General features: G+C 58.4%; 49 protein-coding genes and 3 pseudogenes (2 of these 52 cut by a window edge). 33 read left to right on the forward strand and 19 right to left on the reverse strand.

Features of this window, described 5'->3' with window-relative positions; genetic code table 11:
• From AB4N47_RS10930 to pstS, 8 genes and pseudogenes are all read right to left on the reverse strand, one after another.
• On the reverse strand, positions 1-1,265 hold the 5' portion of the coding sequence (locus tag AB4N47_RS10930; RefSeq protein WP_460154532.1) for a hypothetical protein. The gene continues 448 nt to the left of window position 1, outside the view; only the first 1,265 of its 1,713 coding nucleotides appear in the window; its start codon is at positions 1,263-1,265; the stop codon falls past the left edge of the window.
• A gap of 29 nt (positions 1,266-1,294) precedes the next feature.
• Complete coding sequence (locus tag AB4N47_RS10935) at positions 1,295-2,245, reverse strand: DUF7014 domain-containing protein (protein ID WP_460154533.1); 951 nt, start codon at positions 2,243-2,245, stop codon at positions 1,295-1,297.
• 640 nt (positions 2,246-2,885) lie between these two features.
• Positions 2,886-3,527, reverse strand: a complete 642-nt coding sequence (locus tag AB4N47_RS10940) for a hypothetical protein (protein ID WP_341637637.1) — start codon at positions 3,525-3,527, stop codon at positions 2,886-2,888.
• The gene (locus tag AB4N47_RS10945; RefSeq protein WP_341637638.1) at positions 3,527-4,225 is read right to left on the reverse strand and encodes a hypothetical protein; all 699 of its coding nucleotides are present in this window, start codon (positions 4,223-4,225) and stop codon (positions 3,527-3,529) included. The genes AB4N47_RS10940 and AB4N47_RS10945 overlap by 1 nt, the downstream gene beginning before the upstream one ends.
• A gap of 93 nt (positions 4,226-4,318) precedes the next feature.
• Positions 4,319-5,080: a phosphate ABC transporter ATP-binding protein PstB gene (pstB, locus tag AB4N47_RS10950; RefSeq protein ID WP_016774591.1), complete on the reverse strand. Its 762-nt coding sequence runs from the start codon at positions 5,078-5,080 to the stop codon at positions 4,319-4,321.
• Between the two features lie 75 nt (positions 5,081-5,155).
• Positions 5,156-6,067 carry a phosphate ABC transporter permease PstA gene (pstA, locus tag AB4N47_RS10955; protein ID WP_341637639.1) on the reverse strand — a complete coding sequence of 304 codons (912 nt, stop codon included), beginning with the start codon at positions 6,065-6,067 and terminating at the stop codon, positions 5,156-5,158.
• A pseudogene (pstC, locus tag AB4N47_RS10960) lies at positions 6,067-7,031 on the reverse strand (phosphate ABC transporter permease subunit PstC). The gene pstA and the pseudogene pstC overlap by 1 nt, the downstream one beginning before the upstream one ends.
• A 74-nt stretch (positions 7,032-7,105) precedes the next feature.
• Positions 7,106-8,137, reverse strand: a complete 1,032-nt coding sequence (gene pstS, locus AB4N47_RS10965) for a phosphate ABC transporter substrate-binding protein PstS (RefSeq protein ID WP_051600442.1) — start codon at positions 8,135-8,137, stop codon at positions 7,106-7,108.
• A gap of 311 nt (positions 8,138-8,448) precedes the next feature.
• On the opposite strand from pstS, the gene AB4N47_RS10970 reads away from it, so the two are divergent.
• Both AB4N47_RS10970 and AB4N47_RS10975 read left to right on the forward strand, forming a co-directional pair.
• Positions 8,449-9,888 carry an ATPase domain-containing protein gene (locus tag AB4N47_RS10970; protein WP_110599497.1) on the forward strand — a complete coding sequence of 480 codons (1,440 nt, stop codon included), beginning with the start codon at positions 8,449-8,451 and terminating at the stop codon, positions 9,886-9,888.
• Between the two features lie 23 nt (positions 9,889-9,911).
• Entirely contained in the window at positions 9,912-10,271 is a 360-nt protein-coding gene (locus tag AB4N47_RS10975; protein WP_016774585.1) for a response regulator, read from the forward strand.
• On the opposite strand, the gene AB4N47_RS10980 is transcribed toward AB4N47_RS10975, so the two are convergent.
• Entirely contained in the window at positions 10,266-11,222 is a 957-nt protein-coding gene (locus AB4N47_RS10980; RefSeq protein WP_056785684.1) for a fimbrial protein, read from the reverse strand. The two genes, AB4N47_RS10975 and AB4N47_RS10980, sit on opposite strands and share 6 nt — an antisense overlap.
• A 330-nt stretch (positions 11,223-11,552) precedes the next feature.
• Between AB4N47_RS10980 and AB4N47_RS10985 the strand changes: the two genes are divergently transcribed.
• On the forward strand, positions 11,553-12,137 hold the full coding sequence (locus AB4N47_RS10985; protein ID WP_016774583.1) for a hypothetical protein: 585 nt from the start codon (positions 11,553-11,555) through the stop codon (positions 12,135-12,137).
• A 38-nt stretch (positions 12,138-12,175) separates the two neighbouring features.
• On the opposite strand, the gene AB4N47_RS10990 is transcribed toward AB4N47_RS10985, so the two are convergent.
• The 6 genes from AB4N47_RS10990 to AB4N47_RS11015 form a co-directional block, all read right to left on the reverse strand.
• Entirely contained in the window at positions 12,176-13,804 is a 1,629-nt protein-coding gene (locus tag AB4N47_RS10990; protein WP_073474635.1) for a methyl-accepting chemotaxis protein, read from the reverse strand.
• A 114-nt stretch (positions 13,805-13,918) separates the two neighbouring features.
• Positions 13,919-14,380 carry a hypothetical protein gene (locus tag AB4N47_RS10995; protein WP_252885945.1) on the reverse strand — a complete coding sequence of 154 codons (462 nt, stop codon included), beginning with the start codon at positions 14,378-14,380 and terminating at the stop codon, positions 13,919-13,921.
• Positions 14,381-14,688: 308 nt separating this feature from the next.
• On the reverse strand, positions 14,689-15,066 hold the full coding sequence (locus AB4N47_RS11000; RefSeq protein ID WP_341637640.1) for a type 1 fimbrial protein: 378 nt from the start codon (positions 15,064-15,066) through the stop codon (positions 14,689-14,691).
• Between the two features lie 102 nt (positions 15,067-15,168).
• The gene (locus tag AB4N47_RS11005) at positions 15,169-18,801 is read right to left on the reverse strand and encodes a transporter substrate-binding domain-containing protein (RefSeq protein WP_445941196.1); all 3,633 of its coding nucleotides are present in this window, start codon (positions 18,799-18,801) and stop codon (positions 15,169-15,171) included.
• Positions 18,802-18,808: 7 nt separating this feature from the next.
• Entirely contained in the window at positions 18,809-19,516 is a 708-nt protein-coding gene (locus AB4N47_RS11010) for a response regulator transcription factor (protein ID WP_016774579.1), read from the reverse strand.
• A 173-nt stretch (positions 19,517-19,689) separates the two neighbouring features.
• On the reverse strand, positions 19,690-20,910 hold the full coding sequence (locus AB4N47_RS11015) for an EAL domain-containing response regulator (RefSeq protein ID WP_341637642.1): 1,221 nt from the start codon (positions 20,908-20,910) through the stop codon (positions 19,690-19,692).
• Between the two features lie 320 nt (positions 20,911-21,230).
• On the opposite strand from AB4N47_RS11015, the gene AB4N47_RS11020 reads away from it, so the two are divergent.
• From AB4N47_RS11020 to AB4N47_RS11030, 3 genes are all read left to right on the forward strand, one after another.
• Entirely contained in the window at positions 21,231-21,833 is a 603-nt protein-coding gene (locus AB4N47_RS11020) for a fimbrial protein (RefSeq protein ID WP_101159472.1), read from the forward strand.
• A gap of 68 nt (positions 21,834-21,901) precedes the next feature.
• On the forward strand, positions 21,902-22,651 hold the full coding sequence (locus tag AB4N47_RS11025) for a fimbrial biogenesis chaperone (RefSeq protein WP_041478776.1): 750 nt from the start codon (positions 21,902-21,904) through the stop codon (positions 22,649-22,651).
• Between the two features lie 197 nt (positions 22,652-22,848).
• The gene (locus AB4N47_RS11030; protein ID WP_264365186.1) at positions 22,849-25,308 is read left to right on the forward strand and encodes a fimbria/pilus outer membrane usher protein; all 2,460 of its coding nucleotides are present in this window, start codon (positions 22,849-22,851) and stop codon (positions 25,306-25,308) included.
• A gap of 140 nt (positions 25,309-25,448) precedes the next feature.
• On the opposite strand, the gene AB4N47_RS11035 is transcribed toward AB4N47_RS11030, so the two are convergent.
• Positions 25,449-26,354, reverse strand: coding sequence for a LysR family transcriptional regulator (locus tag AB4N47_RS11035; protein ID WP_341637643.1), 906 nt, complete (start codon positions 26,352-26,354; stop codon positions 25,449-25,451).
• Between the two features lie 110 nt (positions 26,355-26,464).
• Between AB4N47_RS11035 and AB4N47_RS11040 the strand changes: the two are divergent.
• A pseudogene (locus tag AB4N47_RS11040) lies at positions 26,465-27,391 on the forward strand (alpha/beta hydrolase).
• A gap of 94 nt (positions 27,392-27,485) precedes the next feature.
• Positions 27,486-27,695, forward strand: a complete 210-nt coding sequence (locus AB4N47_RS11045) for a hypothetical protein (protein WP_095179863.1) — start codon at positions 27,486-27,488, stop codon at positions 27,693-27,695.
• A 1-nt stretch (position 27,696) separates the two neighbouring features.
• Here AB4N47_RS11045 and AB4N47_RS11050 read toward each other — a convergent pair whose 3' ends face one another.
• The gene (locus AB4N47_RS11050) at positions 27,697-28,671 is read right to left on the reverse strand and encodes an SDR family NAD(P)-dependent oxidoreductase (protein WP_341637644.1); all 975 of its coding nucleotides are present in this window, start codon (positions 28,669-28,671) and stop codon (positions 27,697-27,699) included.
• 682 nt (positions 28,672-29,353) lie between these two features.
• Here AB4N47_RS11050 and rfaH point away from each other — a divergent pair.
• The 14 genes from rfaH to AB4N47_RS11120 all read left to right on the forward strand — a co-directional run bounded on the left by rfaH (position 29,354) and on the right by AB4N47_RS11120 (position 45,967).
• Positions 29,354-29,872 carry a transcription/translation regulatory transformer protein RfaH gene (gene rfaH, locus AB4N47_RS11055; protein WP_341637645.1) on the forward strand — a complete coding sequence of 173 codons (519 nt, stop codon included), beginning with the start codon at positions 29,354-29,356 and terminating at the stop codon, positions 29,870-29,872.
• A 51-nt stretch (positions 29,873-29,923) separates the two neighbouring features.
• Positions 29,924-31,084: an outer membrane beta-barrel protein gene (locus AB4N47_RS11060; RefSeq protein ID WP_341637646.1), complete on the forward strand. Its 1,161-nt coding sequence runs from the start codon at positions 29,924-29,926 to the stop codon at positions 31,082-31,084.
• Between the two features lie 12 nt (positions 31,085-31,096).
• Positions 31,097-31,630, forward strand: coding sequence for a polysaccharide biosynthesis/export family protein (locus tag AB4N47_RS11065; RefSeq protein ID WP_130909790.1), 534 nt, complete (start codon positions 31,097-31,099; stop codon positions 31,628-31,630).
• Positions 31,631-31,632: 2 nt separating this feature from the next.
• Positions 31,633-33,942, forward strand: coding sequence for a GumC family protein (locus AB4N47_RS11070; protein WP_341637647.1), 2,310 nt, complete (start codon positions 31,633-31,635; stop codon positions 33,940-33,942).
• A gap of 66 nt (positions 33,943-34,008) precedes the next feature.
• Positions 34,009-35,400 carry an undecaprenyl-phosphate glucose phosphotransferase gene (locus AB4N47_RS11075; protein ID WP_341637648.1) on the forward strand — a complete coding sequence of 464 codons (1,392 nt, stop codon included), beginning with the start codon at positions 34,009-34,011 and terminating at the stop codon, positions 35,398-35,400.
• 46 nt (positions 35,401-35,446) lie between these two features.
• On the forward strand, positions 35,447-36,805 hold the full coding sequence (locus tag AB4N47_RS11080; RefSeq protein WP_341637649.1) for a UDP-glucose dehydrogenase family protein: 1,359 nt from the start codon (positions 35,447-35,449) through the stop codon (positions 36,803-36,805).
• On the forward strand, positions 36,802-37,509 hold the full coding sequence (locus tag AB4N47_RS11085; protein WP_341637650.1) for a WecB/TagA/CpsF family glycosyltransferase: 708 nt from the start codon (positions 36,802-36,804) through the stop codon (positions 37,507-37,509). The genes AB4N47_RS11080 and AB4N47_RS11085 overlap by 4 nt, the downstream gene beginning before the upstream one ends.
• An 11-nt stretch (positions 37,510-37,520) precedes the next feature.
• Entirely contained in the window at positions 37,521-38,600 is a 1,080-nt protein-coding gene (locus AB4N47_RS11090; RefSeq protein WP_341637651.1) for a glycosyltransferase, read from the forward strand.
• Positions 38,597-39,703: a glycosyltransferase gene (locus tag AB4N47_RS11095; protein ID WP_341637652.1), complete on the forward strand. Its 1,107-nt coding sequence runs from the start codon at positions 38,597-38,599 to the stop codon at positions 39,701-39,703. Before AB4N47_RS11090 ends, AB4N47_RS11095 begins: the two co-directional genes overlap by 4 nt.
• A 1-nt stretch (position 39,704) precedes the next feature.
• Positions 39,705-41,012, forward strand: coding sequence for an O-antigen ligase family protein (locus AB4N47_RS11100; RefSeq protein ID WP_341637653.1), 1,308 nt, complete (start codon positions 39,705-39,707; stop codon positions 41,010-41,012).
• Positions 41,006-41,935, forward strand: coding sequence for a glycosyltransferase family 2 protein (locus AB4N47_RS11105; RefSeq protein WP_341637654.1), 930 nt, complete (start codon positions 41,006-41,008; stop codon positions 41,933-41,935). Before AB4N47_RS11100 ends, AB4N47_RS11105 begins: the two co-directional genes overlap by 7 nt.
• Positions 41,936-41,952: 17 nt before the next feature.
• Entirely contained in the window at positions 41,953-43,371 is a 1,419-nt protein-coding gene (locus AB4N47_RS11110) for an oligosaccharide flippase family protein (RefSeq protein WP_341637655.1), read from the forward strand.
• Positions 43,372-43,402: 31 nt separating this feature from the next.
• Positions 43,403-44,458: a UDP-glucose 4-epimerase GalE gene (gene galE / locus AB4N47_RS11115; RefSeq protein WP_341637656.1), complete on the forward strand. Its 1,056-nt coding sequence runs from the start codon at positions 43,403-43,405 to the stop codon at positions 44,456-44,458.
• Positions 44,459-44,488: 30 nt separating this feature from the next.
• The gene (locus AB4N47_RS11120; RefSeq protein ID WP_460154534.1) at positions 44,489-45,967 is read left to right on the forward strand and encodes a family 16 glycosylhydrolase; all 1,479 of its coding nucleotides are present in this window, start codon (positions 44,489-44,491) and stop codon (positions 45,965-45,967) included.
• A 185-nt stretch (positions 45,968-46,152) separates the two neighbouring features.
• Here AB4N47_RS11120 and AB4N47_RS11125 read toward each other — a convergent pair whose 3' ends face one another.
• Complete coding sequence (locus AB4N47_RS11125; protein WP_016774554.1) at positions 46,153-46,467, reverse strand: hypothetical protein; 315 nt, start codon at positions 46,465-46,467, stop codon at positions 46,153-46,155.
• Positions 46,468-46,787: 320 nt separating this feature from the next.
• Here AB4N47_RS11125 and cyoA point away from each other — a divergent pair, with 320 nt between their 5' ends.
• The 10 genes from cyoA (at position 46,788) to AB4N47_RS11175 (ending at position 55,742) form a co-directional block, all read left to right on the forward strand.
• The gene (gene cyoA, locus AB4N47_RS11130) at positions 46,788-47,717 is read left to right on the forward strand and encodes a ubiquinol oxidase subunit II (protein ID WP_016774553.1); all 930 of its coding nucleotides are present in this window, start codon (positions 46,788-46,790) and stop codon (positions 47,715-47,717) included.
• 3 nt (positions 47,718-47,720) lie between these two features.
• Positions 47,721-49,694 carry a cytochrome o ubiquinol oxidase subunit I gene (gene cyoB, locus AB4N47_RS11135; RefSeq protein ID WP_039760284.1) on the forward strand — a complete coding sequence of 658 codons (1,974 nt, stop codon included), beginning with the start codon at positions 47,721-47,723 and terminating at the stop codon, positions 49,692-49,694.
• Between the two features lie 2 nt (positions 49,695-49,696).
• Positions 49,697-50,311, forward strand: coding sequence for a cytochrome o ubiquinol oxidase subunit III (locus AB4N47_RS11140; RefSeq protein ID WP_110599448.1), 615 nt, complete (start codon positions 49,697-49,699; stop codon positions 50,309-50,311).
• 1 nt (position 50,312) lies between these two features.
• Positions 50,313-50,651: a cytochrome o ubiquinol oxidase subunit IV gene (cyoD, locus tag AB4N47_RS11145; RefSeq protein ID WP_341637658.1), complete on the forward strand. Its 339-nt coding sequence runs from the start codon at positions 50,313-50,315 to the stop codon at positions 50,649-50,651.
• Positions 50,609-51,634, forward strand: coding sequence for a heme o synthase (gene cyoE, locus AB4N47_RS11150; protein ID WP_341637659.1), 1,026 nt, complete (start codon positions 50,609-50,611; stop codon positions 51,632-51,634). Before cyoD ends, cyoE begins: the two co-directional genes overlap by 43 nt.
• On the forward strand, positions 51,627-51,887 hold the full coding sequence (locus AB4N47_RS11155) for a metallothionein (protein WP_024012801.1): 261 nt from the start codon (positions 51,627-51,629) through the stop codon (positions 51,885-51,887). Before cyoE ends, AB4N47_RS11155 begins: the two co-directional genes overlap by 8 nt.
• Before the next feature lie 56 nt (positions 51,888-51,943).
• Positions 51,944-52,180 (forward strand): DUF2934 domain-containing protein, encoded by a 237-nt coding sequence (locus AB4N47_RS11160; protein WP_341637660.1) that lies wholly within the window; start codon positions 51,944-51,946, stop codon positions 52,178-52,180.
• Positions 52,181-52,224: 44 nt separating this feature from the next.
• On the forward strand, positions 52,225-53,400 hold the full coding sequence (locus AB4N47_RS11165; protein ID WP_341637661.1) for an MFS transporter: 1,176 nt from the start codon (positions 52,225-52,227) through the stop codon (positions 53,398-53,400).
• A 27-nt stretch (positions 53,401-53,427) separates the two neighbouring features.
• A complete protein-coding gene (locus AB4N47_RS11170) occupies positions 53,428-54,102 on the forward strand; it encodes a polysaccharide lyase family 7 protein (protein ID WP_122507221.1) in 675 nt (224 codons plus the stop codon).
• A 302-nt stretch (positions 54,103-54,404) separates the two neighbouring features.
• Complete coding sequence (locus AB4N47_RS11175; protein ID WP_460154535.1) at positions 54,405-55,742, forward strand: MFS transporter; 1,338 nt, start codon at positions 54,405-54,407, stop codon at positions 55,740-55,742.
• 7 nt (positions 55,743-55,749) lie between these two features.
• Here AB4N47_RS11175 and AB4N47_RS11180 read toward each other — a convergent pair whose 3' ends face one another.
• Positions 55,750-55,878 carry a hypothetical protein gene (locus AB4N47_RS11180; protein WP_341637663.1) on the reverse strand — a complete coding sequence of 43 codons (129 nt, stop codon included), beginning with the start codon at positions 55,876-55,878 and terminating at the stop codon, positions 55,750-55,752.
• 1,158 nt (positions 55,879-57,036) lie between these two features.
• Here AB4N47_RS11180 and AB4N47_RS11185 point away from each other — a divergent pair.
• Positions 57,037-57,671 (forward strand): annotated as a pseudogene (locus tag AB4N47_RS11185) (IS1182 family transposase) (it continues 795 nt past the right edge of the window).

Consider the following 57,671-nt stretch of genomic DNA (forward strand, 5'->3'; position numbering starts at 1 on the left):
GGCTTTCTCTTATCGAGCGTTCGGATCTTGCGCTTCAGCGCATCCAATGGTTGATATTCGGTGTACCAATCGCCTTCGATGTCCGTTCGATGCGCGCGCTCGGAGATTGGGGCCTTAGGCCATTCGTTGAATGCCTTCCAGTAGAGTTGTTCGTCATAGGGCAGATTTGATAGGTCCCAGATGTACGCATGAACTTGGCCGGCCTCATTGATATCGTAAGATTTAAGGTACCAAGCTCCTCTGCACGAGATGCTCCGGTCCTCCAGCGTGTACTTCTCAGGATCCCCCTTGAAACGATTTAGAACCTCTGCCCTGAAAAAAACGGGAGATATCTGCCAAGGAAGATCGCTATCTTCAAAATAGCTGACGATGTGCTCGGGGCTGCAAGAAGTCTCTACCTGGCGGTCATTCTTACGGTCATAGATTTTGAAGACCGCGTACTCACGATCTGGATCACCGTCGAAGTCTTTGCGCCACGCCTCTTCTTGTTCTTCAACGGTGGTATTAGGCCTTACCACCATGGCTCCATGCGTGAAGCTCGCCTTACTGGTTGACCCAACATGATAGAACAGATCTAACTCGTCTCGGTTATATCGGCTGGCTCCATCCCAACCGTTAAAGCTACCGGCCACATAGCGAGTGAAATCAAATTTCATTACCAGCGCCATGTCCGCTAGGGCCATGTAATTGTCCAGATCCTTACGAAGGATCGTGACCATTTCCCGCCCCTCTATTTGGTCGGGAATTTGGAGCCTCAATACTCTGATAACGTCCTCGATATCGCCATTATCATTCAGACGACAATATGCCTTTCGCTCATCCACATAGTGAATGTCTAGGCAATGCACGAGTTTTTGGCTAATTTCGATCGGCGTACACCCGGTATGAACACCCTCAAGACGTCGCCGAATGACCAGAGGTTCCCCACCTGCTAAAGCAGACCCGCTGTCCTCTGGAAATGGTGCCTCAATGTAGACACGATGTCCTTCACTGGAACACCAAGACTTCTCGATACGCCAAGTAGTATCGGTAAACAGTGAGAGGTTTTGAAGCGCTTCACCATCGGGTGGAGTGACATTATCGGTTGGAGCGAGTGCCCCTACGATTAGAAGGAAAGGCGCGCTAACGTAAATCACAATCTCGTCTGATCCCGAGTTTTCTTTCATGTACTGAATAGCCAGCTCGGCTTCTTTATACCAAGGATCATCCTGGTCCTCTGGAGCCGTCGCCAACGCAATCAAAGGTCTGGTATCGAAACGACTCATTTCCACTCCCACAAGCCTAGTCGAAGAATTCAGGGGTTGGCCCGGTAAGCCTGATCGTGCAAAAAGATGATCGCAGAGGCCGTCATATTGAGGGTGTACTTAGCAACATGCTCTAGTACTACTTTCTGCATCTCACCGGCACCATGCGAGGTGCTCAGTTTGTTGCGAAGCGTGCCGACAGTCATCAGTGGCTGCTCCCAGAATGTATCCATCTCTGTTTTCTGCATGATGGTCCGAATGAGCTTGGAGGTTGTGTCTCCTTGGGTATACCCAAAGCCTTTCTGCCCACAGATCACCTTCATGACGCTTTCGTAGCTGCTGTTGCACTTGGTGACGCAGTCGCCGAATTTTCCATGCCGAAAATCTTCCAAAGCTGACATGAACTCGGAGTTCGCATTCAGGAATGCAGGCTGACGCAATAACTTCAGAGCAGGCTCGATAGCCGTCTCGTGGATCGCTTGACTTTCCTTTGGGATGACCTTCGCCTGCTCACGGATTCTGGTGAATTGAGTAAGGGCGCCTCGGTACATTTCCTCCGTCGTTTCCCATACCGGTTTGGTGACGAAGTAGGGAAGATCATCTACATTTAAAAACTCGTTCAAACGATCAATCACGGGTTCATGTTGACCGCCTATGTAACGCCATCCTTCGTGATGGACTAGGTATTCAATAGCATCAAGGAAGTGCGGGTCGCTGCAGTCACGCAGAAACTCGAAAGCATCATCAGCATAGGAAATATTTTTCTTCCCTGAGAGGTTTTGGTGCCCGAGTAGGTAGGAAAGCCGGTCGTGAAGAAACTCTAGGGATTCGACCATGCCCGGACCAACATCCCGAATGAGCATGAATGTCCTCTGCCGAAACTGCTGAGTGAGCTGCTTTCTAGGCTTAGTCTGGTTTTCTCTACGTCGTGAGAAAACGTTGAAGATATTTCCTATCACTACGACACCTTTGAGCCTTTTAAAGAATTGCATCATAGTCATGAGGGTGTCGCATAGCCATCATCTGAACGTGGCCGCCAATCGCTAGTTGAGTGCTTTACCCGCAGTAAAACGAAAGATCTTTTGTTGGTCTCTTGACGTCGCCTCATCGTCGTTGAGTCTTTTTCATTCATTTGGGTGGTGAGTCGGAAGTGTCTGCTTTTGGCCGTGTCCTGCCTGTCACAACGCACCAGGTTGGCTGCAAAAATCTCACTTTCGATGAAAGTTGCTTTCCATCAAGCACAGTCTCTCGATTGCGGCTATGAAGTTTAGGGCGATCATGAGCCTACCCAAAACGCCAAATAACCGGCCAAATTCGTTTCCGCTAATAAGTGTCACCCCCTTGATTTCAAAGGCCTCCAGAGCATTAATGAATACTGCCTAGCGGAAACGAATACAACTTAAGGCATTGAAATATATGGATTAATCTTCGGACTTGAAAACCGTCGACTGTAACAGGTCCATGAGTTCGAATCCCATCGCCTCCGCCATCTTATATACGACAAAGCCCTGATTATTCAGGGCTTTGTCGTTTCTGCGAGACATGTTTTGCGCAGCAGCGTTTGCGCATCTATTGAGTCATTTCTCAGCAGTGCCTTGTACATCTGAGGCGCTGCTGTCCAGATAGCCAATGCGTACTCGCTCAGCCAAGCGACTCAAAGACAGCCTCCGCACGCTGTTGCACCGGCGCCTGAGGTCTGAGCATTTGCTGCCAGGCGAGCTGCGCCTGGACCTTGGCCACCGAATCCAGCACTTTCTGCGCCCAGCGCTCATCCTCGGGATGCACCACGACCACCCGGAAGCCATGATCCTTGCCTTCAATCTGCACGCCCTCCGAATCATCGACATGCAAGTCGATATCGAACGCTGGCGGATACTTGGAAGGCGCATTCGACATCCCGTGCGCCGTCAGCGCACGGTTGTGCAGCACACTGTTGACCACGCCGTCGACGCGGATACCGTACAGCGCCAACCAGCGCCTGATATAGGACGGCGTACGCCCGGATGAGGTGTAGACCCAGACACTGCAATCCTGGCGACGCAGCTCGCGGATCAGCGATCGTGTGCCCATCCGCAAAGGTTCACCCAGCCAGCGATGAATACAGGCCGGTAGTCGACTGTTCTCGACTGCGCAGTGATGAAGCTGGCAGGCGAGCGTGTCATCGATATCGAACGAAATCCGTATGCGCTGACGTTCGAACAACTGCGGCAAAGCGCAGCGGATAGCCTGCCCTGCCCGGCTGCCGAAGATTCCCAATCTGGCAAATGCTGGTGCCCAGTTCATCAATGGCCACCTTGAGAGAGAGGCAAAGGCTTGCCTTTGAGAAAGAACTTCATTGGATCGGGCGCCTGTTCTTCTAAGAATGCTGCATATTTTTTCTTGATCTTTGGCAATTCGTACAACGCCTTGACGCCATGCTTAGCGGAGTTGCGGATGACCGAAGACGGGTTGAAATAGCCCTCGGCGTTTTCCAGGGTCAACACGAATGGAGGCAGCCCTGCCCGCATGAGCAAGTAGCTGACAATCAGCGAGCCACTGCGGTTGTTGCCTTCGATAAACAGCTGCGGCTTGCTCAGAATGCGCACATAGACACCCGCTGCACGCTTCCAGACTGACTCACTGCGATAAGCGCAATACCAGTTGTACAAGTCCTTGATGCCGCCCTCGACGTTGTTGAAGAAGTGCGCCTCAGTGGCCGCCAGATGCTGGGCGTATTCGAGCCGGCGTGCCGGATCCCGGCCGCAAAGCACTGTGGCATTGATCTCCAGCATCAGGTTCAGTTGCTGCAGATCGAACAGCTCGACGCCGCGGGCAACATATTCGTCAACCAACGCATAGCCTTCAAGCATATTGTGCAGAACTTCGTCAGTGAACGGGTCCCGGGGCTCGGTGAAGTGCCGGCTGAGTTCGGCGAAACGGCTCTGCACTTTCCGCAGCGCGCGTTCAATCGCAGGCAAATCAAGGCGATGCGTGGCAGGCATTGGAGCTCCTTGGAAACGCTTGGTAAATGTCCACCGATGCCCGCCAAATCCATTTGGCTTGTGCAGGTAGGCGGCCGTGACCGGTGTTGAGGCTTAGCTGAACTTGCCGCTGATGTAATCGCCGGTCATCTGTTCACGCGGATTGTCGAAGATCTGCGCCGTCGGGCCCATCTCGACCAGATAACCGGTGCGTGTGCCCTGGGAAATATCCACCGAGAAAAACGCCGTGGTGTCAGCAACACGGATGGCTTGCTGCATGTTGTGGGTCACCAGTGCGATGGTGTAGTCCTTCTTCAACTCGACCATCAATTCTTCGACGCGCCTAGTGGCGATCGGGTCCAGTGCCGAACAAGGCTCATCCAGCAGCAGGACTTCCGGCTCAGTGGCGATCGCCCGGGCGATACACAGGCGTTGCTGCTGGCCACCGGAGAGCGACAGGCCGCTGACCTTGAGCTTGTCCTTGACTTCGTCCCACAGCGCGGCGCCTTGCAGCGCATGCTTGACCCGGTCGCCGATATCGCCCTTGTAGCGGTTGAGGCGAAGACCAAACGCCACGTTGTCGAAGATGCTCATCGAGAACGGGTTAGGCTGTTGAAACACCATGCCGATGTAGCGACGCACGACCACCGGATCGACGCCCTTGCCGTAGACGTCCTGCCCGAGGAAATGCACATGGCCCTCGAAACGAAAGCCCTTCACCAGATCGTTCATCCGGTTGAGGCTGCGCAGCACGGTACTTTTGCCGCAGCCTGAGGGACCGATGAATCCGGTGATCTTGTTTTTTTCGATGGGCACGTGGCTGTCACGTACTGCCATGAAGTTGCCGTAGAAAATCTTGTCCAGTTTGCAGTCCATGACTACAGGCGCCTGGGTGACAAACGGAGCGGCAATTTGCGCAGTGGATACGTTCAAAATCAGATGCTCCCGTTCTTAATACTTGGGCTTGCCGAAGATCCGGCTGATGATGTTCACGAACAGCACGATCATCACCAGCACCAACGAGGCCGCCCATGCGAGCTCGAGCTGGTTATCGAAAGGCATGCCGGAGAAGTTGTAGATCAGCACCGCCAATGAGGCAGTCGGATTCATGACATCGAGATTGCCCTGGTGGTAGATCCAGTAGTTGCTGAACAGCGCGGTAAACAACAACGGTGCCGTCTCGCCTGCGGCACGCGCCACGGCGAGCATCACGCCAGTCAGGATCGCCGGCATGCCGGTCGGCAAGATGATTTTCCAGATGACCTGCGAGCGAGTGCAGCCCATGCCATAAGCAGCATCTTTCATGATCTTGGGCACCATCCGCATCGATTCTTCGGCGGTCAGCACCACGATAGGCAGCATCAGGACGGCGAGCGCCACGCCACCTGCCGGTGCCGAATACGTGCCGGTGGTCATCACTACCAAGGCGTAGGCAAATACACCTGCCAGGATTGATGGCAGGCCCGTAAGCATCTTGGCGGCAAAACGCGCGGCGTTGCCCAGCTTGCTGTCCGGCCCCAGCTCAGCCAGGAAGATCGCCGCCATGATTCCGACCGGCACCGCGATCGCTGCCGCGATACCGACCATCACAAAGGTACCCGCCATCGCATTGCCGAAACCGCCGCCCATCTCGAAGCCGGTCGGCGGCAGTTCGGTGAAGACTTCCAGGTTCAGACGCGCGCCACCGCGGGTGATCAGCATGTAGAGCACGGAAACCAGCGGCACGCTGGCCAGCAAAGCACCTGCCCAGACCAGGGTGGTCAGGATCAGGCTGCGCAGCGCGCGGCCTTCGAACCTGCGTTGCAAGCTGGGCATCGCACCGGTTGGCGCCGTCAGGTCTGTTGCTGCGGTCAGATCAGTCATCACTTGTTACCCCGTTGGGCGTACATCATGATCATCGAGCCGAAAATGTTGACGATCAGCGTAATCAACATCAGTACGAGCGCGGCATACATCAACACCTCGATCTCGTTCGGCCCGGCTTCGGGGAAGTTCAGCGCCAGTAGAGCGGCAAGCGTGTTGGCCGGTGCAAACAACGAGAGGGAAATGTTGTTGGCATTGCCGACCAGCATGGCCAGCGCCATCGTTTCACCCAGCGCGCGCCCCAGGCCCAGCACCAGCGAGCCGAAAATGCCGGTGGCGGCCGAAGGCACCATCACCTTGAGAATCGCTTCCCAATGGGTAGTGCCCATGCCGTACGCGGCCTGCTTGGTTTTCATCGGCACAGCCGTCAGCGCGTCCTGCGACACGGCGGCAATGGTCGGCAGAATCATGATCGCGAGTACCAGCGCTGCGGGCAGCAGGCCCGGACCGCTCAGGGACGTGCCGAAAAAGGTATCCAGCCCAGTTCGCTGTTCAACCAGGTCGTCAGCGGCCGAATCGCCGGAATCACCACATAGATCCCCCACAGGCCATAGACCACGCTGGGAATGGCTGCGAGCAGTTCGACGATGGTGCGAAACAGCGCAGCGAGCTTGGTCGGCAGGAAATCCTGGGTCAGGAAAATCGCCATGCTCACGCCAAAGACACCGGCGATCAGCAACGCGATGAAGGCGCTGTAAAGCGTGCCCCAGATGGCCGGCAGGATGCCGTATTTGCCCTGGTTGACGTCCCACACACTGCCCAGAAGGACATCGAAGCCGTGCTTCTCCATGCCGGGAAGTGCCTTGCGTCCGACTTCGAACACCAGTGCAAATACCAGCGCCAGAATCAGTACCACACCGATGCGCGCGAGCGCGCGGAAGGTGCGATCAACCAGAAAATCCTTCGTCGAGGGTGGCTGGCAGGCAGAGTCGGGATTAACCGGTACGACAAAAGGTTTGTTCATGGGCTAAGTCCGGAACAGGGGGAAAACTCTCCCGGCGTGGCGCAGACGCACACGCCGAGAGAGACCTCACGGCGTTACTGAATGTTGGCGGACGCTTTGCGAACCTGTTCGACGACCGATTGTGGCAACGGGATGTAACCCATCGAATCGGCAATCTTCTGCCCCTCGGTCAGGCTGTATTCGACCATTTCACGCATGGCCTTGGCCTTGGCCGGGTTGCCATTGTCCTTGCGGAAAATCATCCAGGTATAAGAGGTGATCGGATAGGACTTGGCACCGTCCGGATCAGGCAGCCAGGCCACCAGGTTTTCCGGCATCTTCACCGCCGCCAGGGCCTCGGCACCGCTTTCGGCGTTTGGTACTACGTAATTGCCAGCCTTGTTCTGCAACTGGGCAAAGTCGACCTTGGCCAGTTTGGCGAAGCCATATTCGATGTAACCAATCGCACCAGGGGTCTGGCGTACGGTAGCGGTTACGCCATCGTTTTTCGGCGATTTGATGAACTTGTCACTGGCCGGCCAGTTGACGGTGTTGCCCTCACCCAACGCCTGCTTGAACTCGGCGTTGACGGTTGCCAGGTGCTTGGTGAATACCGCGGTCGTACCGCTGGAATCTGCACGCACGACAACGGTGATTGGCGTATCGGAGAGTTTCAGGTCCGGGTTGGCTGCGACGATCTGCGGATCGTTCCAGCGCGTGATCTTGCCCAGGAAAATGTTGGAATAGACGTCGCGTGGCAGCTTCAGCCCCTTGGGATTGCCCGGCAGGTTATAGGCAAGCACGATTTCCCCGGCGGTCATTGGCAGCAACTGCACGCCTTCGGCGACCTTGGCGATATCTTCGTCTTTCATTGCCGAGTCACTGGCAGCGAAATCTACGGTTTTGTTCAAGAAGTCCTGTACGCCCGCACCACTGCCCTTGGATTGGTAATCGACAGTGACGCCATCGGATTTCTTGCTGAAATCCTTGAACCAGGTCAGGTAGATCGGCGCCGGGAAACTTGCTCCGGACCCCGTCAGGCGAACATTTTCTGCTGCAAAGGAGGCCGAGGTGGCACAAAGAGATACCGCAATGGCGAGCGCAGCAGACTTCATCAAACTTTTCATTAAATGACACCTAGTGATTACGGGCTCCCGAACTCTGCAGCAGTTTTGTGACGATTTCATGAAAGCAAAGTGGCAAGCGTTACCCTCATGGTCCGCAGCACCGCATATGGACGTAATCGCTTGCGGGTTTCGAAAATCGAATTTTCCTGTGCCGCGCTTGTCATTACCCCCTGATCCCGAGCAGTCACGCGCCAGGTTCACATTGCAAAAACGCTACTTTTCCCCAGCCTTTATGGCCGTCAACCGGAAATGGCGTTAGCATTTCACTCATTCGGCTGAACAAGCCTGTTTATTCAGATCAGGGTCGCATTGTGGAAAAGCTAAAACGCCTTCAAAGCGGGATCGAAGGGCTCGACGCGCTGCTTCAGGGGGGCTTTGTCGCCGGCGCTTCATACATCATTCAAGGGCGCCCGGGCTCCGGCAAGACCATCCTTGCCAACCAGCTAGGGTTTCACCATGCCCGCAACGGCGGCCGTGTGCTGGTCGCCACGTTGCTGGCCGAGTCCCACGACCGGCTGTTCCAGTTTCTGTCGACCATGAGTTTTTTCGACGCTTCGCGAGTCGGCGCGGAAATTCAGTTTGTCAGCGCATTCGATACGCTGGAAAACGAAGGCCTCGATGAAGTCGTGAAGCTGCTGCGACGCGAAATCACTCGGCAGAAGGCGACCGTCATGGTCGTCGACGGCCTGCTCAATGCACGCTCCAAAGCCGACTCGCCGATCGACACGAAAAAATTCATCTCTGAACTGCAAGGCCATGCCGCATTTGCCGGTTGCACCGTGCTGTTTCTCACCAGCTCGCGCCTGGACGACGGCAGCCCCGAGCACACGATGGTCGACGGCGTCATCGAAATGGGCGAAGAGCTGTTCGGTACCCGTTCGGTGCGCCGCATTCATTTGCGCAAGACTCGCGGCAGCGGCGCGTTGACCGGTCTGCACGAATGCGAAATCACCGATAACGGCCTGGTCGTCTATCCGCGCCTCGAAAGTCTCTACAAGCGCCCTTCCGCCCCTGACAGCGCGGACATGACGCGCATTCCAAGCGGCATTGCGTCGCTCGACGAGATTTTCGGTGGCGGCTTGCACAGCTCCAGCGTCACGCTGGTCATGGGTCCTTCCGGCATCGGCAAAACCACGCTGGGCCTGAAGTTTCTCGCGCAATCTACGGCCGAAGCGCCTGGCTTGCATTTCGGTTTCTATGAAAGCCCGCAGCGCCTGCGCCTGAAAGGCCGTTCGCTGGGCATTGATATCGAACACATGGAACACAGCGGTGCGCTGGGCATTGCCTGGCAGCCAACAACGGAGGGTTTGCTCGATGGCCTCGGCGCACGCCTGCTGAGCCTGGTCGATGAGAGAGGCATCAAGCGCCTGTTCATCGATAGCCTCAGCGGCATGACACGGGTGTCAACCACACCGGAACGCATCACCGACTTTTTCAGTGCATTGATGAACGAACTGCGGTCCAGAGGCGTGACGGTCTTTGCCTCCTGGGAAATGCGCGATTTGTTCGGCTCCGAGGTCAGCGCACCGAACTCTGACCTGTCCAGTATTGTCGACAACCTGATACTCATGCGTTTCTTTGAGAATCACGCTGAACTTCGCAGGACGCTTTCCATTCTTAAGGTACGCGATAGCTCCTACAACCCGTCGCGGTTCGAGGTGGTTGTACGCGATCAAGATGTGTTCCTGGAAAAGGCTTTGAAAAATGAACCTTCAGTCGCAGCTGAGTCATTGCCTGGTTCAATTTCGTAAGTCTTCAAGCGGGTTGAAATAACATGACCACCATTCTGGTAGTCGACGACGAGTATCTGATTGCTGACATTCTTGGCTTTGCGCTTGAGGATGAGGGCTTCATGACTGTGACCGCGAGCAATGGCAAGAAGGCTCTCGAAGTGCTGGAAAGAGAACGTCCAGCCCTGGTCATCACTGACTTCATGATGCCGGTCATGGACGGCCTCGAATTCGCCGAAGCCGTGCGTGCCCAGCCGTCCGTCAAACACTTGCCGATCATTCTCATGAGTGGCGCGCAAGCGCACATCGGCATGCAGCGTTCGGATCTGTTTGATGTGGTGGTGCCCAAGCCGTTTGATATTGCGGTGATTGTGGCTGAGGTAAAGAGGCTGTTGGGCTCATAGATACTCGACGACAAAGGCAATTTCGGCATTGGCATCGCCCGCTCGCATTTGCGCATTGGAAGGCTCGATGCGCACGAAGCGGGCTTGCAAGGAAACGGATGCATTACCGCCGCTCGATGTTGGCGCTTTCATTATGTAATTCTGGTTCAGCTTGAGTATCGTCCTGTCACTGAAGCGCATTTGCAATGCCAGCCCTTTGGCAGTGGAATTACTGTTGAGGTGTACCACGCCGGTATCAGCGCTCCATGCAGGGCTGCCCGCAGTGGGCGAAAAGGAGTACCTGAAGTTATTGATTCCGGGAGGACAGTTTTTCATATCAAGAAAGAAGTATTTCTCCTTGGCATAGTCACCGTTCTGCAAAAAATCGCTCATGGTGTAGCTGCCCATATCCACTTTCACATCAGGTGTTTCACAAGACTGCGAGACGATCCGCGTGCCATTTGTATTCATTGCCAGAGGCTCGATTTCTGCAGCGACGAAGGTCCCAAGTTGGCCTGAGGGTATCGTCGCACTGCCGGAAATAGTTCCCGTCTTTACAAAACGCAAGATGTGCTCAGAACCATTCCAACCCCAACCGCCAGCAGTGTCAGTAGTTCCTGGAAAGCCTTTCCACGCTTTCCCCGATGGCGGTCGGACCCATTGCCAGCCGATTCCGGTATTTCCGATAGGAAAAATCTCCGCGCCCGGCTGAGTAACGCCGACAGTATTGCGTACACCTTCGTTGTGTACCGCAGAGCACCTGAATGAGCTGGGTATGGCGCCCAGGGTCACGATCGGGCTTTCATAGATAACCGTGCCGTTGGGCGTGTCACGAGGCACCGAGATCGTGGCTGGAAGAACCACCCTGACACTGCCCTTGGAATGGTCGGGATAAAATTCGCAAACTGCAGCCATTGCGTTAAATGGCAGTAAATACAAAAAACCGACAATTAAAACATGGGAAAACTTCATAGCAATCTCTCTGAACTCGCCGTGTTTGCAAACATTTGAATGGCGGACGATTGCGTGAACTATCAGCAGTAAACGCCACCAAAGCGGCAGCAGACGATAATGAAAAAAAGGAGCTTGAGCAAAAAGTTTATTTATTCGCAAACAAGACAATTCTCATGGACCCACAAGAAACTTTAGATAGTCGGTTTAAACAAGAAGCCTTCTGCGAATTCGTTAACAAATGTTAGCCGTTATCGACATACGCAAATAGAGCACAATTTAAGACTCGTCTTAAAGGCCCAGCGAATCGAGGTTATTACACTGTCTACTCTTGATAGGAGAAACGATTCCGTGAGAGCCCTCGATACCCTCAATAGCTCAAAACCCCAGAGCAACGCCGCCATCTACTGCCTGACCATTCTTGCGCTGGCACTGATCGCCATGACTGTGGTCGCCGGCTACCAACTCAATGAACTGTTTCCACTGAAGGCTGTGGTGCAACAACAGGAGGTCCAACTCACCCAGCGCGCCGATGCAATCCAGTCGATGAGCGCAGAACTGAAGCGCCTGGCGGAACAGAAACAGGTTTTGGAAACCGACCTGCTTAGCGCAAAGGAACAGGCGAAGGCCGCTGAGCACGCAAAAACCGAACTCGAAAACAATCGACAGGCAGCCCTGACCAGCGCGGCGTTAGAGGATGAAGATTCACTGTGCGCGATCATCGAGCAAAACATCCGACTTGTTGCGGACCAACTCAATCGCGACGATTTCTTCCGCCTGCGTGATGAGCGCGAAGCTGAAGCCGAAGCGGTACTTGAAAGCTATGAAAAACAACTCGCCAGCTGCATTGAGCAGTTGACAGCACAAACCGCATCGCCAGCACAAACTGACTCTGCACCCCATGCGCAGGACTTTGCTGCGCCGATCGAGCGCTGATCAAAAAGCCCTGGTAGCCAGGGCTTTACGTTTACTGATTAAAGTTTGAATTCCTTGGTCAGTTTGTTCAGCGACGCGGCCAATTGCGACAGCTCCGCCGATGCGACTGCGGTCTGTTTCGATCCCTCAGCGGTTTCACACGAAAGGTCGCGAATGCTGATCAGGCTGCGATCCACTTCACGCGCAACCTGAGCCTGCTCTTCTGCAGCGGTTGCCATCAGCAGGTTTCGCTCGTTGATGAGATTCAGCGAGCCAGTGATGTCGGTCAACACTTCGCCGGCGATATTGGCCATTTCGAGCGTTCTCTCGGCCTGAGCGCGGGTGTGGCTCATGGAGGAAACTGCGCGGCTGGTGCCCGACTGAATGGAGCTGACCATGGACTCGATGTCCTCGGTCGACTTCTGAGTACGCTGCGCCAGCCCTCTCACCTCATCGGCAACCACGGCAAAACCGCGACCCGCCTCCCCCGCCCGCGCTGCTTCGATCGCTGCGTTCAAGGCAAGCAGATTGGTTTGTTCGGCAACCTCTCGGATAACGTCCAGCACGCTGCTGATATCGCTCGCCATGGTCGATAGCGCCTGCACCTCAGCCGAGGTGCTGTGCACGCTGGACACCATCAGGTTGATTGCGGCGACCGTGTCGCTGACCTGACTTCGACCGGCAATGGCTGCCGCACTTGATTCCGACGTCAGCTGCGAGGTCGATGCGGCGTTGTCTGCAACCTGCTCCACCGCTGCACTCATTTCAGTGACGGCGGTGGCGGCCATTTCGATTTCATGGCTCTGACGTTGAGTGATACGCGAGATATCTTCAGTGACGCCGTGCATGACCTCCGAGGTCTCGGCCAACTGCGTGGACGAATCACGGATCATGATCAAGGCATCTCGCAGACTGGTTTGCATCGCCGCCAATGACGACAGCATTTGCGCCGCCTCATCGGAGCCATCCAGCGCAATGGTTTCGCTCAGATCATTGGCGGCGATGCATTCGGCCACCCTTAGCGAGCCTGCAATGGGTACCGTCAGGCTGCGGGTATACAACACGGCCAGGGCCAACGAAGCACCGATCGCGATGAGAATGAACACACTGACGATCAACAGCGTGTGCTCATAGACATTGTCGGCCTGCTTGCCCGCCTCATAAGCTTCTATCTCGTTGAGAGCAATCAACTTCTTGAGCGCGACCTGTACGCCATCCGACGCCGCACGCATCTGATTCCTGGACAGCGCAATGGCCGCTTCAAGCTGCCCGTTCGCCACTGTTTCAAGGTATTGATCTTGCGCCTGATCGTTGACCTTCTGTGCTTTGGCAAACTCCTCGAATGCCTCGCGCCCGGCGTCAGTCGCCAACAGGTCAATGAGCGCACGCTGATGATTTTTGATCATCTGACGCGACTGCTGGATGTCAATCAGGGCCTGCGCTTTGCGCTCACTCGTTTCAATGGGATTGCGCAAGCGAGCGTTGTTGCCCTTGATTTCGACGAACTCTCGATCGAGTTGGCCGAGCAGCTTGATACTCGGCACGATCGTCGTCTCGACGTACGTTTCTGCCTTGTTGAGCAAGTCGACTTGCTGCAGAGCGATCAATCCGATCGCGATAATCATGAGACAGAACAAGCCGAAACACAGCGCCGAACGCGGCGCGAGATTGAGTTTACGAAGCAGCATGATGCCTTACCTTAGAGTGTATTCAAGACAATGGGGTAAACGAGTGGGCAGCAGAGCGGCGCTGCGGTATAGCGCCTCGGCGCATACCTGGATCAACGCGGGAAGGTGCGGTAGCTAGCGGTTGGCGCACGGAGAGAGTGTGGAGTTGGTCGAGGCCGGCTCCGCAATTTCCTTGAGCGCCGGATCGGCCAGCATCAGAAAATCTGCCAGTCGCGGCAGATTGATTTTCGAGACCAGGCGCATCCAGCGTTGCGGATGCGGGTTGAAGAAGGTCTTCGACCACTGGTGATCATCGTTGGGATTGAAAATCAGCAGATGACGAATCAGCGGGTTTTCCCCGAAAAAGTCGAGCGGATCCATCGCCATTTCGCTGAGCAACTCAGCATTGACGACGACCAGGCTCAACCGTTGAGGGCAGTAATACGTCAGTATTTTCAGGTCACGATAAGTGCAAACGTTCAAGACGCTGAGACAGCCCAGCTTGTTGAACTGCTGTTCGATTGACAGACCTCTGCGCACATCGCTATCGGCGATCAGGATCCGCAAGGATCGACTGCGGTTATTTTCAAGAAACATCGGACACCTTTGGCAGCTCCATTCTTCCTTTCAAGAAAATAACCAAGGGCCAACCTGCCTGATATGAGACTTGTCTCAAAAATGAACGCAGGGATAGATGATAAAAAGCCACACCTTGACGACAGCCCACGCGATCGGCGCATGGTCTGGCTCAGAAAGTGTTGAAGGAGGGATTTTGCAACGCAGGGGAGTGGCGACAAGCCAGAAGCGCGGGACGGTTCTGTGCGAACCAGACAATTCTCATTATTAACGCCCCTTTTTGTCAGTAACCTTGAAACAAGGGGCGCAGACTCATTCTTTCCAAGCCATCAAGGCAGCGTCATCGTCACTACGTAATTACCGCTCGTTATCTGGTGACCCTTGTTGTCCGTGAGCAGCAAGCGCTGGTCGTAATAATCGTCCTGCTCATGAGTATCGGCAATCACCTTCACAAACACCTGCTGGCGCGACTCACCTCGCCCTGCCGCACTGACGTTGTTCACGGTAAAAATCTGCCCGGTGCTTGCCTGGGGGCAATCAAGCAACTCGACAGAAGAATGGCTGGCGCCACTGGCAATGCAACTTGCCTCGACAATTCGACCGCTGAAGCGAATCACTCCGCTGACCGGCGCAGACTGGGCTGCGCTGACGGTGTCAAAACCGAGCAGGCAAAGGCAGGCAATCAATAAAGGAAGTCGAATGATCATCGCGAAACTCCATGGTTATTAACCAAGGTATCGCCCGCTGCAAAATGATCTTTAACGTCAGCTTCATTGCAAGGTCAGTCGGATGGTCATGAGCCGATACGTTTACAGCTCGATCCGTTTGATTTTCTTGATCAGATCAGCCTGTGCATGCTCCAGCTTCAATGCACTGCGATTGAGGTCCAGCGGATCGATAACAGGCGCCTCGCACTCGGCCTCAAGCTCGTTACACGCCTCAATGACCTGATGCTCGGCAACAATGCGCGCCGCCCCCTTGATGCGGTGCGCCAGGTCAGCCAACAGCCCGGGATCGCTTTCGGGTATTAGCGAATGCAACTCCTCCAGATCCTTTTCGCAACTCGACAGCGCCTCGCGCAGAAGTTCTTTCATCATGTCGAGATCGCCCCCGGTGAGCTCGTCAAGACGCTCGCGAATCGAGCCCAGCTCCTTGATAGTCGCCGCAGGCGGGCTTTCAAATGGCTGGGTTTCAACATTTTTTTCCCAGCCTGCAAGCATGATCGACAAGGTGCCGAGACTGATCGGTTTGAACAGGCAATCATCCATCCCGGCCTCCCGGCATTTCACTTTTTCTTCCGGCTGCGCGTTGGCCGTGAAGCCCAGTACGATGCACGGCGATCCACCACTTTCGCGTTCGTCCTGGCGAATGGTGCGGGCCAGCTCATAGCCGTTCATGACCGGCATGTTGCAGTCCGTGATCACAATGTCGAACGGCTCCGAGCGCCACAGCGCCAATGCCTGGGCACCGTCGGCGGCATCACGCACCGCCTGGCCAAGGAAACTCAGCTGCTGCGTCAACAGCAGGCGGTTGGCGCTCTGGTCATCGACTACGAGAATCCTGAGTGTCGGTACCGGTTTGTCCTGAACAACCGAAACAGGCAGCACTTTGCCGCCAAGCGGGCTGAGAATATTGAAGAACAGCGACACTTCCAGGCAGGTGCCTTTGCCAAGCGTACTGGTAATGTTCAGCCGCCCGCCCATCAATTCGCACAATGAACGGGAGATCGCCAGTCCCAGACCGGTGCCGCCTCTGCTGGAGGGACCATGATTGGCTTGGGAAAACGGCTGGAACAGATTCTGCAGATCGGCGCTGGAAATGCCGATACCGGTGTCCTCGACCTTGAGGTCGACCTGTAAGCGTTCGTCAGCGAGACGTTGGCCGCGAATCGAGACGCTGACATGACCGGTGTCGGTAAACTTGATCGCGTTGCCCACCAGGTTCGAGAGCACCTGCTGGAAGCGCATCGGATCAACCAATACGTCACAGCCGACAGTGGCGTCGATGTCGAGCTTCAGCACCAGACTCTTCTGCCTGGCCAAGCCGTCGAACACCCGCGCCACGGATTCGACCAATTCGCGCAGGTTGGCACGTTTCGGCGAAAGGCTGACATGGCCCGATTCGATGCGTACCACATCGAGGATATCGCCGATCAGTTCCAGCAGACCTTTTGCCGAGTCGTATGCCACTTCAATCGCCGGCCGATCGAAGTGTCCCTGCTCGGCACGCTTGAGGGTAAGTTCGAGCATGCCGATCACGGCGCTCATCGGCGTACGGATTTCGTGGCTCATGGTCGCCAGGAAGGTGGTTTTGGCGCGGCTCGACTCGTCAGCCAGCTCTTTCGCCGAACGCAACTCCTCGATCAGTTCACGGCGTTCGCTGATATCGATCCAGCCGCAGATCACGCCTCTGACTTCACCCGCCGTGTCGTGATACGGCTGGATCCAGTGGTAAATGATCAGCCGCGTATCACCGACATGCAGCGTGCGATCCACCTCGTAAGGTTCGTCCTGCTCGATGACGCGCAGGTAGTCGTCGTGAAATTGCAACGCCTCCTGACGATTGCGCTTGCCGCTTTCGAGCACGGTCTTGCCGATCACGTCCTTTTCCAGCAGGCCAAATGTTTGCAGATAATTATTATTGCAGGTGACAAGCCGACCTTCACGATCACGTACGTAGATGGGATGCGGCGTGCCGTTGATCAACGCGCCCATGAACTTCAACTGATCGCCCAACAAGCGCTCTGCCCGGCTGCGTTCGCGGATCTGCCGGCGAATATAGAAATTCCACGCCAGCGATCCCAGGATAATCAGGAACGCGCCAGCGCTGATCTGGTAGATCAGCGCCTTGTAATCGCGCCACGACAAACCCGAAAACGCTGCAATGGGACGCCACCTGTTGAGAATTACGTCCAGCTCATCCGGCGGAATGCTCAGCAGCGCCTTGTTCAGAATGCTGACCAGTTCGGTATCGGCACGCCGCGCGGCGAAAGCGAGGAAGCCTTTGTTCATGCCGACGATGTTGGAGATACGCAAGCTGTCGCTGTAGATGTGGGCGATGTAGTAGCGCGCACTGTGCAACGTGGTAATCATCGCGTCCGCTCGACCGTCCTTCACGTCAGCCAAGGCGCCCAGAACTGTTTCGTTATCAACGATCTCGATGTCGGGGTAGTCCTTGAGCAGCTCACGCTCAGCCGAACTTTCGGGCACTGCGACGCGCTTGCCGCGCAGCTCCTGCAGGCTTGAAGGCGCGCCTGCGTCCTTGGTGGTGACGATCACAAAGGGGCTGGCAAGGAACGGATGAGTGAAACGCATGCCGACTTCCCGCGAGACGGTTGGCGTCAGCAGCGAGATATCGGCACTGCCATCCAGCAGACGCGTACTCAGGCTGGAAAAACTGTCAGTGCGTTCTACGTTGATCTGCAAACCGGTACGCCGTTGAATCAGCTCCAGCAGATCAGCACCGATCCCGCCAAAATTGCCATCGCCATCAAAGAACGCAAACGGTGCCTGATCGTCATTGATCACGAACCGCGCGACCGGATGCAGCTCAAGCCAACGTGCTTCGCCGGGTGTCAGGTCAATGCGTTTGGGCGTCAGCGCCCCGCCGCCGCCCGACCAGCGCTTGGTAATTTCGGCAATCTTCGCATCACCCAGCGACTCGAGGGTCGAATCGATCAGACGCAGCAATTGGTCGTTGCCCCGGCGCAAGGCAAAGCTGAAACCGCTGGTTTGGGTTTTGACGAAAGAGTGCAGCCGCACATAGTTGAAGTAGTTGAGGTTGATCAGGTAATTGCTCGACACCGTATCGCCGAGAAACAGGTCGACCTTGCCAAAAGCCAGCGCAGCCAGTGCCAACTCGTTCGATGGAAAAAGCACGAATTCGGCGTTGGGGTATAACGCGTGTAATTGACTGGAAGGCAGGTAATCGTCGGCAACCGCAATACGCAAACCGGCCAGATTGGCCGGCATCGGTCGTCGATCATCGCCGCGCATGAACATCGCCGGCACGTCTTCGACATAAGGGTTGCTGAGCGTGACGAGGCCATCGATCAATTCGAAACTGTTGGAACTGCCCAACATGTCAATGTCACCGCGCTCAAGTGCGGCCATGGCGTCACGCCGGTCAGGGTAAGCCTTGACGGTAATCTCAACATGCAGTGCCTGACCGATAATGCAGGCGATATCGGCGGCAATCCCCTCATAGCGCGTACCGCTGGCGGTCATGACATAAGGCGGGAAATCCGGAAGCGCAGAACCCAATATCAGGCTGCGCTTTTGCCGCAGCCAACTCCAGTCTTCATTGGCCAGATCGACTTGCAGCTCCTTGCAGTCCGAGCGACCGAACACCTGCAAGGTGCGCGGCTCTGCTGCCAATAACACACCACTACTGAATACGAAAAGCACACTGATTAGCAAAACACCGCGCAACAGATGAAACATAAGCGTGTTATCCCTGGTTGTCGGCTGTCAGGCTGTGCTGCAACTTGAACAGCTCTGCGTCACCACGAATGCCAAGCTTTTTGAAAGCGGCCTGTTTTTGCCCACTGATGGTTTTGCGACTGCGCGAGAACTTCAATGCAATCTGCGTCACCCCCATCCCCTCGAGACAACAGCGCAAGACTTCTTTCTCTTTAGGTGACAGCAGAGGATTACTGAGGAAATCGTCGCTGTGCGCCGCGCTCTCGTCTTTGGCACCGGCGGGTTCTTCGATCGATGCTGGCAACACGTCAAGCTCAAAGGCCATGGTGGGAGACAGGTACAACTGGCCGGACGCTGCACAGCGAATGGCAGTAATCAGGTCATCGACCGACTGTGACTTGCCGAAGAATCCACTGACGCCCGCCCCGACCGCCATGTTCACCACTGCCGGGCGCTCTTCTGAGGAAGAGACGAGGATGCGCATGCCCGGATATTGCTTGCGCAGCAGGCGGATCAGATTGAGCCCGTCCAGCTCCCCATCGTGCAGTTTGTAATCGAGTATCAGCAGGTCAATGTCGATTTCGCGCAATCCGGCGAGCAACTGCGCGCTGCTGCCATACACACCTACGACACTGAACTCGGCTTCGCGCGTCAGCCGCGACTTCATCGCCAGACGTATGAGCGAGTGATCATCAAGGATGGCAACGCGTAACGGATTCACGACTGACCAATGCATGAACAGCTCCATGATGAAGAGTGTTGGAGGACCATCAGCACTTGGCAACCGCAGCAAATCCCGGGCATCACCGAAGCATTCAGGTGCATCTGATTGATTTCTCGGCACATGATGAGTGTTTTGAAGGCGTGACGAAATAGGGCTTTGTCCCAAAAGTCAGAATGCCGTTTGCATCAACGATCGGATGTGCCTATTGCGCGGCGCCAGGATGACTTCTGACCCTCGAAACGCCAGTCGACCAAATGCGCCCAATTCATAGGGCGAGCATAGAAGAAGCCCTGCCCCCACTGACAACCAAGCCGCGCCAGATGCTGAACCTGATCTGCGGTTTCAATACCCTCTGCCACCACGCGCATGTCCAATTCCCGCGCCAGGGCCAACGCCCCGTGGATGACCGCGCTGTAGCGCGCCTGATGGAAATTCTGCACGAAGCCGGCGTCGAGTTTGATTTCGTTGAACGGCATCTGGCACAGCCGCTCAAGTGAAGAATAGCCGACACCGAAATCATCGATTGCCAGACTGAAGCCGAGCATGCGCAGACGCACCATGTTTTCCATGCTGATCTCGGGCATCTGCAGCAGGCCGGTTTCCGTGAGCTCGAAAATGAGCCCAGCTGGCGAGGCGCCATGGATGCGCAACAGCGCCTTGATCCGGTCGACAAGATTCGGATTGGCCATCTGCGTCACGTCGAGATTGAACGCCAGCTTGAACGGCTTGCCGTGAGACTGGACGAAGCGCTGCAGACTCAAGCCTTGCGTGAGCAGGCTGAAAAACATTTCATCGAGCAGCCCGCAGCGCTCGATCGTCGGCAAGAACATGCCTGGCGAGAGCAAGCCGCGACTGGGGCTCTGCCATCGCACCAGCACCTCGGCGCCATCCACCTCACCACTGCGCAGATGAAACTTGGGCTGGAAATAGGCGCGAAATTCCTGACGGCGTATCGCTTCGAGCACTTCGTTCTCCGAAGGCTGATCGAGATGATTTTCCACCACTTTGGCATCGCCCGGAGTGTGCGGCCGATAACGCGCCAACAATGGCCCCAGCACATCAACCATCAGAGGCTTGCCGACACTGCCAAGCAATTCCAGCCCCTGCAACGTGACAATCCGGTCAACCGTGCGCAACAAATCTTCAGGCAGTGAACTGCAGATGATCACTGCACGAATCAAACCGGCCTCTCTCGCCAGGCGCAAGAACGTCAAACCATCCATCCCGGCCATGCTCAAGTCACACAATGCAACGTCCACGCCTCCAGCCTGGGATATCACAGCCAGCGCATCCTTGCCGTCAGCCGCCTGAAAGATATTTTTGTACCCCAGACTATTAAGCGCACTGACTGCCGCCGTGCGCTGAAAGGCGTGATCTTCCAAGACCAATATACGAAGCGTGTTCACAAACCTGGAACCTCTTTCTATCAGTCGTTAATAGCGAAAGTCTGAATAATCTTTCAAGCAGGACGCCCGCTCACAAACTTTGCGTTGACTGAGAATTTCTGCATCCGCGAATACTAGCCAGACAAAGACCGCACGACTTTGAGAATTGTCTCATTTGGTTCGCTGCACCATTACCGCAAATATAAATACGCCACGGCCATATTACTGACTGGCTCGCACCTTTATCGCTTTAAGACAAATCCCAAAGACCCGCCACCACCGCACACCTAATATGGCCTGGCATTTCAATGCAGCACTTCACAATAACTTCGGATATAAACATGAAAAAGTTCGCTTTCGCAGTACTCACTCTTTCCGTACTGGCTGCCTCCACTGGTGCAGTGGCTGAAGAAGCCGCCAAAGCTGTCAAGGGCGGCAGCGGTCAAATCAGCTTCACCGGCGTTATCAATAACGACGCTTGCTCGGTAGATGGCGCCTTGGGTAACGACAAGATGATTGCCGTGGACATGGGCAGCGTGTCGATCAAAGACATGGGCACCGACTCCGCTCCGGGCGCCGGTCGTGTGGCCGCCAACGATTTCAACCTGAAAGTGAACTGCAACGCTGGCACCAAGGTTTCGATGCTGTTCAAACCAACCGTAAACGGCGGTTCGGGCCTGGTTGATGGCAAGAAAGTTCTCAAGCTACAGGGTGCAGACGCGGCCAAAGGCGTTGGTATCGCACTGCTGGACAGCAATGGCCAGTTGATCGACCTGAGCTCCGAAGCCACTGCCAAAGTGCAGACCAACCTGACTGGCGACGCAACCACAGGCGGTGACGGCACCCTGTCGTTCGCAGCCGCTTACGTCACCACCGGCGACAAGACCACCGCTACTGCCGGTACCGGTAACGCCACTCTGCCGTTCGTTCTCGAATACGAATAAGCAGCCCGCAATACCTGGACGGGGCCGCTGTGCCTCGTCCTTCCCGACCAGATTAATCGGTGAAATCTATGTTAAGTCGCTACTTTCCGCTTTGCCTGGGGCTTGCCGGGGTGTTGATGACGCACTCGGCATTCGCCAGCATCTCCTTGAGCTCCACCCGGATTATCTTCGATGGCGCGCACAAAGAGGCGAATGTCACCGTGCGCAACGGCGGACAAACCATTCTGGCGCAATCGTGGCTGGATGCCGGCGACACGGCTGGCAGCGCACCGCCTTTCGCAGTTACTCCACCACTGGCCAAACTTGAGCCCAATCAACAGCAATTACTGAGGATTCTTTATGAAGGCCGCGGCATGCCTGCGGACAAGGAGTCGGTGGTATGGCTGAACGTGCAGGAAATCCCCCAGGCCAGTGCTGCCGATGTCAACACGCTGCAATTGGCGGTACGTCAGCGTATCAAGGTCTTCTTCCGCCCGGACGGACTCACCGGTGATGCCGCAAAGGCACCGGAGCAACTTGCATGGCAATTGGTCACTCAGGCTGGCAAGTCGGTGCTGAAAGTAAAAAACCAAAGCAACTACCACGTGTCGCTGGCCGATCTGAAAGTCGTTGCAGGGAAAAAAGCGGAATTGGTAATTGATTCGACAATGATCGTTCCAGGGGAAGTTCGCTCATTCAATCTGAAAGATCTGCCAGCTGGTACTTCGCATTTGAGTTTTTCAGCAATTAACGATTACGGCGCACAACAACGATTCGATGCACCACTAAGCGTTGCCGAAAGCCATGCCGAGCGCGTGAAAGATGCCTCCGCCCAGTAAATCCCCCGCCCCACCCTGCCAACTTACAAGCTATTCACAAGTTCCGGACTCCGGTTGAAGCAACACGGACTGATAAGGCAAATTGCATGTTTTCCTCCCAACACCACACATCTGAAAGTTGTGTTAAGCATCATGTTGCGCGCCAGAAAAACAAAGCGGCGTTGGGCTGCCTGCATCCATTGTGCTTTGCTATCAACATGGCCATTTGCGGATTCGCCGTGGGCGCCGAAGCCCCGGCCGCAGTGGCGAGTGAATCTTTCAATACGCTGTTCCTTGAAGGTTCATCGGCGGTCGATCTGCAACCGTTGCTGAATGCCAACAGCGTCTTGCCAGGCCAATACCGCGTCGACGTGTTCAGCAACGGCACGCTGGTCGGGCGTCGCGATATCGATTTCGCGGCCAACCCGGTCAACGGCAAAGTCGAGCCACGCATCACCCTGGAACTGTTGCAGCAGCTGGGTGTGGACATGCGAAAACTGCGTGAGCAGGGTCTGGTTGACGAGCAACACCCTGCCGATCACTACGACCTGCCTGCAATGATCGAGCAAGCGAGTCTCAATTTCGATGCCAACCGCCTGCGCCTCAATATCAGTGTGCCGCAGGTCGCCATGGCGCGTGGCATGCGCGGCTATGTAGATCCAGAGCTTTGGGACCAAGGTGTGGCCGCCGGTTTCATCAACTACCAGCTGAGCAGCACCCGCAGCAAAACCGATTACACCACGCAAATCTCCAATAACCTGGGGCTGCGCAACGGCATCAACTTTGGCGCCTGGCGTCTGCGCAACGAGTCCAATCTGAGCAGCTCCACCGGCCGACCCAATCGTTTTGTCAGCAACCGCACATTCATCCAGCGCGACCTCACGGCGATCAAGGGGCAACTGAGCGCGGGTGAAATCTTTTCCGATTCGGATCTGTTCGACAGCGTGCGCTACCAAGGCGTCAAGATCGCTTCTGATGAAGGCATGCGTGCAGACAGTGAGCGCGGTTATGCACCGATCATTCGTGGCGTGGCGGAAACCAATGCGAAGATCGAGGTCCGCCAGGACAACTACATTCTCTACACCACCAATGTACCGCCGGGTCCGTTCGAGATCAGTGATATCTACCCATCGGGCTCCAACGGTGACCTGGAGATCACCATTGTCGAAGCGGATGGTCGGCGCAAGGTAACCCGGCAGGCGTTCTCCGCCCTGCCGACGATGGTGCGTGAGGGGCAACTGAAGTACAGCCTGTCGAGCGGCAAGTTCAACAACAACAGCGAGGGCTATGACAAACCGGCTTTCCTTGGGGGCACTTTCGCCTACGGCTTGACCAGCAATCTGACGGGCATTGCCGGCATTCAGGCGAGCAACGGCTTCAAGGCGCTGTCCATCGGTGCGGCGAAGAATACCTCGATTGGCGCGATGTCCCTGGACGTTACGCAATCGTCCAGCAAAGCATTCGGCAAAACCACCCAGGGCAGCAGCGTACGCGCGCTCTATGCAAAGACCTTCACCGGTACCGATACCAGCTTCACCCTCGCCGCCTATCGTTATTCGACCGAGGGTTACCGCACGCTGACCGACCATGTGCAGGACACCAGCGCCGGCGCTACGCGGCGCGCGGGCAATGCCAAAACCCGTACCGACCTCACGGTCAACCAGACCCTTGGCGAAGCGCGCCAGTTCGGCTCGCTGTATTTGAATGCCAGTGACCAGCGCTATTGGGATCGCGGTGGCTCGCGCAGCTTTTCCGCCGGCTACAACAACAATTGGCGCGACCTGAACTACAACATCAGCCTGAGCAAAACCCAGGAATTCGGCGCACGCGGTGACACCAGCAACGACACGCAATTAAGCGTTTCAATTTCGTTCCCGCTCGGATCGACACCACGCGCACCGCGTGCCTACGTTTCCAGTAACCATCAGAACGCCGGTACCAGCACGCAAGCCGGGATCAATGGTTATCTGACCGAGGACAGCGACACCTACTATTCCGTGCAGACCGGGCGCAGCGTCCAGGGCGAGCGCTCTGGCTCGCTCAGTTTGAGTACCCGTACGTCGATGGGCGATCTGGGCTTTGGCTACAACCGAGGCAGCGGCTATGAGTCGCAGAACCTGAGTGCGGCCGGATCGATCGTGGCTCATGCCGGCGGCATCAATATGGGCCAGACCGTCGGTGAAACGTTCGGCCTGGTGGAAGTCCCCGGCATGTCGGGCGTCGAAGTCAGCAGCTATTCGGGTGTGAAAACCGGCCTGAACGGCTATGCGGTTCTGCCTAACGCGCAACCGTACCGCGTGAACTGGGTAACGCTGGACACGCGTAACCTGGGCGGTGAGATCGAGCTGGACAATGCCACCCAGCAACTGGTGCCAAGACGAGGTTCGGTGGTTCTTGCACGCTTCGAAGGCAGCAAAGGCAGACGCGTCCAGTTTGAACTGTACGATGTCAACGGCCAGCCGATTCCATTCGGCGCGGTGCTGTTGGATAGCGACGGCAAACAACTGGCATTGTCAGATCCGACGGGCAAGGCCCTGGCGCTGGTGACCAAAGATCACGGTGTCATCACCATCAAATGGCAGGGCAAAAGCTGCCCCGTGCCATACAAGCTGCCGGAAAAGGTCGAAGGTTTGAACTACGAGCAATATCGGCTGGCTTGCTCTTCGAGCGCGAAGTAGACCGACCGCGAGCTTGTCACCCTACGCCCCCTCAACCAAAACTCAGCCCTGATGATTCAGGGCTTTTCAATGCGCACAGTTTGGACATTGCCGTCATCAATAACATCGGAGTTTGCAAAACAGCTGCAATGACCAGGCAATCACTCCCAAGGCGCCGGTGACCACGCTTCCACCAGCCTGTCGATAAACAGCCGAATCTTCGGCGACAGGTGTCGCTTGCTCGGATAAATCACCCGGATCGGCTCGGCAGCCTCGGCGTACTCTGCGAGCAACTGCACGAGCTTGCCACTGCGCAGGTCATCGTTGACCACATAGGATGGCAATGTCGCGATACCGAGGCCGGCCGCAGTCGCCTGATGCAAGGCTTCGGCGCTGTCCATTTGCAGCCGTCCGGCATGAATGACCGGCACAGGCTGACCATTGACGCGAAAATTCCACGCCAGCAATCGGCCGCCGCTGACGAAGTGCAGGCACGCATGCCCGGCCAGATCTTCGGGTGTCTGCGGTGCCGGATGTTCTTTCAGATAATCGGGCGAGGCACAGGTGATCATTTGCTGGTAAGCCACCGTGCGCGTGAGTAGTCCGGAGTCTTCCTTGGGCGGACCGATGCGAATCGCCAGATCGAAACCCTCGTCGATCAGGTCGACCAGCCGATCGGAAAACGTCGCGTCGATGGCGAGCGACGGCCAGTCTCTCAAGCAGCGCTCGATGTGCTGCACAACGTGCAGCCGGCCCAGTGCTACCGGCAGGCTCATGCGCAAGCGGCCGCTGGGCGTCGAACGGCGGAACGCCAAAGCCTCTTCGACCTCGTCCAGATCCTGCAAGATGCCCACACATCGCTCATACAGCACCCGACCATCGTCGGTCAGGCTCAGGCTGCGGGTGGTGCGGTTGAGCAGGCGGACCTGCAGACGCGATTCGAGCCGCACGATCGATTTACCGACGGCCGAGCGGGTCAGCCCGAGTTGCCTGGCCGCCGCCGTAAAACTTCCGGTATCCACCGAGGCGACGAAGGCGGCGATGTCGTTCAGGTTATGCAGTTCCATGAGGCCTCCGGGTTTGGCATTCAAGCGGCTTGGCACCGGTTATGGGGAACCCTATTCCCCAATCATGAGCATAACATCTCGATTAGTTAAGCCATCACTAACGAGGTCATATGAACACTGAAGTAAAAGCAGCCGTGCAAACCTGGGCCAACAGCCTCAGCGATCTGGTGCCCGTGCTGAAGGGTATCGATACCACCACTAAGATGAGCGACATCCGCGATGCCTACGCAAAAATGCTCGGGCAGAATCAACCACCGGCTGGCGTGAGATTTGAAGCAGTCGACATGGGCGGCGTGCCCGCTACGCTGGTGACTCCGGATTAACTCAAGACCGACGCGGTGCTGATGTACATCCACGGCGGTGCCTACATCGTCGGTCGACCTGACGGCTACCACGGCATCGGCGGCAACTACGCAAAAATGCTCGGCGCGCGGGTGTACATGCCGGATTACCGCCTCGCACCCGAGCATCAGTTCCCCGCCTCCATCGATGACACTTTGCGCGCCTATAAGTGGTTGCTTGAGCAGAACATCGCCGCCAGCAAGATTGCCTTCGCAGGCGAGTCGGCGGGTGGCGCGATGGTGGTCAGCGTGATGGTCGCGGCAAAATCCAAAGGCTTGCCCTTGCCCGCAGTGGGCTCTTCAATCTCGCCTTGGGCCAACCTCGAACACACCGGCGCCTCCATGAGCAATCGTGAAGGCCTTGACCCGCTAAACTCCAAGCCCGTGCTGGATATCCTCGCGCGAGCCTTTCTCGGCGACACCTTGGCCAACCATCCGCTGGCGTCGCCGGTGTTCGCCGACGTCACCGGACTGCCACCGATTCTGGTACAGATCGGCGAAAACGAACTGATGCTCAGTGACGCCATGCGTCTGGCCAATCACCTGGCGGACAACCGCGTCCGAGTCAATCTTGAAGTGTGGCCCGGCATGTTTCACGCCTGGCATTTCTACGCAGGCATGCTGGCCGAGGGGCAGCAGGCGCTGGAGAGTTCGGTGCGGTTTATCGAGGCGGGATTGACTGAGGCTAATCGCTGACCAAACTGCGTCCGCTGCTGATCGGGGACACTTGTCGCTGTATAGCTCGGCGCCTTGGCGGTATGGTGATTTGCCGACCGCCGAGGAACCGTGAATGCCGAAAAAACCATCAGCCCCTGAGAACACCGCCAGTGCAGCCGACATCGAACGCGCCATTCTGGCCTTGAACAAAATGGCCGAACGCCTGTGGGGCGACGGGCGTGAAGCCGAGGCCAAGGCGCTGCTCGATGCACTGGATGCGCTGAACCGCGCCCTCGACCGGATCCGCATCGGCGAAAGTCGCAGGGCCGTCACCCTGCACTGAATCAGAGCTGATAAAAATCGCGATACCACTGCACGAACGCTTGCACGCCCTGCTCGATCGGCACCTGCGGGCTGAAGTCGATGCAGCGTGCCAGCGCCGATACGTCGGCCCAAGTCTTCAGCACGTCGCCCTCCTGCATCGGCAGATGACGGCGCTGCGCCTTCATACCCAGTGCCTGCTCCAGGCATTCGACGAAGCTCAATAGCGTTACCGGACTGCCGCGACCGATATTGAACAAGCGATTGGTGCCGCGCTCGGCGCTGAGTGCGGGCGGTTTGTCGAGCAGTCGGAAAATCGCTTCGACGATGTCGTCGATAAAGGTGAAGTCCCGCGCCATTTCGCCTTGGTTGTAGAGGTCGATGGCGCGCCCTTGCAGCATCGCTTCGGTGAATTTGAACAGCGCCATGTCCGGCCGACCCCACGGGCCGTACACGGTAAAGAAGCGCAGGCCGGTGGCTTGCAAGCCGTAGAGATGGCAGTAACTGTGCGCGATCAGTTCGTTGGCGCGTTTGCTCGCGGCGTACAACGAAACCGGTTGATCGACCGGATCTTCTTCTGCAAACGGCATCTTGGTATTGGCGCCATACACCGAACTGCTCGATGCATAGATCAAGTGCTCTGGAGGGTGACGACGGCACGCTTCCAGAACGTTGAGAAACCCGACCAGATTCGACTGCGCATAGGCATCAGGATTGTCCAGCGAGTAGCGCACTCCGGCCTGCGCAGCGAGGTGGATGACCTGTTTGTAGTGGCCGTGTTCGAACAACGCGGCCAAAGCGCTCTGGTCGACAATGTCCAGCCGCTGGAACGTGAAATTGGCCAGCGTCTGCAATCTCTGCAAACGCGCCTGTTTGAGTGTGACGTCGTAATAAGGATTGAGATTGTCGATACCCACAACCTCGAGCCCTTCGCGACATAAACGCATGACCGTGTGATAACCGATACAACCTGCGGCACCCGTTACCAGAACATTCATGATTGCCTCGGCTCACCGGTTTGACTTCAAGAAATATGCAGCACGAACATTTACCTGCGAACGACCGTAACTATTCATAGACGACCTTAGTTACTCGGGCCAGCAGCATCCGACGCGAGGCATCTAAAATCAAAACTTCTTACGAACCGAAACATGTAAGATTGAAACTAATTTGCTATCACGCGCGCCATCTAACCCGCGTGACTACAACAACTTCGAAAAGTTTAAAAAACCCGACGAATAAAATCCGCCCTGACCAAACAATGACTTACGTGAGATGGCCATCATCAGCGGATGAAAGGTAATGTTTTTGACTGTTAGCAATTGACAGCTTGCAAAGACTGGCCGATAACTAATCACTGCCCGATGAGCTCGCGCCGACGCGCACTTTTCTGCTCTCCGGCTATTTATGTAATTGGATCCTGAAGGTCGCAACTGCGAACCGTGCGGTAGCTTTGCTTGAACAAAAGCGCGGACTCGTTATAGCCAAGACGGCCACGGATATAACAATAACCCAGCCAAGTTGATTCATTTTTGAAACACTTCTTCTGCCAATAAACATTGATGCATCTGGCTCGGCACTTTGCCTTGATCAGCCTACTACCTACTAGCAAGCATGACGGCTCGTCCCACGCTATCGGCCGCCCTGCTTAAACGATCGCTATGTATGGAGTACTCCAGCATGCTAACGGTTTGCCGCAACGGTTCTAACTGGTATTTATTGCAGTGCAAGCCCCGCCAGGATGAACGGGCACAACTCAATCTGCAGCAACAGAACTATTCGACCTTTCGGCCGCAACTGATGAGCGAGCGCAGTATTCGTGGCAAACGCCAACGAACCCTGGAATCGCTGTTCCCCGGCTACGTGTTCATTGAACTGAGCCGCGACGATAACTGGGCACCGATTCGCTCGACCCGTGGTGTCAGCCGCATCGTCGAATTCAACCATGTGCCCGCCCGCGTCGATGAAGACGTGATCGCGCAATTGCGTGAGCGCAGCCAGGAGTCGCTCGGCTTTCCTGCCGATCCGCAGCTCAAACCCGGCGAACCTCTGCAAATCGTCCAAGGCCCACTCTCCCCGCTTGAAGGCGTTTTTCTGTCGATGCAGGGCGACGAGCGCGTGATGATGCTGCTCAATTTTCTCAACCGCCAACAGCACGTCAGCGTCCCGCTGAGTTACCTCGAACGCCAGCGACAATAGTTCGGATCCGCTTCGCCCTGACCCCGACCCCCTTAATCAGGAGCGTGATCCATGGCTCTGAAGCCTCGCTGTTCCCTGGTTTTAGTCGTCGCCTGCTGTGCCCCCGAAGCTGCCTGGAGCGTTGAGCCGCAAGCGATCAATGTCTACGGCTTCGATTTCACCCCGACCTTTGCCTTGTCGGAAAGCTACGACGACAACTTTCGCGAAGTCGAACACGATGTCGAATCGACCATGGTCACCCGTCTGGCGCCGGCCTTCGAGCTCAAGGCGGAGGACCGCAACAGCGCCACGCGGGTGATCTGGGAACCGACCCGCTACATCTATCACAGCGCCTCAGACGCTTCGAACACCGCCCAGCGCCTGCGCGCCGACAGCATCATGGAGTTCACTGATCGGCATCGTCTGAAACTCGAAGCCGAGGCGCGCAAATACGAGCGCACCACCTCGACCGCCGTCGACGGCATCAACGACAAGATCGAGAGTCAGCGGGTCGGCGGCGTCTACACCTTTGGCGCGCGCAGTGCGCTGAACCAGATCGACCTCGGCGCCAGCTACACACAGCTGCGCTACGACAACTCCGATGGCATCAACGATGACAAGGAGCGCAACACCAGCAACCTGACCAGCACCTGGTATCACCGCCTCGGCAGCAAAACCCGTGGCTTGCTCGAATACGACCACACCCGCTTCGACTACCTGCAATCGAACAGCCCGCGGAGCAGCCGCTCCGATGCGGTGCTGGCCGGTGCCGAGTGGGACATGACGGCGAAAACCACCGGCAAATTGCGCGTCGGTTACGAGCGCAAGAATTTCGACCAGAGCGGTTCCGACGACCTGAGCAACCCGACCTGGCAAGTGGATCTGGCGTGGAAGCCGCGCACCTACTCGACTTTCACCTTTCTCGCCCGCCAGGCCATGGCCGAAGGCGACGATGGCTCCGACGCGGTGAAAGCCACCTTCACCCAGATCGGTTGGCGTCACGGCTGGACCGAACGCATCACCAGCGTTGCCGAAGTCGGCATGGGCCATTACGTCTACGAAGGCCAGGACCGTAGCGACGATTTGCAGGACTACAAACTCGGCGTGAATTACGAAATGCGCCGCTGGCTGGACGTCGAAGTCGCCTACCGCCACCGCGATAACGACTCCGATGCCGGCAACGAAAGCTTCACCCGCAATGTTTTCCAGATCACGTTCGACGTCAGTCTGTAGGAGGGTTGGGCCATGCATACGCGCCTGATTTTATTGTTGTTGCTGCTCTGGACAGTGCCCACGGTCGAGGCGGCGGACACCGACACCAATTACCGCCTGGCCGCTGGCGATGTCTTGCGCATCATCGTGTTCGGCGAGCCGGAACTGAGCTTCAAGAAGATCCGCCTCAACGATGCCGGGACCTTCTCCTACCCGTTTCTCGGCGAAATCGTCGCCAAGGGCCTGACGCCCAATCAGGTCGAACAAAAAATCGTCGATGGCCTCAAGCAAGGCTATCTGGTCGATCCGAAAGTCAGCCTCAGCCAGATTGAATACCGCCCGTTCTACATCAACGGCGAGGTGCAGAAGCCCGGCAGTTATCCCTTCCAGCCCGGGCTGACCCTGGAAAAAGCCATCGCCCTGGGTGGCGGCCTGACCGAACGCGCCTCAATGAAACGCGTGACGATTTTGCGCGGCAGTGGCGGCCCGCCGGTCACCGAGAACATCTCGCGCACCACCGTCATCGCCCCCGGCGACACCATTTCCATTGCACAAGGCTTTTTCTGATCATGGACAACAGCCCAAGCACCTACCTCGAACGTCCGCTTCAGGGCCACTTGCCAACGCAAGCCGCCGATGAGTCGGACACCCTTGATCTGCTGCACCTGTGGCGGGTGATCTGGTCGGCGAAGTGGAACATCGCCTGGCTGGTGCTGCTCAGTTGCGCGCTGGCCGTGGCGGCGCTGTCGTTCATCACGCCGCAGTACGTCGGCAGTGCGACACTGCTGATCAAGGACAAGACGCCGCCGGTGTTGAGTTTTCAGCAAGCCGCCGAATCCGGCGGCGCCACCACCACTGATTACTTGCAGACTCAGCAAGCCCTGCTGCAATCGCGGGAGCTGGCCGAGCGCGCCGTGCGCAAACTTGGCCTGACTACCAACCCGATCACCGATCCACGCCAGCAGGCGCAGAGTTGGTTCACCCCGCGCCAATGGCTGGCGGACCTCAATCGTGACCAGTGGCTGCCATGGCTGGATCTGCTGCCGCCGCCGAAGCCGCCAGCGACCGAAGAACAAGTGTTCAACGACGTCACGCAAAACCTGATGCTGCATACCAGCGTCAAGTTTGTCGGCAAAAGTCAGTTGCTGGAAATCGAAGTCGAACTGCCTGACCCCGCGCTCGCTGCGGCGGTGGCCAACGCCCTCGCCCAAGGCTTTATCGACAGCCAGCAGGACACCAGCCTGAAGTCTTCGCAAAACAACACCAGTTGGATGAACACCCGCCTGGTCGAGTTGCGCGACAACCTGCGCGTCGCCGAAAACAAGTTGCAGGCCTATCGCGAAGAACAGGGTCTGGTCGATGTCGACGGCGTCGCCACCATCAGTGCCAACGAGCTGCAGATGACCGGCAACCGCATGATCGATGCGCGCCGCGATCGTGCCGAAGCGGAGAGCCAGTTCCGTCAGGCGCAAGCCTTGAGCAACGGCGACATCAGTCGTTTGTCCAGCGTGCCGGCAGTGCTGAGCAATCCGCTGATTCAGCAGTTCCAGGCCGATCTGGCCAAGGCCCAGGCCAAAGTCGAAGAGTTGTCGGGCCGCTACGGGCCGAAGCACCCGGCGCTGATCTCCGCGCGATCCGAACAACGTACGGCGGCCAACAGCCTGCGCCTGCAAGTGCAGCAAGTGGTTGCCGGTATCGAGCGCCAGTATCAACTGGCAGTGGCCAGCGAAGACGCGCTGCGCAAATCCTTCAACAGCAACAAGGCGCAGATTCAGGACATTTCACGCAAGGAATTCCAGCTGCGCGAATTCCAGCGTGAGGTCGACAGCACTCGGGCGCTGTACGAAACCTTCGTCACCCGCCTCAAGGAAACCGCTGCCACTTCGGATATGGATTCGGCCAAGGCTCGCATCGTCGACCCGGCGATCGCACCGCTGGAAGCGAGCAAACCGCGCAAGAACCTGATTCTCGCAATTGTTGCGCTGGTCGCGGCGGTCGTCGGCATCGCCCTAGCCTTCCTCTTCGATACCTTGAGCAACACCTTCAAGACCGACGACACCGTCGAGAGCCTGCTCAATGTGCCGCTGCTCAGCGTCGTGCCGCTGGTGATGAAAAAGAGCCGGCGGCAGCTGGCGCGGCTGTTCGAGGACAACGACCACCCGCGTTTCTGCGAAACCATCCGCAACCTGCGCACCTGGCTGATGCTGCAAAACAACGAACGCCCAGCGCAGGTGGTGCTGGTCACGTCTTCGGTGTCCGGCGAAGGCAAGAGCACCATCGCCAACAATCTCGCTTCGTCGCTGGCGCCGCTGGAACGGGTGCTACTGATTGATGCCGACATGCGTCAGCCGACGCTGTCGCTGAACTTCGATTTCCCGCCGCAGAGCCCCGGCCTCGCCAACCTCATGGCCGGCAGCGCGCGGCTGGAAGACTGCATCCGCAGCGTCGGCAATCTCGACATGCTCCCGGCCGGCTGCCTGTCGCCATCGGCGCTGGACCCGTTCGATGCGCCACGGCTGAAAGCCTCGAGCAGTTCAAGCAATGCCGTAGCCCCCGCGCAGGACTTGCTCAGTTCACCGCGCCTCGGTCGGCTGTTGCAGATTCTCAAGTCGCGCTACCGGCACATCATCATCGATTCGCCGCCGGCAGAAATCGTCAGCGACGCACTGTTGCTGGCCCAGCACTCCGACGCGGTGATCTACGTGGTCAAGGCGCAGAGCACGCCGGTCGGCCAGGTGCGCAAAAGCATCGCCGTGTTGCAGCAGAGCCAGGCGCCGGTATTCGGCGTGGTGCTCAATCAGGTCGATCTGCGCAAGGCGCGCAAGTACGGCCATGGCCATTCGCGTTCCTTCTACGACTACGACTTCGCCCCGCGCTGATCCTTCGGGCCGTGCCGCCCGGCAACAGCAAATCCTTCCCTGTTCGACGAATCGGAGATCGGGCCGATGACCTCGCAATATTCCGCGCAAATGGCACACCGTCGCGGCCTCACCTTCTGGGTGCAATGGCTGTGCGCAATGACCCTGGTCAACCTGTTGCTGATTGTGCTGGTGCACTGGCGCATCGGCGATTTGCCCAGTGAGTACCGCTTGCTGATCATCCTCACCGTGCTTGGCTCGATGCCGGTCTACGGCCTGGTGCAGGTCTACCACAAGCGCCATGGTCTGCTGGTCGGCCTCGGACGTCTGCTCGCCGGCTGGCTGATTCTGCTCGGGCTGCTGATGAGCATCGCCTTCGTCACCCAGACCAGCGCGTTATTCTCCCGGCAGGTGGTGATTGTCTGGGCCGTGGTCGGTTTTCTCGCCCAGGCGGCGACGTTTTTGCCGCTGCATCTGTTCGTGCGCATGTATACCAAGATGATCTGCAACGAGCGCCGCGCGGTGATCATCGGCACCTGCCCGACTGCCCATGAGCTGGCACGCAAACTCCTCGACCCGGATCGCGCGTTGCTGCTCGGGTTTGTCGCGGCGAAAGCCGACAGCGGCCCGGCGCCGAGCATCCTGCCGCTGCTCGGCGAGGTCGAGGACATCCGCGAAATCATTACGCGGTTGCAGGCGCGGCGCGTGTACATCGTGCTGCCGATGGCCGAGGCAGCGACCATCGAAGCGCTGTACATCAACCTGCTCGACATGAACGTCGACGTGGTGTGGATTCCGGATCTGGGCAGCATGGTCTTGCTCAATCATTCGATCTCCGAGATCGAGCGGATGCCGGCGATCTATCTCAACGAAAGCCTGCTCACTTCGCACCCCGGCAGCCTGTTCTGCAAGGACCTGTTCGAACGCAGCGTCGCTGCGGTGGCGCTGATTCTGCTCAGCCCGCTGCTGCTCGGCGTGGCCATCGCGGTCAAGCTGAGCTCGCCGGGGCCGGTGCTGTTCAAGCAGAACCGCCATGGCTGCGACGGCGAAGTGATCCGCGTGTGGAAATTCCGCTCGATGCGCGTGCACGACGATCAGCAAGTGCGTCAGGCCACCCGCGACGACGACCGCGTCACACCGCTGGGACGCTTTCTGCGGCGCAGCTCCATTGATGAGCTGCCGCAACTGTTCAACGTGCTGTTCGGCCACATGGCGCTGGTCGGCCCGCGCCCCCACGCGGTCACCCACAACATCTATTACACCGGCAAGGTGCGCGCCTACATGGCGCGGCATCGGCTCAAGCCTGGCATCACCGGGCTGGCACAGATCACCGGGCATCGCGGCGAAACCGAGACCGTGGAAAAGATGCAGCGCCGGGTCGCCCAAGACCTCAATTACATCAATCAATGGTCGCTGTGGCTGGACATCAAGATCCTGCTGAAGACGCCCTTCACCCTGTTCTCGAAAAACATCTACTGACAGCGGCCAGCGCTCTGGCCCACCCCGCCACGCATGAGGTTTTCCCATGAATGTGAGTGTATTCGGTATCGGTTATGTCGGACTGGTCCAGGGCGCCGCGCTGGCCGAGGTCGGCCACAACGTGCTGTGTGTGGATGTTGACGCGGCCAAGGTGCAGGCCTTGAATGACGGCAGCCTGCCCATCTACGAGCCGGGTCTGAAAAGCCTGGTGCGGGACAATCATCACAGCGGTCGCCTGCAATTCGGCAGCGATCTGGCCGCCGCCGTAAAGCATGGCGATGTGTTGCTGATCGCCGTCGGGACGCCGCCGGACGAGGACGGCTCGGCGGATCTCAAACATGTGCTCAGCGTCGCCCGCACCATCGGCGAGCACCTGCGCGGCGAGCAGATCATCGTCGACAAATCCACAGTGCCGGTGGGCACAGCGGACCGGGTGCGCGAATGCATCAGCGCCATCCTCGGCGACAGCGGCCGTGGTGCACTGACCTTCGATGTGGTTTCCAACCCGGAATTCCTCAAGGAAGGTTGCGCGGTCGACGACTGCATGCGCCCCGACCGGATCATCATCGGCACCGACAGCCCGCGCGCCGAAGCGCTGATGCGCGAGCTGTACGAACCGTTCAATCGCAACCGCGAAAAGATCATCGTCATGGACGTGCGCAGCGCGGAGCTGACCAAGTACGCGGCCAACTGCATGCTCGCGACCAAGATCAGCTTCATGAACGAAATGGCCGGGCTCGCGGAAAAGCTTGGCGCCGACATCGAAATGGTCCGCCATGGCATCGGCTCGGATCCGCGCATCGGCTACCAGTTCATCTATCCCGGCATCGGTTATGGCGGTTCGTGTTTTCCCAAGGATGTGCGGGCGTTGATCCACGCCGCCCACGGCGTCGACATCGATGCGCGCCTGCTCCGCGCGGTGGAGTCACGCAACAACGAGCAGAAGAGCACGCTCTTTCACAAGATCGCCGAGCACTTCAACGGCGCGCTGGAAGGCAAAACCTTCGCGCTGTGGGGCCTGAGCTTCAAGCCCAACACCGACGACATGCGCGAAGCCCCCAGCCGCGTGCTGATGGAAGCGTTGTGGCGAGCCGGCGCCAGCGTGCAGGCGTTCGACCCGAAAGCCATGGAACAGGCGCAGCAGCTTTACGGCCCGCGCGATGACTTGACGCTGGCCGGGACCAAAGAAGCGGCGCTGAAAAATGCCGACGCGCTGGTGATCGTCACCGAATGGCAATCGTTTCGCGCGCCGGACTTCGAACTGCTCGCCCGCCAGTTGAAAAATCCGCTGATCTTCGATGGCCGCAATCTGTTCGATCCGCAACGCCTCAGCGCACGCGGCTTCACCTACATCAGCGTCGGCCGGCCAACCTGCGCCGCTGAAGCACAGGATCTCGCGTCATGATCCGCCTGGAATTGCTCGACCGTTATTCGCCGGCGCTGCTGGACTCCAACCGGGCCTTCTCCTTTCTCAACTTCGCCTCGATCGGCAGTTTCATCCGCCAGCCGCCGTCGTCGCTGGCGTATTTCTGCGACGGCATGCTGATGTCCGGGTTCATGTCGCGCATCACCGGGCGCGCGGTGCAACGGGTCAGTTTCGATTTCACCTCGATTGCCGACCTGGTGTTGCGCGAGTCCGAGCAGCGCGGCAAACGCGTCTACGTGGTCGGTGCGCGGCAGGCCGAGCTTGATCGTTTCGTTGACAAGCTCGGCATGCAGTACCCGCACCTGCAATTGGTCGGCGCACACAACGGTTTCTTCGATGTCGAGCAAGGCACCGCGCTTCAGGCTGACATCCGCCAGCAGCGGACCAATCTGCTGCTGGTCGGCCTCGGCGCCGGTCTGCAGGAGCGCTTTATCCTCGAAGCACTGCGCGGTGGTTTCAGCGGCGTGGCGTTCACCTGCGGCGGTTTCATTCGTCAGGAGGCCAATGCCAGCGAGCGTTACTACCCCGACGCGATCAATCGCCTGCACCTGCGCGCCTTTTACCGCATGTACCGCGAGCCGCACACGATCAAGCGTTACCTGCTCGACTACCCGAGCAATGCCCTGCGCCTGACCGAACTGATTCTGCGCCAGCAAGTGGCAATCAATGTCACTGCCCCATGAGGATTGTGCCGATGCATATTCTGTTCACGCTCAAGGATTACCAGACTGGCGGCGGCGTCGAGTGCGTGCAGCAACGCCTCGCCGAGCAGTTTCTGGCGGACGGTCGGCGGGTGAGTTTTTTCGTCATGAACGGCGACTCGCCCAACGTCGACGGCGCGCCAAGCATGGCCGGTGGCGGCAGTGGGCTCGCGGGCTGGCTGAAATCGATCGTGCTGCTGCGCCGGCTGATTCGCCGCGAAGGCGTGACGCACCTGATTGGCGCCAAGGAGCAGGCCAATCTCTGCACCTGGTTCGCCACCCTGGGCAGTCCCTGCAAAGTCATTTACACCCGCCACGCCGCGCTGGATTGCGCCGAGCAGAACACCGGACGCGCCAGCCTGCGGCTGTTGTACGCGCTGTACCTGTGCGGCAGCGGCAAGGTGGTCGCGGTGTCCCACGGTCTGCGCCAGTCGCTTGCCGGGTTGATGCCGTGGGGGCGACCGCGCATTCGTTATTGCCCGAACGCAGTGATCAGCGAACAACTGATGCGTGCGGCACAAGCGCCGTTGCCCGGTGGTGTGCCCCATCATTACTGGCTGGGCATCGGCCGATTGGTGCATACCAAGGGCTTCGATCTGCTGCTCGACGCCTACGCGCTGGCGGCGCAACAACGCCCGCTGCCGTATCTGGTGATTGCCGGCGACGGCCCGTTGCGCGCAGCGCTTGAAGCGCAGGCACAACGGCTGGGCATCGAACGTCTGGTGCATTTCACCGGGCATCTGCGCAATCCCTATCCGCTGATCCGTCATGCGCAGCTGTTGGTGCTCAGCTCTTTGCACGAAGGCTTGCCGACGGTGCTGGTCGAGGCGCTGGCGCTGGGCACTCCGGTGATCTCCACCGACTGCGGCAGCGGGCCGCGCGAGTTGCTCGACGATGGACGCCTCGGGCGTTTGGTCAAGGTCAATGATGTGCCGGCCCTGACCGAGGCAATGCTCGACAGTCTGGCCAACCGCGAAGCGGCAGCTCCAGCCCGACATTCGGTCAGCGAAGCGATCCTGCCCTATACCAGCCAGTACGCCGCCCAGGCCTATTACCAGGTGTGGAACCGATGAAAAAGCTGCTGATCATCCTCCAGGACCTCGGCGCCGGTGGCGCGGAGAAAATGATGGTGCGCCTCGCCGGCGCCTTGGTTGAGGCCGGCAATGAAGTCACGCTGCTGATGCTCACCGGTGCCGGCATCAATCAGCCGGCGCTCGATCCTCGGGTCAGGCAAGTGTTGCTCGACAGCCCGCGCAGTGCCGCCGCCGTGCCCGCGCTGATGCGCTTTTTGCGCAGCAATCGCTACGACGCGCAACTGGCGGTGCTCACTCATGTCAACGTCGTGGCGATTGCCGCCGCCGCGCTGTCCGGGACGCTGGCGCGGCTGCACGTCAGCGAGCGCAATGCCTTTTCGCGGGACAAGCATGTCAACCCGGCCCTGTCGGTCAAGCTCGCCTACTGGCTGGCGCCGTGGCTGTACCGGCTGATTCCCAACCCGGTGATCTGCGTGTCGCAAGGCGTCGCCGAAGATCTGGTCGACACCACCATCACCCGCCCGCGCGATGTGACGACCGCTGACAACCCGGTGCTCGACAACGATTTTCGCGACAAGCCTGCCGCCGCGCCGAGCCATCCCTGGTTGAAGGACAAAACCACTCCGGTGATCGTCGCCGTGGGTCGCCTGGCGCAGCAAAAGGGCTTCGACACTTTGATCGACGCCTTCGCCCGCCTGCCACAGAACGACGCGCGCCTGATCATTTTCGGCGAGGGCGCCTTGCGCGCCGAACTGCTCGCCCAAGCGGCGACGCTTGGCGTCGCGGAGCGTTGCGATCTACCGGGTTACGCCAGTGACCCTATCGCCGAGATTGCCCGGGCAGATTGTTTTGTATTGTCGTCGCGTTTCGAGGGCAGCCCCAACGCTCTGGTCGAAGCGCTGTCGACCGGCACGCCGGTGGTAGCGACACGCTGCCCGTATGGCCCGCAGGAAATTCTCGCCGATGGCGCCGTCGCGCCCTTGGTCGAGGTTGACGATCCGGCCGCCCTCGCCGCCGCGATCAGTGCACAAATGGCCACGCCGCGAGCCGCGCATCGCCAGCGCCGTATCGAGGCCGCCGCGCGCTTTGTCAACGCTCGCGCGGTGCAGACCTACCTCAAGGCGTTACTCGGGAGGCGCTGAGATGAACCGCCTGCAAGTGCGTTATTCGACGCTGGCCGACGCCTTCACCTTGTTTGGCGTGCTGTTCTATACGCAAGTGATCGGCTTCTTTCTGCGCCTGGGCAATGTCAGCACGCTGGATGATGCGCAGCAGGATCTGGAAGGCAATCTGGCCAATCAGGTCTGTGGCCTGCTGACCTTGCTGGTGCCGCTGTTCTTCTTCATTCGCCACAAGGTTTTCCTTAGCAAGAGCTTCTACCGGCAGAACCTGTTCTTGCTGCTGTTTCTCGGCTGCGTGGCGGCGTCGATCAGTTGGTCGAGCGAGCCGATGCTCAGCTTCAAGCGTTTCGTTGCGCTGCTCAGCGTAGTGTTCTTTGCCGGTTTCATCGCCTGGCGCTACAGCATCGAACGGATCGCGTTTCTGTTCGGCTGCGTGATCGGCGCGGCGGCGTTGGTCGGCTTGATCTTCGCCGTGATTCGCCCGGACATTGCGTTCATTTCCGGCGGCATTCGTGACGGTGCCTTTCGCGGGGTGTTCGCGGAAAAGAATGCCGGTGCACGCCTGAACGCTATTGCGATCCTGTTGCTGCTGCCGATGATCCGCCAGCGCAACCCGCTGGCCATGCTCTACGGATTGTTCGCGCTGATTGCCATTGGCCTGGCGCAGTCGGCCACGGCGATTGCGCTGATCGTCGCCGGCACTGCCAGTTACGCCTACTTCATCACGCTGATCCGCTTGCGCATCAACCGTTCACTGTTGGCGTTCACGGCGGCAACGCTGGTGTTCTTCCTTCTGTGTGGTGTGCTCTACGCCAACTACGCGATGCTGCTGGAACTCGTCGGCCGTGATCCGTCGCTGACCGACCGCACGCTGATCTGGGAACTGCTCCAGCCGCTGATCGATGACCAGTTCCTCAAGGGCTACGGCTTCGGTGCGTTCTGGGCGAGTGCCGATGCCGATGCGTTCATTACCCGCTGGGGCTACATCGGCAATGCCCACAGTGGCTACGTCGAAACCCTGCTCAATGGCGGCTTGATTCAGTTGATCGCCCTGCTGCTGATGTTTGCCCAGACCCTGAGCAAGCGCTATCGCGCAATCACGGCGGATCAGTCGGCGCGCTATCAGGCCTGTGCGCTGGTGATCATCGGCCTGTTCGTGGTGACCAATTATGTCGCCTACGTGATCCCCAACTATCGCTCGGGCGAGTTCCTGATTTTCTGCGTGCTCAGCCTGACCTTCCGTCATCACCTCGTTGCGCGCACGCAGCCGTTGCCAGGCGCCAAGGCTCGGCCGATGCGCGCCACTTTCCGGGAGCAACGCCCATGCTGAATGATCCGTCAGCCGTCACCGTGTGCGTGGTGATTCCGCTGTACAACGCCGCCGCCAGCATCCAACGCACACTGGATTCGGTGTCTGCACAGACTCGCCTGCCGGACAAAGTCATTGTCGTCGATGACGGTTCCAGTGATGCCGGGCCAGAGATCGTCAAGCACTACGCCGCGCCCTTCCCCATCGTGCTGTTGCAGCAGCCCAATCAAGGCCCGGCCAGTGCGCGCAATCGCGGCGTGTTCAGCGCCGAAGAAACCTTTATCGCTTTCCTCGATGCCGATGACCGCTGGCATCCGGAGAAACTGCAAAAACAACTGGCGCTGCACGCGGAGTTGGCCCGACAGGGACGCAAAGTCGGTCTGGTCGATTGCTTTCAGATGAGCGAATTCAGTGATGGCAAACGTCAATTGGAAGATCGCTGCAAACACGGCGAGCACTTTGCCGATTTCATGCGCGAGAACATCATCAACGGCACCTCCGGCGTGCTGGCCGTGCGCGAGATCATCGTCGCCATTGGCGGCTTTGATCAGAGCCTGCGCTTTGCCGAGGATCGCCTGTTGTGGACGCGCATCGCGGAAATCAGCGAGATCCACAGCGTGCCGCAGATTTTGCACTGGCGCGCCGTCAACGCCGCCAACATCACCGCGCAACCGCACAAGTATTACCCGCACAAGCTGCGTTTCATCCAGCTGTACCTGGCGCGTTACGGCACCCGGCTGAAACAGCAGCAACGGATCTATTTCGTCCTCGCCAACCACGCCGAATTTCTCAATGCGTTTTCCCGGCGCGGCGATCATCGGCGGGTCATCGAAGTGTTCCGGCAGATGCTCGGGCATTCGTGGCAGACGCTGTTTTTCTTCCAGGGCAAACCGACCCTGCGCTACCTCTACGCCTGCTTGAAAAGCCTGTGCAACAGCCGCTGAATTATAGGGATCGCGCCATGGCCAACCGCCGCCTGATGACCCTCGTATGGATTTTCACCGAGAAGTTCGGCCTGATTTTCCTGTCGATGATCACCTTTGTGGTCTACGCGCATTTGCTGACGCCGACGGAGCTGGGCATTGGCACGCTGATCATCGCCGTGGTCGAAGTGGTCGGCATTCTGTTCTCGTCGATGCTGGAAGACCCGCTGGTGCGCCTGCAACGTGTCGAGGACAAACACATCAGCAGCGTATTCTGGTTTTCCGTGCTGGTCAGTCTGTTGTCGATTGCGTTGATTACGCTGGCGGTGGTGCTCTACACGCCTTCCACCGCGCTGCGCTGGATGACCGCCGTGGCCTCGGTGAAAATCCTTTTCACCCTGATGGCGCGGGTGTATGTGGCGCAGATGCGCCGCAGCGGCAATTTCAAGTTGCTGGCCTCGCGCACGTTGCTCGGCAAAGTTGCTGGCGGGGTCGGCGGCGTGGCCGTGGCGCTGTGGGGTTTCGGCCCGTGGGCGGTGGTCGCGCAGGCGCTGATCATGGACGGTATTTCCACGCTGGTGTTGATGCGCAGCGAGCGTCGGCGCATTCCCTTTCTTATCGACCGCCAAGTGCTGGGCGAACTGCTGCGCGCCGGTCTCCCGGTCTGCGTCAACGTGATGAGTTCGCAAACCCTGCAACGTGGCGTCAACCTGATTCTCGGTCTCACCGCTGGCGCCCATGCGGTGGGCATGTTCAACCTCGCCATGCGCATCATCGACCTGCCGCGCTCGGCGATCTACAACGGCTTGATGAGTTACGCCCTGCCGGTGTTCGCCCGGCGCAGTGCCGAACCGGCGCGGCTGATCGGGGTGATCGGCGATTCCACGGCGATCAGCGGTTTCGTACTGACACCGCTGTTCTTCGGCATCGCCCTGACCGCCAAAGACATCATCCTGCTGATCTTCGGTGCGAAATGGGCCGAAGCGATTCCCTTGCTGCAAGTGCTGGCCTGCACGGCGGCGCTGGGCAATCTGGCGCTGTACGCGACCACCGCGCTGGTGGCGGTCAATCGCACGCACCTGACGCTCAAGGCCGAAGTCGCCACAACTCTGCTCGCGCTGGCGCTGGTCTATCTGCTCGGGTCGAGCTACGCCGGCATGGCGGCGGCGCTGGCATTGCTGCTGCGCATGCTGCTGATCACGCCGTTGCAGGTGCGCGGCCTGCACGCCGCCATCGGTTATCAATGGCGCTGCTTCTTCCAGTCCAGTTACCGCAGCCTGTCTGCCTCTGGCGTGATGGTCGTCGCGGTGCTGTGGCTGTCGCCGCAGACCGGCCTTTCCGGTTATGCGCACCTGGTCGCTGACATCGTGATCGGCACGCTGACCTACGCTTTGGCCTACAGCCTGCTGCACCCACGCTGGCCGCAAGAATTCAAGTTGGTGTTCACCGCCCGCTGAGCCGGATTTCCTCGCAATGGAGCATGTCGTCATGCGCAAAACCACGTTGATCACGGGCGGTGCCGGCTACATCGGTTCGCACACGGCATTGCAACTGATCGAGGCCGGACACTCGGTGCTGATCCTCGACAATCTGTGCAACAGCAGCCGCGAGGCCATCGCACGGCTGGAGCTGTTGAGTCATTCGCACATAGATTTCATCGAAGGCGATATCCGCGACGCGGCGTTGCTGGAAGAGATTTTTAGCACCTACGCGATCGACGCGGTGCTGCATTTCGCAGGGCTCAAAGCCGTTGCGCAAAGCGTGCGGCGGCCAATGGATTACTACGCAAACAATGTCGTCGGTACGCTGAACCTGTGTGAGGCGATGGCCCGCGCGCATGTGTTCAATCTGGTTTTCAGTTCCTCGGCCACTGTCTATGGCGAGCCGACTGTGATGCCGATCGTGGAATCGCATGGCACCGGCAAACCGGCGAACCCGTACGGGCGCTCGAAGCTGGTGATCGAAGAGCTGCTCAGCGACCTCGCCCTCGCGGATGCACGCTGGAACATCGCTGTGCTGCGTTACTTCAACCCGATCGGCGCGCACCAAAGTGGATTGATCGGTGAAGCGCCCAATGGTCGACCTAACAACCTGCTGCCGTGCCTGAGCGAAGTCGCCAGTGGCCAGCGCGCTGCGTTGACCGTGTATGGCAACGACTATCCAACCGTCGACGGCACCTGTATTCGCGATTACATCCATGTGCTGGATCTGGCCGAAGGTCATCTCAAGGCGCTACAGGTTTTGCAGGGCGATGAGCATGGCCTGCACGTATGGAACCTCGGTACCGGCAGCGGCTATAGCGTGTTGCAGATCATCAGCGCTTTCGAAGACGTCACCGGCCTGCGCATTCCCTACCGCTTCGCCCCGCGCCGCGCCGGTGATGTCGCCGAGTGCCGCGCCGATGCGAGCAAGGCCGGGCGCGAACTGGGCTGGCGAGCGGAGCGCGAGCTCACGCAAATGCTCATCGACAGCTGGCGCTGGCAGACCCACAACCCATGGGGCTACCGCCCGCAACCGGCGCCGCTGCTGGCGGTGGGCACTTGAACCGGGGCAAATCCACGTTAGGGACGACTCATGAACAGATCACCATGCTTGCTGTTGGTTTTGCTGCTGCTGAGCGCTGGCGCCAACGCCAATATTCCACGACCGGTGGCTGACGGACTGGTGCTGTGGCTGGACGGCAATGATCCGGCCTCGATGACACTGGAGGGGCAAAACCAGGTCGTGCGCTGGCTGGATAAGTCCGGCAAGGGCAATGACGTGGTCGTCGACAACCGCGCGGCGACGACTTTGCCGACGCGCGTCGACAACGCCCTCAACGGCCACGGCGTGGTGCGCTTCAGCGGCACGGCGGCATTCATGGGCCAGGCGATCCGCACAAGCAAAGGGCCGGTGACGGTGTTCGTTGTCTCGCGGCGCCTGCCCGAGCAAGCCGGCGGCAAGGCCTGGCAGCGCCTGTTCAGCTCGCGGCCGCAACTGGCGGATAACGATAACGTCGCACCGAATTTCGGCATCAGCGTGCAGCAGACCACCGCGTACGAGCCGGCGCTGGCGTTGCTGGAAACCAGTGACGTGCCGATCGGCCCGTTCGCGGTGGCGCGCAACGTGGTTGGCACCTCGGAAATCCTCCGCGGCGACATTGCCGAAGTACTGGTTTATGACCGCCCATTCAGCAGCCAGGAAGAACGCCGCAATGTGTTCGAGTATCTGGCGCAAAAGTGGGCGGTCGCCATTCCGCAACAGGTGGATGCGTGGACTCGCGTCGGTCCGCTAGGCCCGACCCCGACGCACGTTGCGCCCGACCTGCCGTTATCGGACCAGGCCAATGCCGGCGGTTGGAAACGCGATACGCGGCTGTCCGACGAATTCAACGGCAGCGCCCTCGATGCCGAACGCTGGCACGTCAACAACGCCACCGGCACCGATTCCCTCGGGCGCAAACCGGCGCTGTTTTTGCCGGAGAACGCCAAGGTCGGCAACGGCAATCTGAACATCACTTTCCGCAAGCAGACCCTCCCGGAAAAATACGTAGCGCTGGGCTACAAGGATTACAGCTCGGCGATGGTGCGCACCAACGAACGCGGGATGTACGGCTACTACGAAGCCCGGGCGAAACCGATGAATTCCGCCGGTTCCAGTGCGTTCTGGCTGGCGTGGACCGGGCTGCCGGACAACGCCACGGAAATCGACATCTTCGAAATCGGCGGCAAGACCCGCAACGAAGCCTTTGATCGCCGGTACAACATGAACGCGCATGTCTGGGCCAGACCGCAGAATGATCAACACCTGAGTTCCGGCAGTACCTGGGTCGCACCGTGGCGGCTGGCCAATACCTTTCATGTCTACGGCTTTGACTGGCAACCCGAGACTTTGCGCTGGTACGTCGACGGCGTGCTGGTGCGAGAGGCGAAAAACAACTACTGGCATTTCCCCATGCAAATCGTCTTCGACAGCGAAGCGATGTGGGACTGGTTCGGCGTGGTCGACGATGCTGACCTGCCGTCGGTGTTTCGCATCGATTACGTCAGGGTCTGGACGCGCTCAGAGCAATAAGTCAGCGCTCAGCGGTTACGGACCAGCGCCTGCATCTCCCCCCTGGCCTGCGTGCAGCTCCTGCGGCGTGCCGCCCTGCACGATCTCGCCGTCCTCCAGCGCCATCCCTCCCCCTCGATACCCGCAACCCCCAAAACCGCTCGGAAAGGTTGGAGCGCGCCAAGCCAACTGTGCGTTGCGCACGGTCACTCATTCTCGTGGCCGTGCGCATCGGCACAGGACAATCGTCCGGACTCGCCGCCGGCAATTCGTTCTGCCTGATCGATGCCACGTTTGAGCGCGTCCTCGACTTCCCATTCCACGCCGGGCAATTTCCTGATGCGCTCGTAGGCGCACTCGCCGGTTGCGGTGTAAACGCTGATGAACATTTCGACGTCGCCATCATCGGCTTCCCGTGCCCGTACCTCGATATGACAGCCGTTTTCAACCTCTTCGGTATGGCACTTTTCCGCCTTTTCCGTCGCCTTCCATTTGTTGTAGGTTTCGCCGCGTTTGAACATGTCGTACTCCTGAACTCAACTCGCTCACGTCAAAGATCTTTCCTTTGGCGGAATAATTCCACGGATTGCCAAGAGGCATTTTCAGCATAGCGCGTTGATTCGCGTCCGCCGTTTCGCTAGTTCAACCGTTCGTCAGCTTGCGTAACATTCTGTAAAACCAACGCCGGAATGCTCATTCAAAAAGTTCGAGGCCCGGGCGAGCTCAAGTACAACTCGTTATTCAGCCCAGTATGATTAGCCGGTACAGAAACAGGGTTTTCTGTCCATGGCCAACTGTTGCCCGAAGAAAACAAGGATCGATATAAAGAACAGGAGCATGTATGAAGCGAACAATCAGCTATTGCCTGGTCTATCTCGCTACCAGCGTTCTGCTCGCCGGTTGCAATCTGGTGGTGTTCAACCCCAAGGGCGATGTTGCCCGAGATGAACGCGACCTGATCATTCTCGCCACGGGCCTGATGCTGTTGGTGGTGATCCCGGTCATCGTCATGACCTTCCTGTTCGCCTATCGCTACCGCGCGACCAACAAGAAGGCCCGTTATTCGCCACGTTGGGCCAGTTCGCACAAGATCGAGGCGGTGGTCTGGGGCGTGCCGTTCCTGATTATTTGCGTACTCGGCTGGGTGACCTGGGAAACCACCCATGCACTCGATCCTTATCGCCCGTTGGACTCCGACGTGCCGCACCTCAATGTGCAAGTGGTGGCAACGGACTGGAAATGGCTGTTCATTTACCCCGATCTGGGCATTGCCTCGGTCAATGAACTGGCGATACCGGTGAATACGCCGGTAAGTTTTACCGTCACTTCCGACGCGGCCATGACTTCATTCTTTATCCCGGCGCTGGGCGGGCAGATATATGCCATGGCCGGCATGCAGACCAAGTTGCATTTGATCGCCAATGAAATCGGCCAGTATCGCGGGATTGCTGCGAACTATAACGGCCACGGTTTCTCCGACATGCACTTCAGCACCCTGGCACTCAGTGGCGCTGATTACGAGGCGTGGGTCAACAAAGTCAAAGCGGCGCCCGGGCAACTTGATCAAGCCAGTTACGCCGAGTTGGCCAAGCCTTCAGTGGCGCACAAGATCACTTATTACTCGGCTGTGCAGGAGCGACTGTTTCTCGACATCGTCGACAAGTACGAAGGAATGAACAAAGCACCGCGCAAGAAGGAAACCCAGGTGCAAAGCAACAGCGACGATGTGCGCGTCAATCAACAACCGAGTCTGCTGGCCGAGGAGCGTTAAATCATGTTCGGGAAACTTTCATGGGACGCGGTTCCATTGCACGAGCCGATTGTCATGTACACCCTGGCTATCGTCGGCCTGATGGGTTTTGCCCTGGTCGGTACCGTCACCTGGAAGCGCAAGTGGGGCTACCTGTGGCGCGAGTGGTTCACTTCGGTCGATCACAAGAAAATCGGCTGCATGTACATCATCGTCGCGTTGGTCATGCTGCTGCGCGGTTTCTCCGACGCGATCATGATGCGTACCCAACAGGCGATGGCATCCAGTGGCGGGCCGGGTTATCTGCCGCCGGAACACTACGACCAGATCTTCACTGCCCACGGCGTGATCATGATTTTCTTCATGGCCATGCCCTTCGTGGTCGGCCTGATGAACATCGTCGTGCCTCTGCAGATCGGCGCCCGCGACGTCGCCTACCCGTTCCTCAACGCGCTGAGTTTCTGGCTGTTCGTGGTTGGCGCGGCACTGGTGAATATTTCCCTGGGCGTTGGTGAGTTTGCCCGCACCGGCTGGGTCGCCTACCCGCCCCTGTCCGAGCTCGGCTACAGCCCCGGGGTCGGGGTGGATTACTACATCTGGTCATTACAGATATCCGGCATAGGGACGCTGTTAACCGGGGTCAACTTCTTCGTGACCATTCTCAAGATGCGCACCGAAGGCATGACCCTGTTCAAGATGCCGGTGTTCACCTGGAACGCACTGTGCACCTCGATCCTGATTCTCGCTGCGTTCCCGATCCTTACCGCCACCCTGTTGATGCTGACCCTCGATCGTTATCTGGGCATGCACTTCTTCACCAACGAGGCCGGCGGCAACCCGATGATGTACGTCAACCTCATCTGGGCGTGGGGCCATCCGGAGGTGTACATCCTGATCCTGCCAGCGTTCGGGATCTTCTCGGAGATCGCCGCGACCTTCAGCAGCAAGCGCCTGTTCGGCTATGTCTCGCTGGTGTGGGCGACGATTGCGATCACGATTCTGTCGTTCATCGTCTGGCTGCACCACTTCTTCACCATGGGCGCGGGGGCCAACGTCAACGCGTTCTTCGGCATCATGACGATGATCATTGCAGTGCCGACCGGGGTGAAGATCTTCACTTGGCTGTTCACCATGTATCGCGGCCGCGTGCGCTTCGAAACGCCGATGCTGTGGACGCTGGGCTTTATCGTCACGTTCAGTATCGGCGGCATGACCGGCGTGCTGCTGGCGGTGCCCGGGGCCGACTTCCTGCTGCACAACAGCCTGTTCCTGATTGCCCACTTCCATAACGTGATCATCGGTGGCGCGGTGTTCGGCTACATGGCAGGGCTGACTTACTGGTTCCCGAAAGCCTTCGGTTTCCGCCTCAACGACCGCCTCGGGCGCATTGCGTTCTGGTGCTGGCTGGTCGGTTTCTACTTCGCGTTCATGCCGTCTTACGTGCTCGGTTTCATGGGCATGACCCGACGCCTGAACCATTTCGACAACCCGGCCTGGCAACCGTGGCTGCTGCTGGAACTGTTTGGCGTCGGCATCATTCTTTGTGGCGTGTCCGCGCAGGCGTTGCAGCTCTATGTGAGCATTCGCAACCGCGCGAAACTGCGCGACCTCACCGGCGACCCGTGGGACGGTCGCACGCTGGAATGGGCCACGGCCTCGCCGCCACCGTTCTACAACTTCGCCGAGCAACCGAAAGTCAACGATCTCGACGCCTACTGGGGCATGAAGGAGCGCGGCGTCAGCACCCTCAGCCACACCGACTACCGCGCCATCCATATGCCGCGCAACACCTCCGCCGGCCTGGTGATCAGCGTCTTCGCGCTGATCTGCAGCTTCGCCCTGGTCTGGCATATCTGGTGGCTGGCGATCTTCGGCCTGGTCGCTTCGGTGGTGGCGATGATCGTGCGCAGCTATGACGAAGACATCGACTATTTCGTCCCGGCGCAGGAAGTGGCGCGGATTGAAAAAGCGCGTCTCAAAGACTTGGCGGAGGCTTGAACATGTCCAATATCGTTCTGGATAAAGACATCGCGCACAGCCATGAACATGGCCATGAAGACGCGGGCTCGATGCGCATTTTCGGTTTCTGGATCTACCTGATGACCGACTGCATCCTGTTTGCGACGCTGTTCGCAGGCTATGCCGTGCTGCGTGACAGCGTGGCTGGCGGGCCTTCGACCGTCGACATTTTCGAATTGCCCTACGTCCTTGCCGAAACTGCGTTGCTGCTGCTCAGCAGCATCACATACGGCTACGCGATGCTGGCGATGAACCGCAATGACAAAGCCCATGTGCTGCGCTGGCTTGGCGTCACCTTCGTGCTGGGTTGCGGCTTCATCGCCATGGAAATCAACGAATTCCATCATCTGATCGCAGAAGGCTACGGGCCGGATCGCAGCGGTTTCCTCACCGCGTTCTTCACCCTCGTCGGCACCCACGGCGCCCACGTGCTCAGTGGTCTGGTGTGGATGGCGGTGTTGATGCTGCAAGTAAGCAGCCGGGGCCTGACCAATACCAACACTACGCGCCTGAGTTGCCTGAGTCTGTTCTGGCACTTCCTCGATGTGGTGTGGATCTGCGTGTTTACCGTGGTTTATCTGCTGGGGGTGGTGTGACATGTATAACCAGAGTCCGATTCATAGCAGTGCCGGCACCAGCCATGGCACCAGTCGTTCATACATGGTCGGTTTTCTCATTTCGGTGATTCTGACGGTGATTCCCTTTGGCCTGGTCATGTACCCGACGTTGCCACGCAGCGTCACCGCTTGGGTGGTGGTTGCACTTGGCGTGGTGCAGGTCTTCGCCCACCTCAAATATTTCCTGCATCTGGACACCGCCAAGGAGCAACGCTGGAACCTCAGAGCGCTGATCTTCTCGGTGGTAATCATTCTTCTGCTGGTGGGGCTTTCGCTATGGATCATGGACAGCATTCACCACAACATGCTGGCGCACTGAAGCAATGGCGGCTGTCGCTGAATGTCGGGCTGGAATTGACCAAGCCCGGCATCATCGTCGGCAATCTGGCTTCGGTGTTCGGCGGTTATCTGCTTGCCGCCGGTGGCCGCCCGGTGTCCCTGGCGCATTTCTTGGCCGCCCTGCTCGGCACCGCGCTGGTCATCGCTTGCGGTTGCGTGATCAATAACTGCGTCGACCGCGATATCGATCGGCGCATGGTGCGCACCTGTCATCGGGCGCTGGCCGTTCGCGCTGTGTCGTTGCCCAGTGCGTTTTGCTACGCGACGGTGCTGGGTGTGATCGGCTTCGGTTTGCTGTGGCTCGGCACCACAGCACTGGCCTGCGCCATGGCGGCAGTCGGTCTGATCGTTTATGCGGGCGTTTATACCTGCCTGATGAAACGCCGTTCGCACTGGGGCACGCTGGTCGGCAGCATGTCCGGGGCCATGCCGCCGGTGGTCGGTTACTGCGCCGTGACCGGCAGCTTCGATGCCACGGCGCTGATGCTCATCGTGGTATTTTGCTGCTGGCAGATGCCCCACTCCCACGCGATAACCGTCATGCGCCATGAAGACTTTCGTGCCGCCGGATTGCCGACGTTGACGCTCAGACAGGCACGACGCGAGATCAACCTGTACATGGTCGCGTTCCTGATCAGCGCGGCGATATTGGGCTGGGTTGCGGCTATCAATGTTTCTTATCCGCTGGTGGTGCTCGGGCTGGGCGGCTACTGGTTTTATCTGACGTTGCGACCGGTGCGAACTACCAATGCGAAAGTCTGGGCGAGGCGCATCTTCAGCGTGTCGATCCTGCTGATCCTGGCACTGAATCTTTCCCTGGCACTGAACGCCGTACTGCCCTCGCCCTCTGCGCTCTACCACTCATCGGGCGTGGGGGAAAATCATCAAACGCAGGTGCGGGGCGGGTTATCAGAATCGGTAACGACTGCCTTTACAGACCACCTGGAGGAAACCCATGGCTAACGATCCTTCAACAATTGATTGCGCCTGCCCGGGCTGCACCTGCAAATGCAGCGGCGAGCAAACCTTCGAGCGTGACGGCAAGCAGTTTTGCAGTCAGGCCTGCGCGGATCTTCACCCGAAGGGCCAACCCTGCCCGTCCTCGACCTGCCATTGCGAGCAGAACCTTGGGGCCGATGAGCGCAATGTCAGTGACTCGAAACTGGATCAGGCAGTCGAGGAAACCTTTCCCGCCAGCGATCCGATTTCCCCGTGATCCGCCAAGGGTGCTCGCCTTCGAGGCACTTTTTTATATCAGCAGGAGACAACGAAATGGACGAGGAAACCATCCGCAAGATCGCCTACAGGCTTTGGGAGGAACAAGGTCGGCCGCACGGAAGTGATTTCGAGCACTGGTTGCAGGCGCGCAGAACTGGATGCGTTCGATTCCGATGGCTTGCCAGGTTCGGTCGCCAGCAGCGTAGCGCCGCCGGCACCACGGAAAAAGGCCAAGCCTGGGACCGTTGCTCCCGCGACCAGAACCCGCAAAAAAACCACGTCTGCTGCTAAATGACCGATCTTCAAAGGCGCGCGCTTGCGGGAGGAATGGGCTCGTGAAGCGCGGCATCAATCTGGTGCTGGCGGCCTTCGCGTTGACGGCGTTGTCCTACGGTCTGGCACGCTTCGCCTATGGCCTGCTGCTGCCGCAGATTCGTCAGGATCTGGCACTGAGCGTTTCCGCCGCTGGATGGATCGGCGGCGGTGCATTTGCGGCGTATTGCGTGGGCATCGTCGCGACGTTTGTGTGCAACGGCAAAGTGAGTCCGCGTAGGTTGACGGTGATGGCCGGCGCCGCTGCGACGCTGGGCATGGGACTGGTGGTTGTCGCTTCGTCGGGGCTGACGTTGGGCTGCGGCGTGGCGCTGGCGGGATTGAGCACGGGTCTGACTTCGCCGCCATTGGCCAGTGCGGTGGCAGCGCGTCTTGATGATGCGGATCGCCCGCGAGCCAATGGTTTTATCAATGCCGGGACAGCGGCGGGCATCGTTTTTTCCGGTTTGGCGGCGATATTGGCGGCCGGGCAATGGCGCCAGCTGTATGCCCTGTTTGCCTTGATCGGCATCGGCGTCACGATCTGGCTCTGGTTTGCGGTACCGCGCCGGGTCGAGCGTGACGTTGCGCAGAACTTCTCGCTGGCAATGCTGCGTCGACCCGGCGTACTGCCTTTGTGCGCCAGTGCTTTCCTGATGGGGTTGGCGAGCACGGCGATCTGGACATTCGGTGCCGATATCCTGCGCAGCGAGGCTGGATTCTCAGATCAGTCGATAGCATGGGCGTGGATAGTCCTGGGTGCGGCGGGAATCAGCGGATGCATGACGGGCGTGTTCACCGGCCGATTCGGTGTCGTGCGTATTCAGCATCTGGCACTGGCAGGGATCGCCCTCGGGACATTGGGCCTGTCGGCCGCCTCGATATCAGCCGGGTCTGGCCTCATCGCAATGTGCCTGTTTGGCGCGGCCTATATCGTTTCCTCGGGCGTTTATCTGCTGCAAGGCATCCGCCTGTTTCCGGATCGTCCGGACTTGGGATTGGGCATACCGTTTCTGCTCCTGGCACTCGGCCAAACCGCCGGCACGCCGATTTTCGGTGCAGTGCTGGAGGCAACGGGCGTGATCTTTGCCCTTTGTGTTTTCGCGGCGGCCGCTTGCGCCGCCATGGTGCTGTGCCCAAGAGATGGTGAAAGTCCGCGCAGACAGATGTGCCAATCCACCGAAGGCTTGGGTCGCTAATGATTTTTATCGTCAGGAGTACAAACCATGGCCGTAAACATCAGCAATCTCACCCTCTCCACTCCGGTTCCCGTCTCGGCAACCAATCCGGTCGCACTTGAGCTCAACGGCGCCGAGGCCATTGCGCAGTTCCCCAGCATCGTCACGGTGCTGCCGGACGGTTCGCTGCAACTGTCCGCGCCGACCAAAGGCGCCTCGAGCAAGAGCACTCACCGCACCCGCTGCGAATGGAAAGAATCCTTTTACTGGTCGCTGGGCAGCGCCGCTGACCACCTCAACTATCAGGAAATGACCGTGACCAAGGTCAACTCTGCGCAGAAAGTGGTTATCTCGCAGATGCATGTGAAAAATGACGACGGCCCGGTCATCAAAGTGTTCTGGCAGAAAGGCAACATCACCATGGGCTTCCGCCAGAGCTTCAACCAGCCCACCCCGGTCAACACCACGGTGCTCAAGGGCGTACCGTTGGGGGCGAAGTTCAAGATCACCATTCGCGCCAACTCTGCCGGCGTGGCTCGAGTCACTGTCGACTACAACGGCGTTGTCGGCACATCAGGTGACTTGCAGCTCGACTCAACCTGGAATTCGCAGGTATTCAATTTCCACGGCGGGGTCTACAACCAGATCGACTACACCGACGCCACGCCGCCAGAGGATGGCTCGATCTGCATCATCAGTGATTTGTTGATTTCGCATACTTAGGCGCTGAAACGAGCAAGGGCCTGGGTCAGCTTTCGCTGGCAGGCCCTTGTCAGAGCTGAGCTCGATGTTGGGTTTTCAGCCTCCTCTTCGACTTCGAAATTGCCTGCGTCCTAACGTCGCAGCCTTCGGCTATTGGCAAATCCTGCGCAAGCCGTAGAATCCCGCGCGCTCTTGCAGAGGTCCAGTCTGGTCATAGACAGGCCTTTCCAGGACTGGCCATGCCTCATTGACGTACGGCCGACGCCACCGCCCTGCCCGATCGGCAGACATTTGCACAACACCTGTTCCAGCCTGGCAACCGCATGCGCAGAGGCGCACGTTGCGCTGTACGATTTCTTGAGGTTTTTATGTCTCCGCGTTTGCTGGCCATGGCGCTGGCGCCCCTGCTCGGGCTGTTCATTATTGCTCTGGGCAACGGTTTTCTGTCTTCCCTGACCACCCTTCGCCTGGACGCCGCCGGCGCCTCGGCGACGATGATCGGAATTGTTTCGTCGGCCTACTTCATCGGCCTGACGCTGGGCGCGGTGTTCAACGACCGGCTGATTCTGCGCATCGGCCATATTCGTGCCTACGGCAGCTTCGCCTCGCTGATCGCCGTGACGATCCTGTTGCAGGGTCTGTTCTATGACACCTGGGGCTGGCTGATCCTGCGCCTGATCAACGGCTGGGCCACGGTCGGTGTGTTCCTGGTGATCGAAAGCTGGCTGCTACTGGCCGGTGACGAGAAGATTCGCGGGCGCTTGCTCGCGCTGTACATGATCGTGCTTTATGGCGCTGGCGTTCTGGGCCAGGCGACGCTGGGAACCATCACTGGCATGAGTGACAGCGCGCCGTTCATGGTCGCCGGCATGCTCGCTGCGTTGTCGGTGCTGCCGATCGTGATCCTGCCGCGCGTATCGCCGCTGCTCGATCAGGTCGAGCCGCTCAAGCCCCGGCAACTGCTGGGCGTGACGCCAACCGGGCTGGTCGGCTGTTTCGGTTCGGGCGTGACCATCGCGACGATCTACACCTTGTTGCCGCTGTATCTGCAACGCAGAGGTCTGGACGTCGGTGAAGTCGGCAGCATGATGGCCTGGACGATTCTCGGCGCGATGCTGCTGCAGTATCCGGTCGGACGCTGGTCCGACCGCACCGATCGCTTGCAGGTGCTGACGCTGCTGACGGTGGCGTGCACCGCGTTATCACTGGTGATTGTGCTGCTGCCGCTGTCTTCGACAATGCTCGCGGCGATGCTGTTTCTGCTCGGTGGCGGTGTCTTCGCGCTGTACCCGGTGGCCGTCAGCCACGCGGCCGACCGCGCCCCGGCCGAAGCGCTGGTGCCGATGATTCAGGGTTTGCTGCTGATCAACTCGCTGGGCTCGGCCATCAGCCCGATGATGATCTCGCCGGTGATGAACTCGTTCGGCGCCAACGGCCTGTTCTGGGTCTTCGCAGTGGTCAATTTGAGCATGGTCAGTTTTTTCTTCTGGCGCCGTGGCAAACGCCCGGTGCCGGCCAACCCCGCACCGTTCACGGCGGCAGCCACCTATTCGCCGACGGGTGCGGAGTTGCGGGTCACCGAGGATTTGCGCGTCGCCGCTGAGGAGCATCCGGCGATGATGGATGCGATCAGCGGGGAACTGGTGACGCAGCCACGGTGACCGCTGATCAGCAAGTGCCCGGCGGGATGCCGTCCTTGTTGAAGTCCTTCAAGCGCTCGCGCTCTTCTTCGGTGGAATGCGCCGGGGTTGTTTGATCCGGTACTTCTTGCGGCACTTCGGTTTTTTCATCAGTCATGGTTCTGCCCTCTTTGTCGATGCTATTTCGGCATCGGCGGAGCGCTGGTGGTTCCGGATTTCGCACCTTGCCCAAGCCATCGACGCGGCAAAAACCAGGAACATCTCGAAGCGTAAACGCACAAAGGCCTGCTTGGCTTTCGCTAGCAGGCCTTTGTTGAAAGATGGTGCCCGAAGCCGGAATCGAACCGGCACGCCCTTACGAGCGGGGGATTTTAAGTCCGTAATTTTTTTCTTTTAAATCATCCGCTTAGGGACATGATTTTTCCGCATCGCACACATTTCTTATCCGTTCCAAGACAGCAAAATCAGTACCTCAAAATAAATTGCGGAAAGAAACCGGGCTGTAGAGAGGCCTGGCCGTCACCGTGCGCCGGTCGACTGGATCTCAGATCAGTTGAGCCATACTCATGGAAAGATGATCAGTCAGCAGTACGGAGCGTGGACCAAGGACGACGGACCGGACGTGGTAGATAGGCTACAGATCGACATGAATCTATCACTGGTAACTGTCGCCCCATCTAGCTAGGCAGAAAGGATCGGTGTACCCAGCTTACAAGGGCCCGGTTTCCGAGGTGGCAAGAAAGGGTGCCCACGCTTGGGCTAGGTGTAGGGGCCAATTGACATAGGCAGGAATTCCACCTGTCAGTCTTCAAGGGCCGCTATCGGCCCAGAGTGTGTCAAAACCGCTTGTTAGCGGCTTCCACTCTAATGTTTTTTCCTACTCAGCCCAGGTCAGACATCAGTTGCTCAGATTCAGTATAAGATTCCGGAAATCAGCAGGTACGCCGACAACGTGGGCTAGATGCTAGAAATCTGGGGGTTGGATGATTGCAAGCAACGTTTCATATCTTTGTCCGGTTTGTGGATACCCCGGGCTTGAAGAGCCTCCATACGATGAGGTTGGCTGCTCTTCTTTTGGCATGTGCCCGTCCTGCGGTACGCAGTTTGGCTATGATGACGCAACATCTGCTCATGCTGATTTGCGGAAATTATGGATCTCTAAAGGAATGCTTTGGTGGAGCAAAGCTCAAGCGTCGCCGAGTGGTTGGGACCCGGTAAGGCAACTACAGGCGGTTGAAAAACGCATCAATATCTGAACAGAACACCGCTCTTAGCCCTGCTATGATTTCTGAGGATTTCATCGCAGGGATCGCCCATGAAGCGCTTTATCCAAGGTGAACATCGAGGCCAAGAAACCTTCCTTCCCGCGAGCCTCGACGATTACGTCACGGATGCCAATCCGGTGCGCGTAGTCGACGTCTTTGTCGACGAACTCGACCTGGTCAAACTGGGTTTCGAAGGCGCCATACCGGCTGATACTGGCCGGCCGGCTTACCATCCCGCGATCCTGCTGAAAATCTACATCTACGGCTATCTGAACCGCATTCCATCGAGTCGGCGTCTTGAACGAGAAGCCCAACGCAACGTCGAGCTGATGTGGCTGACTGGACGTTTGATGCCCGATTTCAAGACCATCGCCAACTTCCGAAAAGACAACAGCAAGGCCATCCGAGGTGTCTGCCGCCAGTTCGTGGTGCTGTGCCAGCAGCTAGGACTGTTCGAAGAAAATCTGGTCGCCATCGACGGCAGTAAATTCAAGGCCGTCAATAACCGCGACCGCAATTTCACCAGCGCCAAGCTGAAACGGCGGATGGAAGAAATTGAATCAAGTATCAATCGGTACCTGACTGCGCTCGACGAAACCGATCGGCAAGAACCCTCGGTCGCTCAGCCCAAGGCTGCTCGTCTGCAAGAGAAAATCGACAAACTCAAAGCTCAGATGAAAGAGTT

This window comes from Pseudomonas sp. S3_G06 (assembly GCF_054667565.1).

What these genes read in the sequence shown, in the direction of transcription:
- AB4N47_RS10935 (WP_460154533.1), bottom strand. Translation starts at nt 2,245, where the DNA reads ATGACTATGATGCAATTCTTTAAAAGGCTCAAAGGTGTCGTAGTGATA.
- AB4N47_RS10940 (WP_341637637.1), bottom strand. Translation starts at nt 3,527, where the DNA reads ATGAACTGGGCACCAGCATTTGCCAGATTGGGAATCTTCGGCAGCCGG.
- AB4N47_RS10945 (WP_341637638.1), bottom strand. Translation starts at nt 4,225, where the DNA reads ATGCCTGCCACGCATCGCCTTGATTTGCCTGCGATTGAACGCGCGCTG.
- pstB (WP_016774591.1), bottom strand. Translation starts at nt 5,080, where the DNA reads ATGGACTGCAAACTGGACAAGATTTTCTACGGCAACTTCATGGCAGTA.
- pstA (WP_341637639.1), bottom strand. Translation starts at nt 6,067, where the DNA reads ATGACTGATCTGACCGCAGCAACAGACCTGACGGCGCCAACCGGTGCG.
- pstS (WP_051600442.1), bottom strand. Translation starts at nt 8,137, where the DNA reads ATGAAAAGTTTGATGAAGTCTGCTGCGCTCGCCATTGCGGTATCTCTT.
- AB4N47_RS10975 (WP_016774585.1), top strand. Translation starts at nt 9,912, where the DNA reads ATGACCACCATTCTGGTAGTCGACGACGAGTATCTGATTGCTGACATT.
- AB4N47_RS10980 (WP_056785684.1), bottom strand. Translation starts at nt 11,222, where the DNA reads ATGAAGTTTTCCCATGTTTTAATTGTCGGTTTTTTGTATTTACTGCCA.
- AB4N47_RS10990 (WP_073474635.1), bottom strand. Translation starts at nt 13,804, where the DNA reads ATGCTGCTTCGTAAACTCAATCTCGCGCCGCGTTCGGCGCTGTGTTTC.
- AB4N47_RS10995 (WP_252885945.1), bottom strand. Translation starts at nt 14,380, where the DNA reads ATGTTTCTTGAAAATAACCGCAGTCGATCCTTGCGGATCCTGATCGCC.
- AB4N47_RS11000 (WP_341637640.1), bottom strand. Translation starts at nt 15,066, where the DNA reads ATGATCATTCGACTTCCTTTATTGATTGCCTGCCTTTGCCTGCTCGGT.
- AB4N47_RS11005 (WP_445941196.1), bottom strand. Translation starts at nt 18,801, where the DNA reads ATGTTTCATCTGTTGCGCGGTGTTTTGCTAATCAGTGTGCTTTTCGTA.
- AB4N47_RS11010 (WP_016774579.1), bottom strand. Translation starts at nt 19,516, where the DNA reads ATGCATTGGTCAGTCGTGAATCCGTTACGCGTTGCCATCCTTGATGAT.
- AB4N47_RS11020 (WP_101159472.1), top strand. Translation starts at nt 21,231, where the DNA reads ATGAAAAAGTTCGCTTTCGCAGTACTCACTCTTTCCGTACTGGCTGCC.
- AB4N47_RS11025 (WP_041478776.1), top strand. Translation starts at nt 21,902, where the DNA reads ATGTTAAGTCGCTACTTTCCGCTTTGCCTGGGGCTTGCCGGGGTGTTG.
- AB4N47_RS11030 (WP_264365186.1), top strand. Translation starts at nt 22,849, where the DNA reads ATGGCCATTTGCGGATTCGCCGTGGGCGCCGAAGCCCCGGCCGCAGTG.
- AB4N47_RS11035 (WP_341637643.1), bottom strand. Translation starts at nt 26,354, where the DNA reads ATGGAACTGCATAACCTGAACGACATCGCCGCCTTCGTCGCCTCGGTG.
- AB4N47_RS11045 (WP_095179863.1), top strand. Translation starts at nt 27,486, where the DNA reads ATGCCGAAAAAACCATCAGCCCCTGAGAACACCGCCAGTGCAGCCGAC.
- AB4N47_RS11050 (WP_341637644.1), bottom strand. Translation starts at nt 28,671, where the DNA reads ATGAATGTTCTGGTAACGGGTGCCGCAGGTTGTATCGGTTATCACACG.
- rfaH (WP_341637645.1), top strand. Translation starts at nt 29,354, where the DNA reads ATGCTAACGGTTTGCCGCAACGGTTCTAACTGGTATTTATTGCAGTGC.
- AB4N47_RS11060 (WP_341637646.1), top strand. Translation starts at nt 29,924, where the DNA reads ATGGCTCTGAAGCCTCGCTGTTCCCTGGTTTTAGTCGTCGCCTGCTGT.
- AB4N47_RS11065 (WP_130909790.1), top strand. Translation starts at nt 31,097, where the DNA reads ATGCATACGCGCCTGATTTTATTGTTGTTGCTGCTCTGGACAGTGCCC.
- AB4N47_RS11070 (WP_341637647.1), top strand. Translation starts at nt 31,633, where the DNA reads ATGGACAACAGCCCAAGCACCTACCTCGAACGTCCGCTTCAGGGCCAC.
- AB4N47_RS11075 (WP_341637648.1), top strand. Translation starts at nt 34,009, where the DNA reads ATGACCTCGCAATATTCCGCGCAAATGGCACACCGTCGCGGCCTCACC.
- AB4N47_RS11080 (WP_341637649.1), top strand. Translation starts at nt 35,447, where the DNA reads ATGAATGTGAGTGTATTCGGTATCGGTTATGTCGGACTGGTCCAGGGC.
- AB4N47_RS11085 (WP_341637650.1), top strand. Translation starts at nt 36,802, where the DNA reads ATGATCCGCCTGGAATTGCTCGACCGTTATTCGCCGGCGCTGCTGGAC.
- AB4N47_RS11090 (WP_341637651.1), top strand. Translation starts at nt 37,521, where the DNA reads ATGCATATTCTGTTCACGCTCAAGGATTACCAGACTGGCGGCGGCGTC.
- AB4N47_RS11095 (WP_341637652.1), top strand. Translation starts at nt 38,597, where the DNA reads ATGAAAAAGCTGCTGATCATCCTCCAGGACCTCGGCGCCGGTGGCGCG.
- AB4N47_RS11100 (WP_341637653.1), top strand. Translation starts at nt 39,705, where the DNA reads ATGAACCGCCTGCAAGTGCGTTATTCGACGCTGGCCGACGCCTTCACC.
- AB4N47_RS11105 (WP_341637654.1), top strand. Translation starts at nt 41,006, where the DNA reads ATGCTGAATGATCCGTCAGCCGTCACCGTGTGCGTGGTGATTCCGCTG.
- AB4N47_RS11110 (WP_341637655.1), top strand. Translation starts at nt 41,953, where the DNA reads ATGGCCAACCGCCGCCTGATGACCCTCGTATGGATTTTCACCGAGAAG.
- galE (WP_341637656.1), top strand. Translation starts at nt 43,403, where the DNA reads ATGCGCAAAACCACGTTGATCACGGGCGGTGCCGGCTACATCGGTTCG.
- AB4N47_RS11120 (WP_460154534.1), top strand. Translation starts at nt 44,489, where the DNA reads ATGAACAGATCACCATGCTTGCTGTTGGTTTTGCTGCTGCTGAGCGCT.
- AB4N47_RS11125 (WP_016774554.1), bottom strand. Translation starts at nt 46,467, where the DNA reads ATGTTCAAACGCGGCGAAACCTACAACAAATGGAAGGCGACGGAAAAG.
- cyoA (WP_016774553.1), top strand. Translation starts at nt 46,788, where the DNA reads ATGAAGCGAACAATCAGCTATTGCCTGGTCTATCTCGCTACCAGCGTT.
- cyoB (WP_039760284.1), top strand. Translation starts at nt 47,721, where the DNA reads ATGTTCGGGAAACTTTCATGGGACGCGGTTCCATTGCACGAGCCGATT.
- AB4N47_RS11140 (WP_110599448.1), top strand. Translation starts at nt 49,697, where the DNA reads ATGTCCAATATCGTTCTGGATAAAGACATCGCGCACAGCCATGAACAT.
- cyoD (WP_341637658.1), top strand. Translation starts at nt 50,313, where the DNA reads ATGTATAACCAGAGTCCGATTCATAGCAGTGCCGGCACCAGCCATGGC.
- cyoE (WP_341637659.1), top strand. Translation starts at nt 50,609, where the DNA reads ATGGATCATGGACAGCATTCACCACAACATGCTGGCGCACTGAAGCAA.
- AB4N47_RS11155 (WP_024012801.1), top strand. Translation starts at nt 51,627, where the DNA reads ATGGCTAACGATCCTTCAACAATTGATTGCGCCTGCCCGGGCTGCACC.
- AB4N47_RS11160 (WP_341637660.1), top strand. Translation starts at nt 51,944, where the DNA reads ATGGACGAGGAAACCATCCGCAAGATCGCCTACAGGCTTTGGGAGGAA.
- AB4N47_RS11170 (WP_122507221.1), top strand. Translation starts at nt 53,428, where the DNA reads ATGGCCGTAAACATCAGCAATCTCACCCTCTCCACTCCGGTTCCCGTC.
- AB4N47_RS11175 (WP_460154535.1), top strand. Translation starts at nt 54,405, where the DNA reads ATGCGCAGAGGCGCACGTTGCGCTGTACGATTTCTTGAGGTTTTTATG.
- AB4N47_RS11180 (WP_341637663.1), bottom strand. Translation starts at nt 55,878, where the DNA reads ATGACTGATGAAAAAACCGAAGTGCCGCAAGAAGTACCGGATCAAACA.